This window comes from Limnoglobus sp. (assembly GCF_059499385.1).
Genome location: NZ_JCABYM010000066.1, coordinates 1 through 54225, shown reverse-complemented (window position 1 = coordinate 54225; position 54225 = coordinate 1). Strand labels below are relative to the sequence as shown.

General features: G+C 68.3%; 58 protein-coding genes and 1 pseudogene (1 of these 59 only partly in view). 24 read left to right on the top strand and 35 right to left on the bottom strand.

Going from position 1 to position 54225, the window contains the following annotated elements; translation table 11 throughout:
• The 3 genes from AC5JJ2_RS12350 to rpsG form a co-directional block, all read left to right on the top strand.
• A protein-coding gene (locus tag AC5JJ2_RS12350) for an Lpg1974 family pore-forming outer membrane protein (protein ID WP_495858292.1) crosses the window boundary here: on the top strand, positions 1-1128 show its 3' portion. The gene continues 6 nt to the left of window position 1, outside the view; 1128 of the gene's 1134 nt are visible here — the last part of the coding sequence; its start codon lies off the left edge, out of view; its stop codon occupies positions 1126-1128.
• Positions 1129-1278: 150 nt separating this feature from the next.
• Positions 1279-1653 carry a 30S ribosomal protein S12 gene (gene rpsL / locus AC5JJ2_RS12345; RefSeq protein ID WP_495858291.1) on the top strand — a complete coding sequence of 125 codons (375 nt, stop codon included), beginning with the start codon at positions 1279-1281 and terminating at the stop codon, positions 1651-1653.
• 33 nt (positions 1654-1686) lie between these two features.
• Entirely contained in the window at positions 1687-2163 is a 477-nt protein-coding gene (gene rpsG, locus AC5JJ2_RS12340; protein WP_495858290.1) for a 30S ribosomal protein S7, read from the top strand.
• Positions 2164-2224: 61 nt separating this feature from the next.
• Here rpsG and AC5JJ2_RS12335 read toward each other — a convergent pair whose 3' ends face one another.
• From AC5JJ2_RS12335 to AC5JJ2_RS12280, 12 genes are all read right to left on the bottom strand, one after another.
• Positions 2225-2557, bottom strand: a complete 333-nt coding sequence (locus AC5JJ2_RS12335; RefSeq protein WP_495858289.1) for an FmdB family zinc ribbon protein — start codon at positions 2555-2557, stop codon at positions 2225-2227.
• Between the two features lie 6 nt (positions 2558-2563).
• Complete coding sequence (locus AC5JJ2_RS12330; RefSeq protein WP_495858288.1) at positions 2564-3082, bottom strand: nucleotide exchange factor GrpE; 519 nt, start codon at positions 3080-3082, stop codon at positions 2564-2566.
• 144 nt (positions 3083-3226) lie between these two features.
• Positions 3227-4354 (bottom strand): molecular chaperone DnaJ, encoded by a 1128-nt coding sequence (dnaJ, locus tag AC5JJ2_RS12325; RefSeq protein WP_495858287.1) that lies wholly within the window; start codon positions 4352-4354, stop codon positions 3227-3229.
• Between the two features lie 299 nt (positions 4355-4653).
• On the bottom strand, positions 4654-4875 hold the full coding sequence (locus AC5JJ2_RS12320; protein ID WP_495858286.1) for a tautomerase family protein: 222 nt from the start codon (positions 4873-4875) through the stop codon (positions 4654-4656).
• An 84-nt stretch (positions 4876-4959) separates the two neighbouring features.
• A complete protein-coding gene (groL, locus tag AC5JJ2_RS12315; RefSeq protein ID WP_495858285.1) occupies positions 4960-6594 on the bottom strand; it encodes a chaperonin GroEL in 1635 nt (544 codons plus the stop codon).
• Between the two features lie 155 nt (positions 6595-6749).
• The gene (gene groES / locus AC5JJ2_RS12310) at positions 6750-7061 is read right to left on the bottom strand and encodes a co-chaperone GroES (RefSeq protein ID WP_495858284.1); all 312 of its coding nucleotides are present in this window, start codon (positions 7059-7061) and stop codon (positions 6750-6752) included.
• Between the two features lie 47 nt (positions 7062-7108).
• A complete protein-coding gene (locus AC5JJ2_RS12305) occupies positions 7109-7864 on the bottom strand; it encodes a hypothetical protein (RefSeq protein WP_495858283.1) in 756 nt (251 codons plus the stop codon).
• A 145-nt stretch (positions 7865-8009) separates the two neighbouring features.
• Positions 8010-9701, bottom strand: a complete 1692-nt coding sequence (gene groL, locus AC5JJ2_RS12300; RefSeq protein ID WP_495858282.1) for a chaperonin GroEL — start codon at positions 9699-9701, stop codon at positions 8010-8012.
• Positions 9702-9990: 289 nt separating this feature from the next.
• Entirely contained in the window at positions 9991-12102 is a 2112-nt protein-coding gene (locus tag AC5JJ2_RS12295) for a serine/threonine-protein kinase (RefSeq protein WP_495858281.1), read from the bottom strand.
• A 312-nt stretch (positions 12103-12414) separates the two neighbouring features.
• Complete coding sequence (locus tag AC5JJ2_RS12290) at positions 12415-14625, bottom strand: DUF6797 domain-containing protein (RefSeq protein WP_495858280.1); 2211 nt, start codon at positions 14623-14625, stop codon at positions 12415-12417.
• Between the two features lie 74 nt (positions 14626-14699).
• The gene (locus AC5JJ2_RS12285) at positions 14700-18149 is read right to left on the bottom strand and encodes an efflux RND transporter permease subunit (protein WP_495858279.1); all 3450 of its coding nucleotides are present in this window, start codon (positions 18147-18149) and stop codon (positions 14700-14702) included.
• A 33-nt stretch (positions 18150-18182) separates the two neighbouring features.
• The gene (locus AC5JJ2_RS12280) at positions 18183-19742 is read right to left on the bottom strand and encodes a hypothetical protein (RefSeq protein WP_495858278.1); all 1560 of its coding nucleotides are present in this window, start codon (positions 19740-19742) and stop codon (positions 18183-18185) included.
• 118 nt (positions 19743-19860) lie between these two features.
• On the opposite strand from AC5JJ2_RS12280, the gene AC5JJ2_RS12275 reads away from it, so the two are divergent.
• Positions 19861-20058 carry a DNA gyrase inhibitor YacG gene (locus AC5JJ2_RS12275; RefSeq protein WP_495858277.1) on the top strand — a complete coding sequence of 66 codons (198 nt, stop codon included), beginning with the start codon at positions 19861-19863 and terminating at the stop codon, positions 20056-20058.
• A 35-nt stretch (positions 20059-20093) separates the two neighbouring features.
• On the opposite strand, the gene AC5JJ2_RS12270 is transcribed toward AC5JJ2_RS12275, so the two are convergent.
• From AC5JJ2_RS12270 to AC5JJ2_RS12250, 5 genes are all read right to left on the bottom strand, one after another.
• Positions 20094-20456, bottom strand: a complete 363-nt coding sequence (locus AC5JJ2_RS12270; RefSeq protein ID WP_495858276.1) for a YegP family protein — start codon at positions 20454-20456, stop codon at positions 20094-20096.
• A gap of 86 nt (positions 20457-20542) precedes the next feature.
• Positions 20543-20719 (bottom strand): hypothetical protein, encoded by a 177-nt coding sequence (locus AC5JJ2_RS12265; protein WP_495858275.1) that lies wholly within the window; start codon positions 20717-20719, stop codon positions 20543-20545.
• A gap of 19 nt (positions 20720-20738) precedes the next feature.
• Positions 20739-22199, bottom strand: coding sequence for an Asp-tRNA(Asn)/Glu-tRNA(Gln) amidotransferase subunit GatA (gene gatA / locus AC5JJ2_RS12260; RefSeq protein WP_495858274.1), 1461 nt, complete (start codon positions 22197-22199; stop codon positions 20739-20741).
• A 115-nt stretch (positions 22200-22314) separates the two neighbouring features.
• The gene (gatC, locus tag AC5JJ2_RS12255; protein WP_495858273.1) at positions 22315-22623 is read right to left on the bottom strand and encodes an Asp-tRNA(Asn)/Glu-tRNA(Gln) amidotransferase subunit GatC; all 309 of its coding nucleotides are present in this window, start codon (positions 22621-22623) and stop codon (positions 22315-22317) included.
• Positions 22624-22708: 85 nt separating this feature from the next.
• Entirely contained in the window at positions 22709-22972 is a 264-nt protein-coding gene (locus AC5JJ2_RS12250) for a large ribosomal subunit protein bL28 (protein ID WP_495858272.1), read from the bottom strand.
• A gap of 278 nt (positions 22973-23250) precedes the next feature.
• On the opposite strand from AC5JJ2_RS12250, the gene rho reads away from it, so the two are divergent.
• Positions 23251-24408: a transcription termination factor Rho gene (rho, locus tag AC5JJ2_RS12245; protein WP_495858271.1), complete on the top strand. Its 1158-nt coding sequence runs from the start codon at positions 23251-23253 to the stop codon at positions 24406-24408.
• Positions 24409-24469: 61 nt separating this feature from the next.
• On the opposite strand, the gene AC5JJ2_RS12240 is transcribed toward rho, so the two are convergent.
• The 4 genes from AC5JJ2_RS12240 to AC5JJ2_RS12225 all read right to left on the bottom strand — a co-directional run bounded on the left by AC5JJ2_RS12240 (position 24470) and on the right by AC5JJ2_RS12225 (position 27027).
• Positions 24470-25129, bottom strand: coding sequence for a TFIIB-type zinc ribbon-containing protein (locus AC5JJ2_RS12240; protein WP_495858270.1), 660 nt, complete (start codon positions 25127-25129; stop codon positions 24470-24472).
• Between the two features lie 93 nt (positions 25130-25222).
• The gene (locus AC5JJ2_RS12235; RefSeq protein ID WP_495858269.1) at positions 25223-25840 is read right to left on the bottom strand and encodes a hypothetical protein; all 618 of its coding nucleotides are present in this window, start codon (positions 25838-25840) and stop codon (positions 25223-25225) included.
• Positions 25841-25936: 96 nt separating this feature from the next.
• On the bottom strand, positions 25937-26629 hold the full coding sequence (locus AC5JJ2_RS12230; protein ID WP_495858268.1) for a YggS family pyridoxal phosphate-dependent enzyme: 693 nt from the start codon (positions 26627-26629) through the stop codon (positions 25937-25939).
• A 53-nt stretch (positions 26630-26682) separates the two neighbouring features.
• Positions 26683-27027 carry a histidine triad nucleotide-binding protein gene (locus tag AC5JJ2_RS12225; protein ID WP_495858298.1) on the bottom strand — a complete coding sequence of 115 codons (345 nt, stop codon included), beginning with the start codon at positions 27025-27027 and terminating at the stop codon, positions 26683-26685.
• 51 nt (positions 27028-27078) lie between these two features.
• Here AC5JJ2_RS12225 and AC5JJ2_RS12220 point away from each other — a divergent pair, with 51 nt between their 5' ends.
• Positions 27079-27924, top strand: a complete 846-nt coding sequence (locus AC5JJ2_RS12220; RefSeq protein WP_495858267.1) for a ribonuclease H family protein — start codon at positions 27079-27081, stop codon at positions 27922-27924.
• Positions 27925-28014: 90 nt separating this feature from the next.
• Here AC5JJ2_RS12220 and AC5JJ2_RS12215 read toward each other — a convergent pair whose 3' ends face one another.
• Both AC5JJ2_RS12215 and AC5JJ2_RS12210 read right to left on the bottom strand, forming a co-directional pair.
• On the bottom strand, positions 28015-30309 hold the full coding sequence (locus tag AC5JJ2_RS12215; RefSeq protein ID WP_495858266.1) for a ribonuclease R family protein: 2295 nt from the start codon (positions 30307-30309) through the stop codon (positions 28015-28017).
• A gap of 10 nt (positions 30310-30319) precedes the next feature.
• Positions 30320-30700 carry a rhodanese-like domain-containing protein gene (locus AC5JJ2_RS12210; protein ID WP_495858265.1) on the bottom strand — a complete coding sequence of 127 codons (381 nt, stop codon included), beginning with the start codon at positions 30698-30700 and terminating at the stop codon, positions 30320-30322.
• A gap of 129 nt (positions 30701-30829) precedes the next feature.
• Here AC5JJ2_RS12210 and AC5JJ2_RS12205 point away from each other — a divergent pair, with 129 nt between their 5' ends.
• Positions 30830-31150, top strand: a complete 321-nt coding sequence (locus AC5JJ2_RS12205) for a hypothetical protein (protein WP_495858264.1) — start codon at positions 30830-30832, stop codon at positions 31148-31150.
• A gap of 13 nt (positions 31151-31163) precedes the next feature.
• Here the strand turns inward: AC5JJ2_RS12205 and AC5JJ2_RS12200 are convergent, their stop codons facing one another.
• On the bottom strand, positions 31164-31592 hold the full coding sequence (locus tag AC5JJ2_RS12200; RefSeq protein ID WP_495858263.1) for a cupin domain-containing protein: 429 nt from the start codon (positions 31590-31592) through the stop codon (positions 31164-31166).
• A gap of 146 nt (positions 31593-31738) precedes the next feature.
• Here AC5JJ2_RS12200 and AC5JJ2_RS12195 point away from each other — a divergent pair, with 146 nt between their 5' ends.
• Positions 31739-32674: an amidohydrolase family protein gene (locus tag AC5JJ2_RS12195; protein ID WP_495858262.1), complete on the top strand. Its 936-nt coding sequence runs from the start codon at positions 31739-31741 to the stop codon at positions 32672-32674.
• Here AC5JJ2_RS12195 and AC5JJ2_RS12190 read toward each other — a convergent pair.
• The 3 genes from AC5JJ2_RS12190 to AC5JJ2_RS12180 form a co-directional block, all read right to left on the bottom strand.
• Positions 32665-33198 (bottom strand): hypothetical protein, encoded by a 534-nt coding sequence (locus AC5JJ2_RS12190; RefSeq protein WP_495858261.1) that lies wholly within the window; start codon positions 33196-33198, stop codon positions 32665-32667. The two genes, AC5JJ2_RS12195 and AC5JJ2_RS12190, sit on opposite strands and share 10 nt — an antisense overlap.
• Positions 33199-33253: 55 nt before the next feature.
• The gene (locus AC5JJ2_RS12185; RefSeq protein WP_495858260.1) at positions 33254-33604 is read right to left on the bottom strand and encodes a hypothetical protein; all 351 of its coding nucleotides are present in this window, start codon (positions 33602-33604) and stop codon (positions 33254-33256) included.
• 131 nt (positions 33605-33735) lie between these two features.
• On the bottom strand, positions 33736-34635 hold the full coding sequence (locus tag AC5JJ2_RS12180; RefSeq protein ID WP_495858259.1) for an AraC family transcriptional regulator: 900 nt from the start codon (positions 34633-34635) through the stop codon (positions 33736-33738).
• Between the two features lie 160 nt (positions 34636-34795).
• On the opposite strand from AC5JJ2_RS12180, the pseudogene AC5JJ2_RS12175 reads away from it, so the two are divergent.
• Positions 34796-35850, top strand: a pseudogene (locus AC5JJ2_RS12175) (NAD(P)-dependent alcohol dehydrogenase).
• 70 nt (positions 35851-35920) lie between these two features.
• Positions 35921-36898 carry a hypothetical protein gene (locus AC5JJ2_RS12170; RefSeq protein WP_495858258.1) on the top strand — a complete coding sequence of 326 codons (978 nt, stop codon included), beginning with the start codon at positions 35921-35923 and terminating at the stop codon, positions 36896-36898.
• A 152-nt stretch (positions 36899-37050) separates the two neighbouring features.
• On the opposite strand, the gene AC5JJ2_RS12165 is transcribed toward AC5JJ2_RS12170, so the two are convergent.
• On the bottom strand, positions 37051-37269 hold the full coding sequence (locus AC5JJ2_RS12165; protein WP_495858257.1) for a hypothetical protein: 219 nt from the start codon (positions 37267-37269) through the stop codon (positions 37051-37053).
• 58 nt (positions 37270-37327) lie between these two features.
• Complete coding sequence (locus tag AC5JJ2_RS12160) at positions 37328-37780, bottom strand: hypothetical protein (RefSeq protein WP_495858256.1); 453 nt, start codon at positions 37778-37780, stop codon at positions 37328-37330.
• A 173-nt stretch (positions 37781-37953) separates the two neighbouring features.
• On the opposite strand from AC5JJ2_RS12160, the gene ispF reads away from it, so the two are divergent.
• The 14 genes from ispF (at position 37954) to AC5JJ2_RS12090 (ending at position 50549) form a co-directional block, all read left to right on the top strand.
• On the top strand, positions 37954-38427 hold the full coding sequence (ispF, locus tag AC5JJ2_RS12155; RefSeq protein WP_495858255.1) for a 2-C-methyl-D-erythritol 2,4-cyclodiphosphate synthase: 474 nt from the start codon (positions 37954-37956) through the stop codon (positions 38425-38427).
• A gap of 1 nt (position 38428) precedes the next feature.
• Positions 38429-38956 carry an HD domain-containing protein gene (locus tag AC5JJ2_RS12150; RefSeq protein WP_495858254.1) on the top strand — a complete coding sequence of 176 codons (528 nt, stop codon included), beginning with the start codon at positions 38429-38431 and terminating at the stop codon, positions 38954-38956.
• 20 nt (positions 38957-38976) lie between these two features.
• Positions 38977-40524 carry a cysteine--tRNA ligase gene (gene cysS, locus AC5JJ2_RS12145; RefSeq protein WP_495858253.1) on the top strand — a complete coding sequence of 516 codons (1548 nt, stop codon included), beginning with the start codon at positions 38977-38979 and terminating at the stop codon, positions 40522-40524.
• A 60-nt stretch (positions 40525-40584) separates the two neighbouring features.
• Positions 40585-41205 (top strand): pYEATS domain-containing protein, encoded by a 621-nt coding sequence (locus AC5JJ2_RS12140; RefSeq protein WP_495858252.1) that lies wholly within the window; start codon positions 40585-40587, stop codon positions 41203-41205.
• A 38-nt stretch (positions 41206-41243) separates the two neighbouring features.
• Complete coding sequence (locus AC5JJ2_RS12135) at positions 41244-41861, top strand: hypothetical protein (RefSeq protein ID WP_495858251.1); 618 nt, start codon at positions 41244-41246, stop codon at positions 41859-41861.
• 38 nt (positions 41862-41899) lie between these two features.
• Positions 41900-42457, top strand: a complete 558-nt coding sequence (ruvC, locus tag AC5JJ2_RS12130) for a crossover junction endodeoxyribonuclease RuvC (protein ID WP_495858250.1) — start codon at positions 41900-41902, stop codon at positions 42455-42457.
• Positions 42454-43089, top strand: coding sequence for a Holliday junction branch migration protein RuvA (gene ruvA, locus AC5JJ2_RS12125; protein WP_495858249.1), 636 nt, complete (start codon positions 42454-42456; stop codon positions 43087-43089). The genes ruvC and ruvA overlap by 4 nt, the downstream gene beginning before the upstream one ends.
• A gap of 23 nt (positions 43090-43112) precedes the next feature.
• A complete protein-coding gene (locus AC5JJ2_RS12120; protein ID WP_495858248.1) occupies positions 43113-43538 on the top strand; it encodes a TIGR03067 domain-containing protein in 426 nt (141 codons plus the stop codon).
• A gap of 9 nt (positions 43539-43547) precedes the next feature.
• A complete protein-coding gene (locus AC5JJ2_RS12115; protein WP_495858247.1) occupies positions 43548-43772 on the top strand; it encodes a hypothetical protein in 225 nt (74 codons plus the stop codon).
• Positions 43769-44170: a type II toxin-antitoxin system death-on-curing family toxin gene (locus tag AC5JJ2_RS12110; protein WP_495858246.1), complete on the top strand. Its 402-nt coding sequence runs from the start codon at positions 43769-43771 to the stop codon at positions 44168-44170. Before AC5JJ2_RS12115 ends, AC5JJ2_RS12110 begins: the two co-directional genes overlap by 4 nt.
• Positions 44170-45210: a Holliday junction branch migration DNA helicase RuvB gene (gene ruvB / locus AC5JJ2_RS12105; protein WP_495858245.1), complete on the top strand. Its 1041-nt coding sequence runs from the start codon at positions 44170-44172 to the stop codon at positions 45208-45210. Before AC5JJ2_RS12110 ends, ruvB begins: the two co-directional genes overlap by 1 nt.
• Before the next feature lie 258 nt (positions 45211-45468).
• The gene (locus AC5JJ2_RS12100; RefSeq protein WP_495858244.1) at positions 45469-46677 is read left to right on the top strand and encodes an efflux RND transporter periplasmic adaptor subunit; all 1209 of its coding nucleotides are present in this window, start codon (positions 45469-45471) and stop codon (positions 46675-46677) included.
• Positions 46678-46823: 146 nt separating this feature from the next.
• Positions 46824-50135 carry an efflux RND transporter permease subunit gene (locus AC5JJ2_RS12095; protein ID WP_495858243.1) on the top strand — a complete coding sequence of 1104 codons (3312 nt, stop codon included), beginning with the start codon at positions 46824-46826 and terminating at the stop codon, positions 50133-50135.
• A gap of 108 nt (positions 50136-50243) precedes the next feature.
• Complete coding sequence (locus tag AC5JJ2_RS12090; protein ID WP_495858242.1) at positions 50244-50549, top strand: hypothetical protein; 306 nt, start codon at positions 50244-50246, stop codon at positions 50547-50549.
• A gap of 117 nt (positions 50550-50666) precedes the next feature.
• Here AC5JJ2_RS12090 and AC5JJ2_RS12085 read toward each other — a convergent pair whose 3' ends face one another.
• From AC5JJ2_RS12085 to AC5JJ2_RS12060, 6 genes are all read right to left on the bottom strand, one after another.
• Positions 50667-50990 (bottom strand): hypothetical protein, encoded by a 324-nt coding sequence (locus AC5JJ2_RS12085; RefSeq protein WP_495858241.1) that lies wholly within the window; start codon positions 50988-50990, stop codon positions 50667-50669.
• Positions 50991-50993: 3 nt separating this feature from the next.
• On the bottom strand, positions 50994-52442 hold the full coding sequence (locus tag AC5JJ2_RS12080) for a S26 family signal peptidase (RefSeq protein ID WP_495858240.1): 1449 nt from the start codon (positions 52440-52442) through the stop codon (positions 50994-50996).
• 29 nt (positions 52443-52471) lie between these two features.
• On the bottom strand, positions 52472-52879 hold the full coding sequence (locus AC5JJ2_RS12075; protein ID WP_495858239.1) for a type II toxin-antitoxin system VapC family toxin: 408 nt from the start codon (positions 52877-52879) through the stop codon (positions 52472-52474).
• Positions 52876-53163 (bottom strand): hypothetical protein, encoded by a 288-nt coding sequence (locus AC5JJ2_RS12070; protein ID WP_495858238.1) that lies wholly within the window; start codon positions 53161-53163, stop codon positions 52876-52878. Before AC5JJ2_RS12070 ends, AC5JJ2_RS12075 begins: the two co-directional genes overlap by 4 nt.
• Positions 53164-53177: 14 nt before the next feature.
• On the bottom strand, positions 53178-53519 hold the full coding sequence (locus AC5JJ2_RS12065; RefSeq protein WP_495858237.1) for a hypothetical protein: 342 nt from the start codon (positions 53517-53519) through the stop codon (positions 53178-53180).
• Between the two features lie 72 nt (positions 53520-53591).
• On the bottom strand, positions 53592-54225 hold a 634-nt coding region (locus AC5JJ2_RS12060; RefSeq protein ID WP_495858236.1), incomplete at its 5' end, for an elongation factor 4 family protein.

Below are 54225 nucleotides of genomic sequence, written 5' to 3'. Positions count from 1 at the left end.
TCGGTCATTCGGCGGTTCTTGGCCGCGTGCGCAGTCACGGGCGTCTGCGCCTCGGCCGGCTTCGGGCAAGCGCCGGTCGTGAAGCTCGGCGCGGACACGATCACCCCGCCGCCGCTGGTCGGCGCGGCCGCCTCGGAAGAGGCCGGGGTCAAGGACCTGACGCCGGGCATCATGCCGGGGCTGTTCGACCCGCTGCACAACGAGGGGCACGCGGCCGGGCACGGCGGCGGCGGCCACGGCGAGGCCCACGGGCACGACGGCCCCGGCTTCTACGGCACGGCCGAGTACCTGCTGCTCCGGCCCCGCCGCGGCGCGTTCGACTTCGCCCTCGTCGATCCGAACAAGGACCTGATCCCCGGCGGCAACCTCGAAAGCCTGAACTACGAGCAGCGGAGCGGCGTCCGCGCCGGCGTCGGCTACCGGTTCAGCGACTCCGCGTGGGCGGCCGGGTTCACGTACACGTTCCTCCGCAGCGGGGCCGACCGCACGCTGAATTCGACGCCGACGGGCGTGATCTACCCGACGCTCACCCGCCCCGGCCTGATCGACAACGCGGGCTTCGCCCAGGCGACGGCGAGCCTCGAGTACAACGTCTTCGACCTGGAAGTCGGTCGGCAGATCCACGCGGACGAGCGGCTGAACATGCGGCTGTACGCCGGCCTGCGGTTCGCCACCATCCGGCAGGACTTCGACGTGCTGTACGACCTGCGGGACGCGAACCTGGCGCGGGTGCGGACGAAGTCGAACTTCGACGGGTTCGGCCCGCTGCTCGGCGGCGAGGGGAGCCTGAAGACGTTCGGCGGGTTCCACATCTTCGGCCGGGCGCAGGCGAGCCTGCTGACGGGGAACATCACGAACCCGTACGCGGAGACGCAGAACGACGGCGGCACGCTGTTCGCGACGGTGGACTACCGGACGCGGCGGGTGATCCCGGTGATGGGCGCGGGCGTGGGCGTCGGCTGGGAGAACCGCGGCGTGGCCCTCCGCGTCGGGTACGAGATGACGAACTGGTTCAACCTGATCGACCAAATCCGGTTCACGAACGACCTCGCCGAGGGGAAGCTGGTCACCCGCCCCGGCGACCTGTCGCTGGAAGGGTTGTTCGTGCAACTGGCGATCCAGTATTGATCGACCGGGAACCGCAACACACGACGGGCGGGGGAGGAAACTCCCCCGCCCGTTCGCGTTCCGTGAAAATTCCGCGCGCCCGGCTTGTCGGGGCGTAGGGAGTTCGTTGAATAGCTCTTCCGACTGGAAAAGGTCGCGACCGAGGAACGTATGCCGACGATCAACCAACTGACGAAGAAGCCGCGGCAGCCGCAGCGGTCGAAGCCGCGGCACCCGGCCATGCAGGGCTGCCCGCAGAAGCGGGGCGTCTGCACCGTCGTGAAGACGATGACCCCGAAGAAGCCGAACTCGGCCCTGCGGAAGGTGGCCCGCGTCCGCCTCAGCACCGGGGTGGAAGTGACGGCGTACATCGGCGGCGAGGGCCACAACCTGCAGGAGCACTCGATCGTGCTCGTCCGCGGCGGCCGCGTCCGCGACCTGCCCGGCGTGCGGTACCACATCGTCCGCGGCGTGCTCGACTGCCAGGGCGTCCAGGACCGGAAGCAAGCCCGGTCGAAGTACGGCGCGAAGGCCGAAGGCAAGTAACCGAACACCCGAACGACTTAAGGATTCCCGACGATGGCCAGCAAGAGCCGCACGGCGAGCTACGACAAGTTGATGCCGGACACCCGGTACGGCTCGCTGTTGCTCAGCAAGTTCATCAACTGCCTGATGTACGACGGCAAGAAGGCGACCGCCACGCGGGTCGTGTACGACGCCCTCGATCAGATCAAGAAGCGGATGCCGGACGTGCCGCCGGTCGAGGTGTTCACCCAGGCGCTGAACAACATCAAGCCGACGCTGGAAGTCCGCAGCCGCCGGGTCGGCGGGGCGAACTACCAGGTGCCGATGCAGGTGAAGGCGAAGCGGCAAGAATCGCTGGCGATCCGGTGGCTCCTCGCCGCGATCCGGGCGAAGGCCGGCCGGCCGACGCACCAGCGGCTGGCGGACGAACTTATGGCCGCGTACCGCCGCGAGGGCGAGGCGATGGCCAAGCGCGAACAAACGATCAAGATGGCCGAGGCGAACAAGGCGTTCAGCCACTTCGCGTGGTAACGCTCTCGGCAAGAAACACCAACGGGCGGCGGTTCGCGAGGACCGCCGCCCGTTTCCGTTGTCACTTCTTTTTCTTCGCCGGCTTCGATTCCGGTTTCGGTTCGGCCTTCGGTTCCGGCTTCGCCTCGGCCTTGGTCTCCGTCGTCGTCTCGGCCTTCGCCTCCGGCTTCGCGGCCTCCGTGTCCTTCTTCGCCGCTTCCTTGTAGCTGTCCTTGCGGTAGTCCGTCTCGTAGAACCCGGACCCCTTGAAGATCAGCGCCGCCCCGCCGCTGATGAGCCGCCGGAGCTTCTTCTTCTTGCACGCCGGGCACTTCGTCAGTTCCGGATCGTGGAACGACTGCCACTCCTCGAACGTGTGGCCGCATGCGTCGCACTGGTAGTCATACGTGGGCATCGCCGATTATCCCTCCGCCGCGACGATGACGCTCGCCGGTCGCAGCACGCGGTCGTGAATGAGGAAGCCGTTCTGTAGCACCTGCACCACCGCCCCCGGCGGCACGTCCGCCGACGGCTGCTGCATCACCGCTTGGTGCTGGTTCGGGTCGAACGGCGCGCCGGGTTCGATCTCGATCCGGGTGACGCCGTGCCGCTTGAGCACGTCCAGGAACAGGCTGATGGTCGCCTGCACGCCCTTCGCCAGCGGCCCCTCGTCGCCGGCCTTCCGCGCCTCGGCGACGGCGCGATCCAAGTTATCAATCGCGGCCAGTGTGTCCCGCGCCAGCGGCTCGTGGGCGAACTTCCGCTGCCGCTCGGCGTCCTGGATCAGCCGCTTCCGCGAGTTGTCGAAGTCGGCGATCAGCGACTTGTAGTCCGCGATCTGCCGCTGCGCCTTGTCCAAGTCGGCCTGCACCGCCGCGACATCGACGAGCGGAACGTCGTCGAGCGGGATGCCGTTTACGTCGGTATCTTGTTCATTCATGGTGAGGTTCTCAAGTTCAAGACGGCCCGCAGATGACGCAGACTTCGACGCAGATGAAAACCGGATAAGAAGAAATCATCGTCTTGGTTTTGATCCTCTTCATCTGCGTCGAAGTCTGCGTCATCTGCGGGCCATTCTTCTTTTTCACTCGGGCGTCAGCCAGTCCTTCAACTTGCTGAAGAAGCTCTTCTTCGGCGGCGTCGCGGCGTGGACCTTCTCCTGCACCGCGAGCTGCTTGAACAGTGCCTCCATCTCCGGCGTCAGTTGTTGCGGCGTGTCCACGACGACTTGGATCAAGAGGTCGCCCCGCTTCTTCGGGCTGCGGACGTGCGGCATCCCGTGGCCGACGATGCGGATGACCTCGTGCGTTTGCAGGCCCCGCGGCAGGTGGTGCTGCACCTTCTCGCCGGTGAGGGTGGTGATCTCGATCGGCCCGCCGAGCGCCGCCTGGCTGAACGTGATCGGCCACTGGCAGATCAGGTTGTGCCCGTCCCGCTGGAAGAACCGGTGCTCCTTCACGCGGACGACGAGTTCGAGGTCGCCCCGCCGCGCGCCGGGGTCGCCGGCGTCGCCCTGGCCCTGGATGCGGATGCGGTTGCCGGAATCGACGCCGGGCGGGATGTCGATGTCGATGTTCTTGCGGTTCGCGACCCGGCCGCTGCCGCGACAGCTGCCGCACGGGTCCGGGTTGATGAGGCCGCGGCCGCCGCAAGCGTTGCACGGCGTTTGCACCTGGAAGATGCCCTGCCGCTGGACGGTGACGCCCTGCCCGCCGCACCGCTTGCACGGCTGCGGCTGCGTCCCCGGCTTCGCCCCGCTGCCGTTGCACGTGGCGCAGAAGTCCTCGTTCTGGAGCGCGATCGTCCGCTTCACGCCGGTGACGGCTTCTTTCAGGTCGATGTCGATGACGGCCTGGATGTCGCGGCCCGGCTGCGGCCCGGCGGTGCGTTGTCGGCGGCCGCCCCCGCCGCCGAAAAAGTTGCTGAAGATGTCGCCGAAGACCTCGGACAGGTCGATGTTGCCGCCGGCGAACCCGCCGGCCTGGGCGTTCAGCCCCTCGTGCCCGTGGCGGTCGTAGATGCCGCGCTTCTCGGGGTTGGACAGGACCTCGAAGGCTTCTTGCGCCTCCTTGAACTTCTCGGTCGCCTCGGCGTCGCCGCCGTTGCGGTCCGGGTGGTACTGCATGGCCAGCTTGCGGAACGACTTCTTCACGTCGTCGCCGGAGGCGTCCTTCGTGACGCCGAGGACTTCGTAGTAATCGCGCTTGGCCATGTGTGAACTCTTCTCGCCGTTCGACCGCATCCAACCCGGTTCGACAACCCTGCCCCGCGGCCGGTTTTCAGGCTGAAAGCCTGGAACATGTCAGCCCAGGGCAACGCCCTGGGTACGAGTTCCACCCGTTGCATAAGCCCTGAAAGGGCGGAAGAGTGTTCCGCCCTTTCAGGGCTTGGTCCGGAGGACTGGTCTACCCAGGGCGTTGCCCTGGGCTGACATGTTGCGCCCCTTCGGGGCAAAAACCCCTGTGGTGTGGGGCCGTCCATCGGCACGCTCCGACGGACAATCCCACCATTCTAACCGCCCGGCCGTCCCTCGGACTGTTGCCGCCGGTATTCCGGCGTCAGCACCCCGGCGAAGCCCCAGTTCTCCGGGTCGATCTCGTCGATAACGATGTGCGTGTGCTCCGGCCGCTTGCCGAGGACGCGCCGCAACGTCTCCGTAATCTCCGCGACGATCCGCGCCTTCTGCTCGGCCGTCACCCCGTCGCGAGTGATCTTCACGTTTACGTAGGGCATCGCCGCCCCCCATCCGTGCCAGCGAAAAAGGGCCAGAGGCCACGGCTGACCTCTGACCCCTGATTCCTGACCCCTGACCCCTGCTTAAGCGATCGCCCCGGCGATCTTCGAGTCCTTGTCGTCCTCGTCGATCTTCGTGACCATCACTTCCGTCGTCAGCATCAGCCCGGCGATGCTCGCCGCGTTCGTCAGGGCCGCCTTCGTCACCACCAGCGGGTCGATGATCCCGGCCTTGAACATGTCCACGTACTCGCCGTCGTTGGCGTTGTACCCGATGTTCGCCGACTTCTCGCCGCGGGTCAGCACCTCGTCGGCGACGACGGCCGCGTCCACGCCGCAGTTCTCCGCGATCGTGCGGATCGGCTTCGCCAGCGCGCGGGCCACGATCTCCGCCCCGGCCTTCTCGTCGCCCTTCAGCTTGTCGGCCAGCTTCTCGACCTCCGGCACGCACCGCAGGAGGGCCACGCCGCCGCCGGCGACGATGCCTTCCGCCACGGCCGCGCGGGTCGCGTGCAGGGCGTCTTCCACCAGGTCCTTCTGCTGCTTCATCTCGGCTTCCGTCGCCGCCCCGACGCGGATGATCGCCACCCCGCCGACCATCTTCGCCAGCCGCTCGCTGAACTTCTCCTTGTCGTAGCTGCTGGTCGTCTGGTCCATCTGCGTGCGGATCATCTGCACCCGGTCCAGGATCGCCTTCTCGCGGGCGTCGTCCGGGTTCACGATGATCGTCGTGTTCTCCTTGTCCACCACGACGCGGTCGGCGGAGCCGAGTTGCTCCAGCTCGATGTTCTCGAGCTTGATGCCGAGGTCCTCGCTGATGAACTCGCCGCCGGTGAGGACGGCGATGTCGCCGAGCATGGCCTTGCGGCGGTCGCCGAACCCGGGGGCCTTCACGGCGCACACGTCGATCAGCCCGCGGAGCTTGTTGACGACGAGCATGGCGAGCGCCTCGCTCTCCACGTCTTCCGCGATGATGAGCAGCGGCTTGCGGGCCTGCGCCGCCTTCTCCAAGAGCGGCAGGAACTCGCGGACGTTCGACAGCTTCTTCTCGTAGATGAGGATGATCGGGCTTTCGGCCTCCCACTTCAGGTCGGCGTTGCCGGCCGCGAAGTACGGGCTGATGTACCCCTTGTCGAACTGCATACCCTCAAGATATTCGACCTGCGTTTCGCTCGTCTTGCCTTCCTCGATGGTGATGACGCCGTCCTGCCCGACCTTGCTCATGGCCTCGGCCATCAGCTTGCCGACGGTCGGGTTGTTGTTCGCCGAGATCGTGGCGACCTGCTCCATCTCTTCCGGCTTCGACAGCTTCTTGACGAGCGACCCTTCCAGCACCTCGACGGCCTTCGCGACGGCCTTGTCGATGCCCCGCTTGACGGCCATCGGGTTCGCCCCGACGCCGACGGTCCGCAGCCCTTCCTGGTAGATGGAGAGGGCGAGGACGGTGGCGGTCGTCGTGCCGTCGCCGGCCACGTCGTTCGCCTTCTGGGCGACGGCGTTGACGAGCTTCGCGCCCATGTTCTCGAACGGGTCGGGGAGTTCGATCTCCTTCGACACGGACACCCCGTCCTTGGTGACCGTGGGGCCGCCGAACGACTTGTCGATGATGACGTTTCGGCCGGTCGGCCCGAGGGTGACGCCGACGGCCTTCGCCAGCTTGTCGGCCCCCGCGAGCAGCTTCTTACGGGCGTCGTCGGTGTACAGGAGCTGTTTCGCCATGTGAGTCTCCGGATTTTTCACCGCAGAGAACGCGGAGGGCGCAGAGAGAAAGAAAGAGAAAACCAGATCATGTTCTCAAATCAGAATCTTCCCTCTGTTTTTCTCTCTGCGTTCTTTGCGGCCTCTGCGGTGAAATCTGTATTTGGGTTTTGGTGTTACTTGGTGACTTTCGCGAGCAGGTCGCTCTCGCGGAGGATTTTGATCTCCTTGCCGCCGACTTCCACGTCGCTGCCGCTGTACTTGCCGTACAGGACGGTGTCGCCGACCTTCACGGCCATCGCCAGCCGCTGGCCGTTCTCGCTGAGCTTGCCGGGGCCGGCGGCGACCACCTTGCCCTGCTGCGGCTTCTGCTTGGCCGTGTCCGGCAGCAGGATGCCGCCGGCCGTCTTCTCTTCCGCCTCCTGCGGCTCGACCACGATCCGGTCGTCCAGCGGCCGCAGCGTCGCGGCCTTGTCGCCCTTCGCCATGTCACAAGCTCCCGTGTTGAAAACGATGGTCTCGAATCACTTCGGCGTCACGTGTTCGTGCAGGCCGTCCGGTATTCCAGGTGCCAGATTTCCTTGCCCGTGTTGTACGAGTCGAAGCAGAAGTTCATGGCGTACTTGTTGAGCCACACCCCGGCCGCGCTCTTCAGGGCGTCAGTGTTCAGTGCCGTGTTCGCCCCCAGTTGCACCTCCCGCCCGCCGGACAGGATGGTGAAGTCCAGGTCGAACACGAACCCGGTCGCGTGCGGGTTCGACCCCCGCGGGGCGTAGGCGTTGTCCACAATGTCGAACAGCTGCCGCATCAACTCCGGCGTCCAGCCGGGGGCCTGGGCGACGCGGTTGCGGAACGCCGTCCGCCGCGGGTCGCCCTGCCGGCCGAGCACGCCCTGCGCGTCGGCCTCCAGGTTCGTCGGGAACGTCATCCCCGCGAAGGCCGCCGTGTTCGCGACCGTCCGCTTGATGATCCGCAGGTAGGTCGCCCCCTGCGACGCGTCGTCCGGGCGGTAGCCGCTCTGAACCACCGCCGTCTTGATGCTCCAGTCGTCGATGCTGTCGCCGTAGTCCAACAGCGCCGTCATGAGCAGTTCCGTCGGGTTGACGGCGTCGGGGTGTAGCTTGGCCGAGCCGTTGTTGCCGCGGCCGGCATAGACCACCAGCTTGCTCTCGTCCGCGTACGCCGTGGGCCGGTTGTCCTGGTTGCTGTGCGTCGCCGGCTTCGGGAACACGTAATACTGATGGTCCTTGATCTTCTTCTTCGTCGCCTTGTCCAGTTCCAGTTCGAGCATGGGAGGGGCCTCGGGGGTGGGCGGGCGACGCTCAGGGTATACGGCCGGCCGATGCGACCGGTTTAACCGTCCGTCCCGATTTCCATCGCCGCCCGCAGACCCGAGAGGCCCGAACCGGGGGCGGCCCGTGCCGCCCCGCGGCCGCTTACATCATGCCGCCCATGCCACCCATGCCGCCCATCCCCATGCCGCCCATGCCACCCATCCCGCCGTGGTCGTGGTGGTCGTGGTGGCCGCCGCCGGCCGCCTTCGGCTCCGGGATGTCGGCGATCACGCCCTCGCTGGTCAAGAGCAGGCACGCGACGCTCGCCCCGTTCTGCAGGGCCGACCGCGTCACCTTCACCGGGTCGATGACGCCGGCCTTGCGGAGGTCTTCGTAGTTGTCCGTGTCGGCGTTGTACCCGTAGTTCTTGTCCTTGCCCTTGAGGATGTTGTTGACGATCACCGTGCCGTCCTTGCCGGCGTTCTCCGCGATCAACCGGCACGGCATCTCCAGGGCGCGGAACAGGACCTTCAACCCGGCCGCGTCGTCGCCGTCGAGCTTCACCTTGTCCAGCACCTTGCGGGCTTGCAGCAGGGCCACGCCGCCGCCGGGGACGATCCCCTCTTCGATGGCCGCCTTCGTCGCCGCGTGCGCGTCCTCGTAGAGGGCCTTCCGCTCCTTCATTTCCGTTTCCGTCGCGGCCCCGACCTTCACCTGGGCCACGCCGCCGGCCAGCTTCGCTAGCCGCTCTTGCAGCTTCTCGGTGTCGTACTCGCTGTCCGTCTTCTCCATCTCGGCCCGGATGACGTTGCACCGGCCCTCGACGGCCGCCTTCTTGCCCGCGCCTTCCGTGATGGTCGTGTTCTCGGCGTCGATCTTGACCTTCTTCGCCCGGCCGAGGTCCGTCAGTTGGACGTTCTCGAGCTGGATGCCGAGGTCCTTGAAGATCGCCTTGCCGCCGGTCAGGATGGCGATGTCTTCGAGCATCGCCTTGCGGCGGTCGCCGTAGCCGGGGGCCTTCACGGCGCAGACTTGCAGCACGCCCTTGAGCTTGTTCAGCACGAGCGTCGCGAGGGCTTCGCCCTCGATGTCCTCGGCGATGATGACGAGCGGCGACTTCTGCTGGCTGATCTTTTCGAGCAGCGGGATCAGGTCCTTAACGGCCGTGACCTTCTCCTCGAAGATGAGGATGTACGGGTTCTCGAACTCGCAGGTGACGCTGTCCTGGTTGTTGACGAAGTGCGGCGACAGGAACCCGCGGTCGAACTGCATCCCCTGGACGACGTCCAGTTCGGTGTCGTTCGTCTTGCCTTCCTCGATGGTGATGACGCCGTTCGCGCCGACGAGCTTCATCGCCTCGGCCAGCTTCTTGCCGATCTCCTTGTTGTTGTTCGCGGAGATGGTGGCGACTTCGGTGATCTCCTTCGTGTCCTTCGGGTCGATCTTCTCGGCGAGCTTGCCGAGTTCCTCGACGACCCGCTCGACGCCGGCCTGGACGCCGCGGACGACGGCCATCGGGTCGTTGCCGCCGGCGATGGCCTTCAGCCCCTCGCGGAAGATGAACTCGGCCAGGACGGTCGCGGTCGTGGTGCCGTCGCCGGCCACGTCGCTGGTCTTGCTGGCGGCTTCCTTGACGAGTTGCGCCCCCATGTTCTCGAACGGGTCTTGCAGCTCGATGTCCTCGGCGACGGTGACGCCGTCCTTGGTGACGTTCGGCGCGCCCCAGCCCTTGTCGAGGACGGCGTTGCGGCCCCGCGGCCCGAGCGTGGACCGGACGGCGCGGGCGAGTTTGCTGGCCCCGGCGAGGAGCTTCTGGCGGGCGTCGTCGGCGAAGGCGAGCTGCTTGGCGGCCATCCGGTGATCTCCGTGGGAAGGGTCGAGAGTATCGTGTGCGGTGCGATGAGCAAACGCGATGCCGCCCTGGTGATGTCGGCGCAAGACGTTGATTTCAATCGGATTGAGGCGAATCGTGTGAAGCAGCCGTTCCGCCGAAATGACAGGGTGGCAGAACGGGTGGCAGTCGCCCCCGACTTCCGAAGTCCGGCTTCGACTTCGGAAGTCGAACAGGGCCAGAAGGCATCCGGACGAGTAGGAACGCCCCTGCGCGGGATCGACTTCCGAAGTCGAAGCCGGACTTCGGAAGTCAGGGCCGCACCCACGTCCCGTTCGCGATCTCGCCGTGGTGGTTGTTGCCGGAGTGGTCGGTCAGCTTCGCCCCCTGGCCCTCGTCGAACTTGTACCACGCGACCGTGTCCGCGTCGGCCGCGAACGCAGCGGGCGGGGCGAACCCGTCGGTCTTGTACCGGGCCGCCTTCGACACCCGCAACTCGTGCATCGTGCCGTGGAAGAACCCGCCGGGCACGGCCTTCGTCCCGGAGCCGATCACGGCCGCCGGCCGCGTCGGCGGGAACGAATCGCGGTCGAAGTCCAGGTGGCCGACATCCCGGCCGTCGAGGAACAGTTGATACCGGCCCTTCCCGGCGGCGCGGGCGAACGCGACGGCGGCGACGTGAACCCGCGTCAACGGCGGGACCGCGTGGCCGCTTTCCTCGATCCAGTCGCCCTTGCCGACGTGGAAGCCGACAGCGATGTCCCCGTCCTCGTCGATTCCCAGGCCGCCGCCGGGTTCGCCCAGGAGGCAGAGGTGCCGCTGCTGGCCGCGGACCGGGAAGGTCGTCAGCCACGCCTCGATGGTGACCGGCAGCTTGCCGTCGAACCGCAGCGTCGGGACGCGGACGAACGTGGACCGGCCGTCGAACGCCAGGCCGGGACCGGTCTTCGTCACGACCGGCTCCTCCTCGGTCTTCTTCGGCCGCGGGACCGGCACGAACGGCTTCTCGACCCGCACCCGCACGATCGCCCGGCCGTTCTTCGCCACGCCGAACGCCGCCGGGCTGAGTTTCACGTTCTCCCGCGGCTCGGCCAGCTCGATTGTGTAGTCGTCGCCAGCCGGCAGCGGAATCTCGCGGGTCCGCGTCCGCTCCGCGACCGGCGTGCCGTTCCGCTTCACCGTCACCGCCACGTCGGCGGGCACGTCCGCGGCGAGTTCGACGACGAGCGTGCCCTTCGGCGTCGCGAAGACGCCGAGCGCCGCGGCGACCGCGACGGCCGCGAGCGCCGCGAGGCCGACGGCCGGGAGCACCCACGTCGGCGACGCCTTCCGCGGTTCCGGCCGCTGGACGATTTCCTCCTCCGTCGCGTCGATGTCGGCGAACGGGTCGGCCCCCGGCGGGACGTGCGTGGCCGTCGGCAGCGCCTCGACCGCCGCGGGCGACGCCCGCTTCAGCCGCAGCGCCCGTAGGTCGTCCGCGACGTGCGCCGCCGACTGCGGGCGGTCCGCCGGCTTCTTCGCCAGTAGGCGGTGGATGATTTTCGCCAGCGGCTCCGGAACGGCCGGGTTCACGGTGCGGACCGGCGGCGGGTCGTCGGCGACGACGGCGGCGAGCGTGCCCAGCGACCCGGTGCCGACGAACGGCGGGCGGCCGGTGGCGAGCCGGTAGAGGACGACGCCGAGGCTGAACAGGTCGCTGCGGTGGTCGGCCTTCTCGCCGCGGGCCTGCTCCGGGGCCATGAACGCCGGCGTGCCGACGAGGACGCCGGTGGTCGTCGCGTCGCCGTCCGCGTCCGCGGGGTCGGCCGGCTTCGCGAGGCCGAAGTCGAGGAGCTTCACCCGGCCGTTCGGGGCTTCGAGCCAGACGTTCGCCGGCTTCACGTCCCGGTGGACGAGGCCGGCCGCGTGCGCCGCCGCCAGCCCCAAGGCAATCTCGCGGCCGACGCGGGCGGCGTCCGCCGGGTCGAGCGGCCCCTTGTTCTTGAGGTAGGCGTCGAGGGTCGTGCCGCGGAGCAGCTGCATTGCCATGTACGGGACGCCGTCCCGCTCGTCGGCCTCGTGGATGGTGACGATGTGGTCGTGCGTCAACCGGGCGACGGCGCGGGCTTCCCGGAGGAACCGGTCCCGCGCCTCGGGGACGGCGGCGTACTTCGGCAGCAGCACCTTGAGCGCGACCTTCCGCTTCAGCCGGTCGTCGAACCCGAGGTAGACGACGCCCATGCCGCCGCGGCCGACCTCCTTGACGACGCGGTACGGGCCCAGCGACCCGACCTCGCCGTCTTGCCGCGGCGGGCCGAACGCGGGGGTGGTTTGCAGATCCGCCGGGAGCGGCAGCGGGCCGGCCGTCTCGTAGGGGACGCTGCTGTCTTGCAGCTCCGTCGGGTCGGCCTTCGCCGGGACCTTCGGTTGAGGCTGGTTGGCCATCGCGCGGACCCCAGGGACGTGTCCGGGCATTGTAGGCCGCGGCAGGCCCGTCGAGCGAGGTTGCGCCCGCAACGGCGAGCGTCACGGCGTGAGCGTGACGTGTCTCGGACCGGGCGGCGGCTGAGTGTCAACTCTTGTAGAACCCTGAGCGGAAGCGACGGGGTGTAAAGACTGTCTCCACACCCCGTCGCTTCCGCTCAGGGTTCCACCGTTGCGATTGGGACGATGTGGGTTCTGGGTTTCGAGACACGTCACGCTCACGCCGTGACGCTCGCCGTTGAGAGCGTCCGGCCGCGCCCGACCGGATCGGCCTTACTTCCCCGTCTTGTGGATCGTCAGGAACACGGACCCCGTCACCGCCTTCGTCGTGTCCTTCGACGCGAGGTTGTACCCGAGCTGCATCGACTGCGCCGGCCGTGCGCCGCCCTTCAACTTGACGTGAACCGTGTGTCCGTCCGCCAGTAGCTCCGCCGAGGCGATCGGCACATCATCTTGCCCTTCGACCTTCGGGTCGGACACCTTCCACCGCTTGGAGCCGTACTCGCCGCTCCACCGGTAGCCCCACCAGGCGGCCCGGTAGTTCGCCGGGTCGGAGGCCGCCTTCGCGTCCAGTTCGCGGGAGAACGTCAGCTTCACGCCGTCCGGCACGACCTCCATCTTCACCGGCACGTCGAGCGGCTTGTCCGTCAGCCGCACGCGCTGGAGGCTGCCGTCCGCCTTCGCCGCCGTCTGCCAGCCGTTCAGGCCGACGACGTAGAGCTGCCCGTCCTTCGGGTGGAACCGGCCCGTCCGCGACCCGGACAGGAACCGCACGGGAAGCTCCGCGACCCCGCCCTGAACTGTCGGTTGGGGGGAACCCCCCGCGGGTTCCCCCCCGTCCCCCCTCCTGGTATCCCCGACTTCCTGCCTAAGCAACACGTACAGCTTGCACCGGCCGTAGCTGAAGTGCAGCGGCAGCCCCGCGAGGACGCCCCACCGCTTGTCGTCCGGCGTCCAGATTTGACACCCCGCGGAGTTGTCCACCTCCCGCGGCAGCCAGCAGAGCGGCTCGTCGTACTTCTCCGGCTTCGTCGCGCGGTGGTGCGCCCGCATGTCGCCGTAGAACCCGCCCTGCTTGTACTGGTCGATCCGCGTCGCCGGCATCCAGTTCCCCTCTTGGTCCGCGCCGGTGACGATCCCGGTCGGCGACACGCCGAGGCCGATCGGGTGGCGGAACCCGGTGCAGAAGATTTCGCTCTTCGCCCCGTCCTTGCTGACGCGCATGAGGCAGCCGCCGGTCGGCGTGTCGGTGTCGCCGGTCTTGTGGAAGTAGAAGTTCCCCTGCGGGTCGGTTTCCAGGCTCGTGTCGTAGCTGTGCTCGCCGCCGGAACAGTGCCAGTCGTTGTTGACGCACTCGTAGAAGTCGGCCTCGCCGTCGTTGTTCTCGTCGTGCAGCCGCGTGAGCTGGCCGCGCTCGAGGACGTGGATTTTGCCGTCGATGACCTTCACGCCGAGCGGCTGGTAGAGGCCGGTGGCGAACCGCTGCCAGTGGCACTCGTCCTTCGCCTCGTCGATGCGGACGAGCCACACGTCGCCGTGGGCGGTGGACACGACGACGCGGCCGTCCGGCAGGAAATCGACCGCGGTGCAGAAGAAGAGGGCCTTGAACGGGTTGTCGTGGGGGATGGTCAGCGTGTCGAGGGCGAACGGGCCGTCTGTGCTGCCGCGGACGAGCTTCGTGACGAGCGGCTTGCCCCACCGGAGGCCGCCGGGCTTGAGGAAGTCCTCGGGGAACTCGTGATCGTCCGGGTTGTTTGAAGACGTCACGTTGTTGACGGCGATCGTCGTCGTTCGGTCGTTGCGAGTCATGGTCAGCTCGCGCCCGCCCGACGGGTTCAACTTGAGGTCGTGCTTGTGCGGTTCAATCTGGATGGAACGAACGATGGCGTCTCCGCGGAGCCTCGCCGTCTCGTACACGACCGCGTCGCCGACGGTGTACTTCAACACGACGCGGTCGTTGTGCAGGTAGTAGCCCTTGTACTTCGCCCACTCCTTCGGCAGCGGGGCGGTGTGGCGGAGGACGCCGGCGTCCCACGTGCCGGTCCCGCTCGCCCAGCCGGGGCCGGCCGGCAGCGCGAACGCCATCGTGCCGTTCGGCGTCGGCGTGTTCAAGAGGCCGAACCGCCGCGGGCTGATGTTCACGAACCCGCCGGTCCACCCGGCGACGACCTTCATCGTGTTGCGGTCGAACGCGACGCCGGCCTTGCCGCCGGCGAGCTTGATGACGGTCGCCTTGTAGGCCATGTACTGGTCCTTGCCGACCGGGTAGCGGAAGCTGCAGTTCAGGACCGGGCCGGTGTCCGTGAGCTGGAACCGCTTGTCGTCCCACTCCGGGTCCTTCATCCGCTCGTAAGGCTCGGCCTTGCCGACGGCGGGCCGTGGCGTCCACTCGGTGAGGTCCACCGGCGCGACGATCGGCGGCTTCGGCGGGTCGGCGGCGACGACGGGGAACGACGTGACGAGCAAGGCGAGGAGCGTTCGCATGGCGGGGGCTTCCTAACGGCGAACGGCACGGCGTAAGCGTGCCGGTGTGGGCCTGTGTGTAGAGACCGGCACGCTTACGCCGTGCCGTTCGCCTGAACCGGCTTCTCGGCGTGGGCGGTTCCGTTCGCCGACGGTACGGGCAACTCCGGCTTCGTCTCCGGTTCCGGTTCGCTCATGGCGAACAGCCCGCGGAACCGCTCGACCAGCACGTAGAAGACCGGGACCATCACCAGCGTCACGAGCGTGCTGAGTACGATGCCGCCGATGATGCCGCGGGCCATCGGCGCTCGCGTCTCGGCCCCCGGCCCGAATCCGATCGCCGCCGGGACCGCGCCGGCCACGCACGCCAGGCTCGTCATCAGGATCGGCCTCAGCCGGTCGCGGCCGGCCTGGACCACGGCCGCGGGCGGGTCCAGCCCGGCAGCCCGCTGGCGGTTCGCGGCATCGACCAGGATGATCGAGTTCTTCTTCACCAGCCCCATCAGTAGGATCATGCCGATGAGCGACATCATGTTCAGCGTGTCGCCGGTGAGGTAGAGCGTGACGAGCGCCCCGGTCGCGGCGAACGGCAGGGCCAGCAGCACCGTGAACGGGTGGACGAACGACGCGAACTGCACCGCGAGGATGCCGTACACGACGAGGATGCCGAGCGCCAGCGCGAAGACGAGGCCGTTGATCGTCTCCCGCATCGCGGAGGCGTTGCCCAGCTCGACGGCCTCGTAGTCCTCGCCGGGCAGGACGCGCTTCGCGATCTCCTGGCACGCCGCGACCGCCTCGCCCTGCGACACGCCGGGGGCGGGCGTCGCGGTGATCTCGATGGCCCGCTGGTGCTTGAAGCGATTGAGAACGGGCAGCGTCGCCTGCGGTTGCAGATCGACCACGTCACGGAGGGGAACGAGCTTGTCCACGCCGACGCGGACCGGCACGGTGTCGAGGTCGGCCGGCACGTCCCGCTGGCCGGCGGCGAGCTTGATCCGCACGTCATAGCGGCGTCCATTGTCTGTATACTTCGCGATCTTCTGCCCGCCGACCATGAGCGACAGCGACTCCGCGACGCGGCCGACCGGGGCGTTGAGCCGGCCGAGCTTCACGCGGTTCGGGATGACCCGCTGCTCCGTCTTGCCGGGCCGGTAGTTGCAGTCCACGTCCGCGACCATGCCGCTGGCCCGCATCTCCTCCATCATCGTGTTCGCGAGGTGCGGCAACTCCGCCCAGTCGCCGCGGATCGCGAAGTCGATCGGGTCACCCCGCTGGGCGGTGAACCCCTCCTGCGACAGATCCCGCATCACGACGCGGATGTCGCCGAGGCCCTGCAAGTTGGCGCGAATCTCGCCCATGATGTCCTGCTGCGACTTCACGCGCTCGTTCTTCGGGATCAGGTTCACGAAGATGTCTGCCTCGAAAATGAGCTGCCCGTTCTCGCTGCCGGCGGTCGTGAGGACGCCGGCCACGTCGTCGCGGGTGAGGAGCGTTTCCTCGCACTCGCGGAGCAGTTCCTTCACCTGCTCGATGTTGGAATCGACGGGGCAAACCACGTGCACGACGAACCGGCTCTGGTCCTCGCTGGGGATGAGTTCGCGGCCGAGGACGTTGTTCGCGAGCATCCACACGGCGACGCCACCGATCCCGGCCCCGACGATCAGCACCAGCGCCGGCACGCGGAGCGAGAACTTCAGGACGCGCAGGTAAACGGCGGTCAGCCCCCGCATGAGCAGATCGACGGGGTAGACGAGGAACGGCGTCAGTAGGAACTTGTCGATCAGCGCGTAGACTTGGTGCCCCCGCGTGGCGAGCAGGAACCCGACGAGGAACGCGACCGGCAGGGCGTACTCGGTACCGAGTACCGAGTACACGGTACTCAGTACGGGGTACTCGGTACGCAGGTGGGGGAGCTGCGAGAGCACGAACTTGGCGGCAGCGGTCAGCGCGAGGAACGCGAGGCCGGCGACGCCGCCGAGCGTCCACTTGCGGCGGCGCGGGATCGGGACGCGGAACCCGTGTTTCACGTCCAGGAACAGCGCGCACAGCATTGGCGTGAGCGTCAGCGCGGACACGAGGGACAGCAGCACCGCGACGCCGACGGTCACGCCGAACTGGAAGAAGAACCGGCCGACCGTGCCGGACAGGAACGCGACCGGAAGGAAGATCGCCACGATGGACAGCGTCGCCGCCACCGCCGCGAAGCTGATTTCGCGCGCGCCCAAGAGCGCGGCGCGGAGGCGGGACAGCCCCTGCTCGCGGCGGCGGTAGATGTTCTCCAGCACTAGAATCGCGTCATCGACGACGACGCCGACGGACAGCGACAGGGCGAGCAGCGTCATCAGGTTGATCGTGAACGGCGGGCGGCCGAATAACTTCATCCCATAGTTCACGACGAAGAACGTGCCGACGAGGGATGTCGGAATGGAAAGACAGACGTTGAGCGTCGTGCCGAGGGAGCCGAGGAACAGGAAGCAGACGAGGGCCGTCAGCAGCACGCCGAGGACGAGGGTGAGCTTCATCTCCTCCACGTTCTCGCGGACGAACACGGAGTAGTCGATGGGGACGTGCATCTCCACGCCGGGCGGCAGCATCCGGGTCAGCTTCGGCATCTCCGCCTTCACGTGCTCGCAGACGGCGACGAGGTTCCCGCCGATGGCCTTCCGCACGCCGACCGCGACCGCCGGCCGGCCGTTGTAGCGCGCGACGCTCCGCTCGTCCTCGGTGCCGTCCTCGATGCTCGACGTCAGGTCCGCGAGGTAGATCGCCTGCCCGTTCCGCCGGGCGATGAGAATGCGCTTGAACTCGTCGATGGAGTAGGCCTCGCCCATCGCGCGAACGTTCGCCTCGATCATCCGGCTGGTGATCGTGCCGGCGGGCAGCTCCTGGTGCTGCTGCTGGATCGCGGTGCGAATCTCGGCGGCCGTCAGGTTGTACGACCACATCTTTTTCGTGTCGAGCCAGATGCGGACGTTGCGGGCGCGAAGCCCGGCGAACTGCACGCCGCCCACGTCCTGGATCGCCGCGATCGCTTGCTTGAACTCCTTCTCCGCGAAGTCGCAAATCTTGCCGTGCGGCACGCTCGAACTCGACAGCGTGATCCACAGCACCGGCAGGTTGTTCGGGTTCAGCTTCAGGATGACCGGCTGCTCGATCTCCCGCGGGAGCTTCCGCCTCGCGGCCGATACGACGTTCTGCACGTCCTGCATGGCGATGTCGATGTCGCGGTCGAGCCGGAAGAAGATGTTGACCTGGCTGACGCCCTGGTAGCTCTGCGAGGCGACGTAATCGACCCCCTCGACGCCGGACACGGCGTCCTCGACCACGTCGGTCACGTCGCCGTCCATCACGTCCGGGGACGCCCCTTCGAGCGCGATCACGACGGAGACGACGGGGAAGTCCACCTCCGGGAATTGGCTGACGCCCATGCCGGAGTAGCCGAGGTAGCCGAAGACGAGCATGGCGGCGGCGAGCATGACCGCGAACACGGGGTTGCGGATGCTCAGGTCCGCGAGGCCGCGGCCGGGTCGTGCCGAGTCGTGCATGAGGAGAGAAGCCGCCGGTGAGGAACCGTCATTCTACTCGCGCCCCGGCTTCCGCCGCCAGACCTCGATCCCGCGAATGGTCGCGACCGGTTGGTAGTGCGTGCGGATGGCGGCCGGGATGCAGCCCCACTGCGGGACGCGGTCCCACTCGACCGGCCGCCACACGACGACGGCGTCCGGGCTGGCCCGCAGCTCGTCGGCGAACGCGACGTGGTCGTGCCGGCCGACGACGATCACCCACGCCATCGACTCCGCGTGCAGCGGCGACCGCCGGCCGGTCGGGCCGTTGAGCGCCGTCGGGCCGAGCAGCAAGTTCGCCACCGGCGTGTCCGGCGACGTGTTCTCCCGGAGGTACGCCAGCACGTCGCGGGTTTCCGCCCACGGGTAGACGAACAGGCCGTGGATGCTCTCCACGGTGTACCCCGGCGGGTGGTACTGGTCCGACGGCCGGCCGACGAGTTCCCGCCACGCCTTCGTCGCGCGCGGGAGGCTGCAGAACTTCGGCTTCGGCACGATCACACAACCGATCAGCGCGACGGCGACGGCCAGCCGGGCGAGCGGCGGCCACGAAGACTTCAGCACCGCCGCCAGCGGGGCCATCGCCGCGACGACGAGCGTGACGCGGAACGGCTGCCGACAATACTCGTGCGGGTGCGGGCTGATCGTCAGCCAGAAGCTGACCCCGGCGAGCGCGAGCCACGCCCACCGCCACCGCCGGTCCCGGACGAGGGCGAGCGTCGCCGCCAGCACGCCGAGGAACCCGCCGGTCAGCCCTTGCTTCCACCAGTCGGCCCACCGGTCGTTCGGCACGTCGCGGTAGATGCCGTGCTTGCGGATGCTCCGCATCTCCCGGACGAAGTCGTCGAACAGGCCGTTCGCAAACAGCGGGAGGAACAGCAGGAGGAGCGACGCCGCGTAAGCCGCGGCCCACTTCAACATCGTTCGCCACCCGCCCAGCGCCGCGGCCATCGCCGGCAGGAAGAAGATCGTTTGCGGGCGGAAGGAACTGCCGAGCGCGAACAGCGCCGCCGAGCCGACCAGCCACGGGAGGCGGACGTTCTCCCGCCCGGCAACGGCGAGGACCGCGAGCAGCACGAACGCCGTCGCCTGCCAATCCCGCTGCGCGGCCTGCGTGAAATCGTGCATGGCGTGGTAGCTCACGAGTGCCGCCGCCGCCGCCACGCCGGGGAGATACCAGCCCAATCGCAAACGGGACCACGCGACGCAGCTGCCGGCGACGACGACCAACAGCGCGGCGTCGGCGGCGTAGACGGACCACACGTTCCCCCAGCCGAAGACGTGGCCGTAGGCCCACGCCTGGTAGATCGGGCCGGGGAAGTTCGTCGTCGGCCGGTCGCGGTACGGCCGCTCGCCGGCGTCCCACGATTGGGCGAGGGCGGCGAACACGTCGTGGTCCACCCACATCGGCCACGTCAGGTAGCCGGGCAACCAAATGAGGAAGACGGCGACGGCGAACAGCCCGACGAGCCGGGTGACGGCCCCGGCGAGCAGCCACTCGGCGAGGGCGTTCGGCCGGGACCGCCCGACGCCCGGCACGGGGAACTGTCGGGAGAGCAACGCGATCGTCCGCATGGCCGACGGTGATACCCCGGCCCGGTTCCGGGCGTCAACCGGGATTCGGCCTCGCGCCGACCGGCGGGGCCGGTGGTAGAATGGCAAACGTGGTATGACGAAAGTGGAGCGCGGACCGATGGCGACGGCGAAGAAAGTGACCTGCCCGATCTGCTCGTCGGCGATGCCCGGCGACTGGTCCGAGTACCCGGACTACCCGTTCTGCACGAAGCGGTGCCGGCTGATCGACCTCGGCCGGTGGCTCGGCGAGGACTACCGCGTCCCGGAGAAGCAGTCCGACGACCGGTCGTCCCCGGCGCGGCCGGACGAGGAATGAAAAAGCCCCGCCGACCTCGGCGGGGCTTGTCGGTGTTACTTCTCGCCGGCCGGTTCCGTCGGCTTCACGCTATTGAGGATGCCCTTCAGCTCCTCGACCGCCTTCTCGGCGTCCGCCTTCGTTTCCCAGTTCAGTTGCGGCAGCGGCATCGCGATCGTCTTGCCGTCCGCGTTCATGACCTTGTACCGCCACTTCCCCTTGTCGTTCTTGTACACCTCGATCGTGCCCTTCCCGGCCGCGGCGGCGGGCTTGTCGTCGGCCTTCTTCTTCGTGTCGTCGGCCTTCTTCTTCGTGTCGGCCTTCTTGGCGTCCTTCTTTTCCTGGGCGAACGTCCCGGTCCCGACCGCCGTGACGGCGAGCGCGGACATCAGGGCCAGGGAGCGAACGAACTTGGTCATCGGTGGGAACCTCACGGGTGGGGGATGTGAACTCCCGCATTATCGCGGGGCCGCGGGCGGTTCGCAACGAAATCCCGGCCGGCCGGCTACCGGGAATCGTCGGGCCGGTGCGTCCCGTTTCGGCTGGGCGGGCTGGCGAAGGTGGACCGGCGGTTCCGCGCGTCCGCCCGCCGCAGGGCGCGGACGGCGACGAACAGCATCAGCGGCACGGCGACGAGCGAGAGCGCGAGCAAGAGGAATGGGAGCAGTTCCGAGAGGGTCATGCCACATACTACAACGGGATCACACCGCCGGCCGCTTCGTGTGCCAGTCGGTGACGGCCTCGTACATGCGGGCGATCCGCAGCATCCGCTCCTCGTCGAACGGCGGGGAGAGCAGCTGCAGGCCGATCGGCAGGTTGCCCGTCGTGAACCCGCACGGGATGCTGAGGCCGGCGATGCCGGCCAGGTTGCACGAGATCGTGTAGATGTCGCTCAGGTACATCGCCAGCGGGTCGTCGCTCTTCTCGCCCTTCCTGAACGCCGCCGTCGGGGCCGTCGGCCCCATGATGACGTCGCACCGCTCGAACGCCGCGTCGAAGTCGTTCTTGATGAGCCGGCGGACCTTGAGAGCCTTGTGATAATACTGGTCGGCGTACCCGCTGCTGAGGGCGTACGTGCCGAGCATGATCCGCCGCTGGACCTCCTTGCCGAACCCCTCGCCGCGGGACTTGGCGTAGGTGGCGATCAGGTCGGCCTTCTGCTTCGTGCGGTGGCCGTAGTGCATGCCGTCGAACCGGGCGAGGTTCGACGACGCCTCGGCCGTCGCCACGATGTAGTAGACCGCCACCGCGTAGTTCGAGTGCGGCAGCGACACGTCCACCAGCTTCGCCCCGAGCCTCTCGTACTCCTTCAGCGCGGCGCGGATCGCACCTTCCACTTCGGAATCGAGGCCCTGGCCGAAGAACTCCTTCGGCACGCCGATGCGGAGGCCGTCTACTTTCTGGTTCAGCGTCTTCGTGTACGCCGGGACGGGCTGGTCCACGCTCGTCGCGTCGTGCGGGTCGTGGCCGGCGATGATCTCCATCAGCAGGGCGTTGTCGTACACGTCGTGGGTGAACGGGCCGATCTGGTCGAGGGACGACGCGAACGCGATCATCCCGTACCGGCTGACGCGGCCGTAGGTCGGCTTGATGCCGACGATGCCGCAGAGGCTCGCGGGTTGGCGGATCGACCCGCCGGTGTCCGTGCCGAGGCTGACCGGGGCGAGGCACGCGGCCACGGCCGCCGCCGACCCGCCGGACGACCCGCCGGGGATGCGGTCGAGGTCCCACGGGTTGCGGGTCGTCTGGTAGGCGCTGTTCTCGGTGGACGACCCCATCGCGAACTCGTCCATGTTCGTCTTGCCGATCAGCACCGCGTCGGCGGCCTTCAGCCGCGTGATGACCGTCGCGTCGTAGGGCGGGACGAAGTTCTCCAGAATCTTGCTGCTGCACGTCGTGGTGACGCCCTTGGTGCAGAGCACGTCCTTGATGGCGACCGGCACGCCGGCGAGCGGGCCGAGCTTCGCGCCGGCCTTCCGCTTCGCGTCCACGGCCGCGGCCTGGGCCTTCGCGCCGTCGGCCTCGACCCGCATGAACGCCCGGACCTTCGGCTCGCGGGCGGCGACGTTCGCCAGGAACGCGGCGGTGATGTCGGCGGCGGTGGCCTGGCCCGCCGCCTGCAACGCGAGGAGTTCGGCGGCCGTCTTTTCGGTCAGCGACACGGTAGTTCTCGCCCGTCGTGTTCGAGAGGTAAAGAGAGGTTAAGGTACGTCGCGAAGAGGGGCGGTCAATTCGGGTACCGTGTACTCAGTACCGAGTACTCAGTACCGAGTACCGTCAGTGGCTGACCGGCTCGTCAGTGTCGAACACGGCGGGGACGCCGAAGAAGTCCGCCAGCCGGACCGGGGCGTTCGCCATCGCCTCGTCGGGCGTCAGCGATTGGCCGATCACGTCCTCGCGGAAGACGTTCGCCACCGGCAGCGGGTGGGCCAGCGGCTCGACGCCGTCGGTGTTCAGTTGGCCGAGCTGATCGACGTAGTTCAGGATCGCGGAGAGCTGCTGCTGCATCGTCGCGAGGTCGGCGTCGGACATCTCCAGCCGGGCCAGCTTCGCGACCTTGCGGACTTCGTCGAGCGTCAGGGCCATGGAACACCCCCCGTTGGAAATGCCGGGAGCGGAGCGCGGGTCGTCCCGCACTCCGCTCCGATGACTCCGGGCCGCGGCCGGCCGGTCAGACCGCCTGCATGCTGAACGGCTGCCGCTTCATCGGCTTGGCGACCTTGCCGCTGCGGATGCACGCGACGCACACCCGCGCCCGGACGGCCTCGCCCTTCTCGCCGGCGATCTGGATGCTCTGCAGGTTCGGCCGGTACGTCCGGCGGCTGATGCCGGTGATCTTCTTGCCGACCCCGCCGAGGTACTTGGCCTTCCCACGGTACGTCTTCTGGTTGCCCAGCTTCGGCGTCTTCTGGCACACTTCGCAGTGCTGGCCCATGACTCGATTCCTTAGTTCCGGTCGCAATTTCGGAACTATCACTCTAGGGCGCGGCCGGGCGGCGGCAAGGGAACCAGAGGTCGGAGGTCAGAAGTCAGAGGTCAGGAACACCGCACGTGGTTCCACCCCCGATTTCTGACCTCTGACTTCTGACCTCCGATTCCGACTTTTTCCTACCCCCCTCCGCCGCCGTGCCTTACAATCCCTTGCATCCGCGATGGCTCGCCAGCCTTTCCGATCTCGTTGACCTGTGCTTTAGTTCCGGAACCTGATTCGTTATGCAACCGGCCCCCACGTTCCACGGCGTCCTCGAACGCCACCCGCGCGGCTATGGCTTCCTCCGCAGCCCGGCCCGCAACTACCGCAACACGCCGGACGACCCGTACGTCCCCGGCGCGTTCATCGACAAGTTCAACCTCGCGGAAGGGCTGCACATCACCGGGTCGCTGGAACCGCCCCGCCGCGGGCAGGGGCCGCGGCTCGCCGCCATCGAGCAAATCGAGGGGGCCGACCCGAAGGCGTTCCGCCGCCGCGTGTGGGACGAACTCACGGCCGTCGATCCGGGCGTCGCCATCCGGCTGGAGACGACGCCGGACGTGATGACGACCCGCGTCATGGACATGTTCACGCCCATCGGGAAGGGGCAGCGGGGGCTGCTCGTCGCCCCGCCGCGGTCCGGGAAGACGGTGCTGCTGTCGCACATCGCGTCCGCCGTGGCGAAGAACCACCCGGAGATGCACCTCATCATCCTGCTGGTGGACGAACGCCCCGAAGAAGTCACCGAGATGCGGCGGCAGGTGAAGTCGTTCGTCCCGGCCGACGGGGCCGGGGCGGAACGGTTCCAGCTCGTCGCGTCGTCGTCCGACATGGACACCTCCAGCCACGTCCGGCTGGCGGAGTTGTGCGTCGAGCGGGCGAAGCGGCTGACGGAGCAGGGGAAAGACGTGCTCGTCCTCCTCGACAGCCTGACCCGGCTGGCGCGGGCGTACAACAAGCACTCCGGCAACAGCGGCCGGACGATGAGCGGCGGCGTGGACAGCCGGGCGCTCGAAATCCCGAAGCGGCTGTTCGGGTCCGCCCGCGCGTTCGAGGAGGGCGGCACGCTGACGATCCTCGGCACGGCCCTCATCGAGACCGGCAGCCGGATGGACGACGTGATCTTCCAGGAGTTCAAAGGGACGGGCAACATGGAGCTAGTGCTCGACCGCCGCATCGCCGAGAAGCGCATCTACCCGGCGATCGACCTGGGGGCGTCCGGCACGCGGAAGGAAGAGCGGCTGATCGCGCCGGAGAAGCTGGAGCGGATCAACCTGCTGCGGCGGAGCCTGATGCAGATGAAGCCGCCGGAGGCGATGGAGTCGCTCATCAAGCAGCTGGGGAAGACGAAGAGCAACAACGAGTTTTTGGAGACGGTCGGGAAGTTCTTGAAGGGGTAAACACGAAAGCCCAGGCACGGCCGTGCCTGGGCTTTCGTGTTTCAATCAACCCCCACCCACATCAATAATCGTCGTCGTCGTCCCGCGGGCGGCGCATCGGCTTCTTCTTTTTCTTCACCCGCTTCTTCGCCCCGCCGCCGCTCGCCGCGGCCATGATCCCCTTGATGATCGCGACCACGACGGAGATCGCCACGATCACGCCGATGATGATCCACTTGGCCTGCGACGCCCGGCCCGTCGCCGTGTACTTCTTGGACCCGTCCGCCCCCTCCACGTAGTCGAACCGCGTGCCGCAGTGCGGGCAGGACGTGGGGGCGTTCCCCTCGGTGTACGTGATCGTCTTCTTACACTTCGAGCACGTCCCCTCCGTCTGCATCACCATGTTCGGGACGTTCGGCACCCCGGCGTTCGGCATGCCGCCCATGTTCCCCATGCCGCGGTTCGGCATCCCGCCGGCCCGCCCCTCCTGCTCCCCGCCGGGCGGTTGGTTCGGGTTCCCGCCCATCGGCCCGGTCTGCGGCCGCTGGCCGTACCCCGGCGGCGGCTGGTTGTACCCCGGCGGCGGTTGGCTCTGGCCGTAGCCGGGCGGCGGCTGACTCTGGCCGTACCCCGGCGGCCGGCCGCCGGACCCCGGCGGCTGGGCCAACACCAACGGCCCGGCGACGCACATCGCGAACACGGCCAACGGCAGCCACGCCCGCCGACGAGAGGGAGAGTTCATGCCAACGCCCGAAAGAGTAGGGTACGATTATCCAGTGCCCGATTATCCCGCCCGCGGCGCGAAAACACAAGGGAGAATGTCCGCCGCCGGGTATTAGCTCGGCCGGGCGACGGGGACCATCCGCACGGACGGCTCGCCGCACTCCGGGCACGGGAACGGGCCGCCGCCGCGGGTCCCGACCTGCACGCAGTGCCACCCGCCGCAGTGCGGGCACATCCCCGGCGTGTCCACCGCCTCGGCCCGCTCCTTGTACCGCCACCGGACGTACCGGTTCGCCCCGAACTCGATGGTCGTGACGAGCAGCACGCACAGGGCCACGCCGATGCCGGCCCCGACGAACGGGTTCGCGACCAACAGGCCGGACGCGACGCCGAGGACCATCCCCATGCCGGCGATGCCGGCGCACCCGCCGCACCCGATGGCGACGCCGCCGGCCGTCAACCGCCGGTGTTCCGAGACGCGGCCGCAGTCCCGGCAGACGCGGTTCTGCACCTCGACCAGCTGCCCGCCCCAGGCCGTGGACTGGAACGACAGGCCGAACTCTTCCAGCACGAACTCGGCGAACGGGTGGGTGACGACCGGGACCGGCTCGCCGGTCCGCCGCCGGGCGTCCTCGTCGGCGTCGGTCACGAACACGACGAACCCGCCGGGCGAAACCTCCGGGGATTCGTACCCGCAGTGCGAACAGTTGCCGCGAAAGACGAGTGGCATGAGGGGGGCCAACCGGGCGGGCCGCGTCCTGGCCCGTGTAGTCAGATGGTAGCGGAAACGGCGGCCGGGTGCGACGGCAACGGGCGGGGAAAATTTTCACCCCGGCGGCAGCCCCGCGAACAGCGTGCTGCCGACGCGGACGAGCGTGGCCCCCTCCTCGACGGCGACCGCGAAGTCGTTGCTCATCCCCATCGACAGGTGCGGCAGGGGAAGGCCCGTCCGCGTGCGGAGTTGGTCGCGCAGCTCGCGCAGCTCCGCGAACGTCGGCCGGCAGCGCTCGGGGTCGTCGTGGAACGCGGCCATCGTCATGAGGCCGTCCATGCGGACGCCGGGGAGTGACAATGCTTTGTCAGTGATAGCGGGCACGTCCTCGACGCGGAGGCCGCCCTTGTTCTCTTCGCGGGAGCAGTTCACTTCGAGCAGGATCGGTACGGGCACGTCCCGCTTCCGGCCGAACTCGTCGAGGGCGGCGAGCAGCCGGTCCGAATCGACGGAATGAACGAGGCTCACGAGCGGGATCGTCTTGTCGATCTTGTTCCGCTGGAGGTGGCCGATCAAGTGCCACGTCGCGGCGGGCAGCGCGGCCTGCTTCTTCCACAGCTCCTGCGGCCGACTCTCGCCGAAGTCGCGGACGCCGAGGTCGAACAGCACCGCCGCGACCTCCGGCGTGACGGTCTTGCTCACGGCGACGAGCGTCACGTCCTCGCGCCGCCGGCCGCCTCGGGCCGCCGCGGCGGCGATGCGGGCGGTCACGTCCGTCAGGCGCTGGCACAAGATTTCTTTCAACATGGCGGCTAAACGGTTTTGGTTTTCGCTCCGCGCCCCGCGTTCCGAGATCCGCGCTATCCGGGGGGCCACCCCATCGCCCGGCCGCCCATCAGGTGCAGGTGCAAGTGCGGGACCGTTTGCCCGGCCTGCTCGTCGCAGTTGATGACGAGCCGATACCCGGCGGCGAGGCCGAGCTGCTTCGCGAGCCTCACCGCGACGAGGTGGATGTGCCCCATCACGGCCGCGTCGTCGGCCGTCAGGTCGGCGTGCGTGCGGATCACCTTCTTCGGGATGACGAGCACATGAACCGGGGCCTGCGGGTTCACGTCGTGGAACGCGAGGCACCGGTCGTCCTCGTGGACGACCTTCGCGGGGATTTCCTTGTTGATGATCTTCAGGAAGATGTTGTTCGCCATCATCGCCATCGGTATCACCTCCTCGGGTCCCGGAATTATACAGGAACCGGTTTCATGCCCTGGGTGGTCGGAATCGACGAGGCCGGGTACGGCCCGAACCTCGGCCCGCTGGTGCAGGCGGCCGTCGCGCTGCGGCTGCCTGCCGGCGACCTCGCCGGGTGGGAGACGCTGTCGCCGTGGGTCCGCCGGGCGCACGAGCGGGACGACGGGCGGCTGCTCATCGACGACTCGAAGAAGGTGTACGCCGGGCCGCACGGGTTCGCGAGATTGTCGCGCGGGGTTTGCGTCGGGTTCGGGCTGGCGGAACTGACCTCGGAAGCGGAGTGGGAATCGTGGCTCGCCGCCGCGTCGCCATCGACGTTGGAAGCGTACCGCCCCGCGGCCCGAGCCCGGCTCGTGGGACCGCAGCAGTTCAACGCCATCCTTCAGGAGGCCGACTCGAAGGCGGTCGTCCTGTCCCGCGGGCTCATCGGGCTGTTGCGGGAGAAGCTCGCCGGCGTGCCGGGCGACGAGCCGCTGCACGTCGTCTGCGACAAGCAGGGCGGGCGGAACTTCTACGGCCCGTTCCTGCAGGACGCCTTCCCGGACGGGTGGGTCGTCGCCGAGCGGGAGTCGGCGGCCGAGAGCCGCTACCGCGTCGCCGGGCTGGGCCGCGAGGTGACGGTCGTGTTCCGGCCGAAGGCGGACGGCGACTCGGTGTGCGTGGCGCTCGCGTCGATGGTGTGCAAGTACCTGCGGGAGGTCTGCATGATGCAGTTCAACGCGTTCTGGCAGACGCACGTGCCGGGGCTGAAGCCGACGGCCGGGTATCCGGTGGACGCGAAGCGGTTCTACGCGGAGATTCAGCCGGCGATGGAGCGGCTGGGGATTCACCCGGACGCGGTGTGGCGGAAGAAGTAAGTTTGCATTTTTCATTGGTCATTTTGAATTGGTTCAAGGTTTGAAATGGCCGAACCAATTCAAAATGACCAATGAAAAATGCAAAATGAATCAGCGGCGGCCCCGGCCCTTCCGCGGCGGGCGGTCGGCCGACCGAGGCGAGCTTGGTCGCTCGCTCGCCGGATCGCCGGCGAGGCGGAAGTCGAGCATCCGTCGCTGCACGTCCACGCGGGCGACCTCCACCCGCACCCGGTCGCCGAGCCGGTACCGCTTCTTCCGCCGCGCCCCCTCCAGCGCGTGCGACCCCTCGTCGAAGTGGTAGTAGTCGTCCGTCAGGCTCGAAATGTGGACCAGCCCCTCGGCCGGGAAGCGTTCGGCCTGCGCGAAGAACCCGTAGTCCGCGACGCCGGTGATGACGGCGTCCAGCTGCTCGCCCAGCCGCGTGCTGAGGTACTGCAACAGCTTCAACTTCACGAGTTCGCGCTCGGCCGTCTCCGCCCGGCGTTCCAGCCGCGAGCAGTGGTCGCCGAGGATACGCATCTCCGCCTCGTCGGCCGTCACCTTCTTGTGCCGAATCCAGCGGTCGAGCAGCCGGTGAACCACCAGGTCCGGGTAGCGGCGGATCGGCGACGTGAAGTGACAGTAGTGCTGGCTGGCGAGCGCGTAGTGCTCGTCCTGCGTCGGCGAGTACGTCGCCTGCTTCAGGCTGCGGAGCAGGGCGTAGTGGATGGCGGCCCGCTCCGGCTTGTCGGCGGTGAGCCGCAGCAACCGCTGTAGCTCGAACCGGTCCTGCGAGCGTTTCATCGGGTAGCCGAGGATGCGGGCGAAGTCGGCGAACGCGTCGAGCTTCTCCTCCTTCGGGGCCGGGTGGACCCGCCGCAGGAACGGCACGGCGAGCGTCGTCAGGTGCTCGGCCACGGCCTCGTTCGCCGCCAGCATGAACTCCTCGATGACCTGGTGGCTCTCGTCGTTGACCGCGAAGTGCGCCCCGTTCACGAACCCGTTGTCGTCGTACTCGAGGACGGCCTCCGGCATCGACAGCTCCAGCGACCCCCGCTTGATCCGCTTCTTCCGCAGGAGTGCCGCCAGGTCGCGCATCCGCCGCAACATCGCCAGCACGTCCGGGGCAACGTCCGCGGCCGGCTGCTCCTGGGACCGCGGGCGTCCCGCCCGCCCACCTTCCTCTATTGGGGATTCGTCTTGAGCGCCAGCGACCGAAGCGGGCGAGACGCCCGCGGTCCCAGGGGGGCGCTTGCCGTCGAACACGTTGAGGATGCCCTGCACTTCCTCGTAGTGGAACCGCTTCCGCGGCTTGATCGCGCCGTTGAAAATCTGGACGTGCCCCTTCTGCAAGCTCGGGGTGAACTCCATCCGCACCGACTTCACGTACCGGACTTTCCCTTCTTGCAGGCTCGCGAGGCCGTTCGAGATCACCTCCGGGAACATCGGGATGACCTTCCGCGGCAGGTAGATGCTCGTCGCCCGCTTCTTCGCCTCGGCGTCCAGCGGCCCGCCCGGCGGCGCGAAGTGGGCCACGTCCGCGATGTGGACCGTCAGTATCCAGTGCTTCGTCTTCGGGTCGATTTCGACCGAGACGGCGTCGTCGAAGTCGCGGGCGTCGATCGGGTCGATCGTCACGACCAGGTCGCCGGTGAAGTCGGTCCGGCCGAGCAGCTCGTCCTCGCGGAACTTGTCCGCCTGCGACCGCGCCTCTTCGAGCGCCTCCTTCGGGAACTCCTCCGGCAGCCCGAACGCCTTCACGATGGTCAGCAGGTCCACGCCCGGCTGCGTCAGCGGCCCCAGCACCTCCGTGACGACCCCCTCGCCCCGCTCGTCGGCCGTGGGGAACTTCAGCATCTCGACGACGACCTTGTCCTGCGGCTTCACGCCCTTCGCGCCGGGGTCGCCGACGAAGACGCTGTGGCTGAACACGGTCCCGTCCACCCGGACGAACGCCTGCCCGTCCCGCTCGAAGTACGTGCCGACGAACGTGCGGGTGGCCCGCGCCAGCACGCGGATGACCTCGCCGGCCGCGTCCCGCGTGCCGCTCGCCCGGCGGGTGAGTTTCACCATCACCTCGTCGCCGGTGCTGGCGTCCCGCTCCTTCCCCTCGCGGATGAAGACGTCGGCGACGAGCGTCCCGTCGGCGGCGTGCGGCCGGACGTACCCGTGCCCGCTCTTGGTCCGCCGGTACACGCCGACGACCGCCCCGAACTGGTCGGCCGGGCGGAGCTGGTTGTTCTTCCCCTGCTCGATGCGGCCGTCCTTGAGGAGGCCCTTGAGCGTCTTGCGGAACTCGGGGTACGCGGCCTCGCCGACGTTGAGCTTCTTCGCGAGTTGCTTCGGCTTGAGCGGGACGTACCCCTTCCGGGACAGTTCCGCGAGAATGATTGTGGTGTGGTCCATCGTTCGGTTTCTACTTGTCCTTCTCGAACCCGGCCTTCACGAGGTCGGCGAACCCCTGCTTCAGCGGCCGGGCGTCGTAGCCCAACTCCTTGAGCTTCTCGGCCGCCTTCAGGCACCGCTTCCCGGACGCGCAGTGCAGGTAGACCGGCTTGTCCTTCGCGATCTCCTTCGGCAGGTCCGCCGCCTTCGCGTCCTTCAGCTTCGACAGCGGGAACGGGAGCGCGGCCTTCAGGTGGCCGTCGGTCCACTCGTCGTCCTCCCGCACGTCCACCAGGACGGCCTTCTTCTCGGCGACGGCCTTCTTCACGTCGGCCGGCGTGTCCGGCGTGTGGTCGGCCGCGGCCGCGGTCCCGGCGAACGCCACCAGCACGGCCGACAGTAGAACTCGCATCGCGTCACCTCCGGTCGGGGTTTCGGGCCATTCTATACGGGCGCGGCCGGCGCAAGCGCCGCGGCGGTCCGCCGTTCGTAGTCCGGAAGGGCTAAAGTTTGCCCGCCCCACAACCGAGGAGGAGCCACGATGTTTCGCAAGCTAACACTCGCCGCGGTAATCGCGACCGCGACGCTCGCCGGGCTGACCGCCCCGTCCGCGTCGGCCCAAGTCCCGTCCCCGCTGGCCTACCGGGACCGGGACCGCGACCGGGATCGCGACCGCGACCGGGATCGGGATCGTGACCGCGACCGGTGGGTCCGGTACGGGGTGTACGTCCGGCATTACGGCCACTGGCACCTGTACCGCACGTATCGCGACCGGGACGACGCCCGGTGGGCCGAGCGGTACCTCGAACGCCGCGGGTACAGCGCGAAAGTCGAGCGGATCGGCGGCGGGTGGGGGTGGTAACGCCGTCGGCCCCCTACTTCTTGGGTTCCGGGATGACCAACGCCTTCGCGTCCCGCGGGTGGACGACCCACGCCAAGAGGCGCGTCTTCCCCGCGGCCGCCGGGTTCTTCGACACCCGGTGCAGGCAGCCGGCCGGCTCGTAGAACGTCTCGCCGGCCTTCAGCGTCTTGGCCGGGTTGTCGTCGATCGCCCACTCGTACTCGCCCTCGATCACGTACCCGAGCACCGGGCCGGGGTGCCGGTGGGCGGCGCTCGCCTCGCCGGGTCGGAGCGTCACCTCCACGGCCGTCGCCTTCGCCGCCTTGCCGTCCACCTTCTCCGCGATGTCCTGCGCCGACAGCGGCCGGACCCCGGCGGGCGGCTTCTCGTCGTGCCGGGCCGCGGACATCCCGCCGACCGCCAGCCCGATCCCGACCGCCAACACCAGCACGTTGCGCATCATGACAGTCCCTCCGGGAAAAAGTGACGCCCGCGGTTCGCCGCCGAGGGCGGCCGGGCAAGCTCGTGACCGGGCCGAGGAAGATTATGCGGAATCGGCCGCGGCTGGTATGATCCGGGGCGTCCCGTCACGACATCCGGAGACCGCCGATGACGTTCGACCCCCGCCTCACCCGCCGGGCGGCGCTCGCCGCCGCCGCCGGGATCGCCTTGGTTCCGACCGCCACTGCCGAGGAAGATTTGCCGTGGATCGACGCCCATTCGCACGTCTGGCCGCCGGACGCGGACCGGTTCCCGCTCGCCCCCGGCGTCACGAAGAAAGACCTCGACCCGCCGAGCTTCACCGACGACGAGTTGATGAAGTTGGCGCGACCGGAGGGCGTCGGCCGCGTCGTGCTCATCCAGCACTCCGTCTTCCACCTCTGGGACAACTCGTACCTCATCGACGCGGTGAAGCGGCACCCGAAGCGGTTCCGCGTGCAGGGGATGGTGGACGACCACGCCGCCGACCCCGGTGCGGCGATGGCGAAGCTGCTGTCGCTCGGCGTGACCGGGTTCCGGATCACGCCGTTCGTGCGGAAGAAGGACGAGCAACCGACGTGGCTGGACACGCCGGGCATGGCCGCGATGTGGGCGACGGGGGCGAAGACCCGGCAGGCGATGTGCCTGCTCATCAACCCGGCCGACCTGCCGGCGACGGACGCGATGTGCGCGAGACACCCGGACACGCCGGTGGTGATCGACCACTTCGCCCGGATCGGGGCGGACGGCGAAATCCGCGACGCGGACGTGACGGCCTTGTGCAAGCTGGCCCGGCACAAGCACGCGCACGTCAAGGTGTCGGCGTTCTACGCGCTCGGGAAGAAGAAGCCGCCGCACGACGAGTTGATCCCGATGATCCGCCGGCTGCTGGATGCGTTCGGCCCGAATCGGCTGATGTGGGCGAGCGACTCACCGTACCAGGTGCAAGGGGTGAACACGTACAAGGCGTCGATCGGCCTCGTCCGCGACCGGCTGGGCCTGGCGAAGGCGGAACGCGAGTGGCTGCTGGCGAAGACGGCGGCGGCGGTGTTCTTCTACGCCTGACGGTCACCGGTCGCGATGAGGGTGTCCGCCGGGTCGCGCTTCACGTCGAACGCCTGCACCCAGGTCTCCCCGCCGCCCGGCAGGGCGATCCGCACCGCGGCCGTCAGCGGCCGGCGGCCCACCTCCTCCCGGCCGACCACGAACAGGATCGCGGCCGACCGCTTCCACCCGAGCCGCAACAGCCGCGCGGCCGCGGCCTCCGTTCGCGCTTGCCAATCGTCGGCGAGCGTCATGAACTCGGCGAAGAGCCACAAGTGATGCCCCGGTTCGCCGACGCCGCCGACCCGCAGCCCGCCGCGCCCCCCGTCGGCCCCGGCCACGCCCTCGCTGCCGTAGGTCGGGCGGAACTCGACCTCGGCGAACCGGTCGCCGGCCCGCCGACAAGCCAAGTACGCTTCCGCTTCCAGCCACCCGTCGAACGGAACCTCGGCCTCGACCAGGCGGCCCAGGTCGTCGGCCCTTCCGGCCAGGTGATGGCAAACGGTTCGGAAAACGTCGGCCGCGAGTTCGCGCGCGTCGGCCACGGGTACCCCCCATTTGTCCTAGAACGGGGGTCATTGTAGCCGCGGCGGGCGGGTGTCACGACAACAGCGCCGGGACGAACGCGGCGGTCGTGGCCGCCCGGCGCGGCCCCCGCGGGTGGACCGGCCGGCCGACGGCCGGGGCCGGCTCGCGGACGACGGCGTCGATCCGGCACTCCGCGGCGAGCCGCTCGACCCGCTTGGCCAGGTTCGCGTCCGCCGGCTCGTAGGCCGCCATCCGTCGCCCGTCCCGGAGCGCGGCGACCAGTGCGGCCGCGTCGTCGCGGTAGCGGGCGGTGACGACCAGCCGGTCCCCCCGGCGGGCCACCGCCCACGTCACGACCGCGCCGGCGTCCGCCGGCCCGCCGAACAGCAGTTCCAACGTCAACTTCGATTGAACCGGTGACATGACTCGATCCTCCGTCTGTATCGCCCCGACCCGAACGGGTCCGACGGTTCACACGGAGGATACTACCTGGGTGGAAGAGATGACGATAAACCGATGCTCCGGCGTCCTTGCACGATCCTGCACGGGTCGAATCAAACCGCGACCGCGTCCGCCGCGCGGGTGAGGCGGGCGACATCCCGCTGCGGCGGCTGGCCGAACAGCCGGCGGTACTCGCGGCTGAACTGCGACGGGCTTTCGTACCCCACGCGGTACCCCGCCTCGGCCGCGTCCACGCCCTCGGAGAGGAGCAACCGCCGGGCCTCCTGGAGCCGCAGTTGCTTCTGGTACTGGAGCGGGCTGAGGGCCGTGACCGTCTTGAAGTGGTGGTGCAGCGCCGACGCGCTCATGCGGGCCTCGCGGGCCAACGTCTCGATGCGGAACGGCTCGGCGAAGTTCGCCTTCAGCCACCGGATGACGCGGCCGATCCGCTGCGCCTGGCCGTCGGCGGCCGCGATCTGCCGCAGCCGCGTCCCGGCCGGGCCGACGAGCAGCCGGTACGTGATCTCCCGCAGGATCAAGGGCGCGAGGCACCGCACGTCCCGCGGCGTGTCGAGCAGCCGCAACAGCCGCAGGACGGCGTCCCGCAGGCACGACTCGACCGAACAGACGGTCAGCCCCCGTTCCGGCGTGAACCCGCGGAGGGCCGGGCCTTCGTCCGCCAGCAGCTCGCCGACCTGGGCCGTGTCCAGGTCGATCTTCAACCCCAGGTACGGCCGCTCGCGGGTCGCCTCGATCACCTGCCCGGCGACCGGCAGATCGACGGAGACGAGCAGGAAGTGGTTCGGGTCGTACCGGTACACGTCGTCGCCGAGCAGGACCTGCTTGCTCCCCTGGGCGATGACGCAGAACGCCGGCTCGTACACGACCGACATCGGGGCGGACGGCTCGGACGTGCGGAACAGCGTCAGCCGGTCCACGGCCGTCGGGTGGCTGCCGTCGCGGCGGGCGTGCCGCTCGATGAGGCGGCAGAGTTCGTCATCGGGTTCGGGCACGGTTCGCCCTCCGGCGCACGGGATGCTGCTAACTATAGCCGCGCCGGAGTTGCCGGCCGACACCGGCCCGGAGTTTTAGGCAAGGATCGTCGAGGATCGGGCCATCGGCCGCTCCCGGCCGCCGGTAGTATCCCCCGACGCCCCACCCCAGGAGATTCGCATGGCCACGAAAGCTTACGCCGCACAGTCCGCGAAGACCCCTCTCGCCCCGCACGCGATCACCCGCCGGGAGCCGCTGCCGACCGACGTGCAGATCGACATCCTGTACTGCGGCGTCTGCCACTCGGACCTGCACCAGGCCCGCGACGAGTGGCACGACGCCGCCCCGACCGTCTACCCCTGCGTCCCCGGCCACGAGATCGTCGGCCGGGTGTCGAAGGTCGGCAAGGACGTGACGAAGTTCAAGGCCGGCGACCTCGCGGCCGTCGGGTGCATGGTCGATTCGTGCCGCACCTGCCCGAGCTGCGAGAAGGGGTTGGAGCAGTACTGCGCCCACTTCCCGACGCTGACGTACAACGGTGCGGACAAGCACTCCGGCGGCGTCACCTACGGCGGGTACTCGGACCGCATCGTCGTGGACCAGGCGTTCGTCCTCCGCGTGTCCGACAAGCTGAACCTCGCCGCGACCGCGCCGCTGTTGTGCGCCGGCATCACGACGTACTCGCCGCTGCGGCACTGGAAGGCCGGGTCGGGGCGGAAGGTCGGCGTCGTCGGCCTCGGCGGGCTGGGGCACATGGGGGTGAAGTTCGCCACGCGTTCGGGGCGCACGTCGTGCTGTTCACCACGTCGCCGGGCAAGATCGAGGACGGCAAGCGGCTCGGGGCGCACGAAGTCGTCGTGTCCAAGAACGCGGACGAGATGAAGAAGCACGCCGGCAGCTTCGACTTCATCCTGGACTGCGTGTCGGCCGACCACGACCTGAACGCCTACCTGTCGCTCTTGAAGCTAGACGGCACGCTCTGCCTGGTCGGCGCGCCGGAGAAGCCGCTGCCGGTCGCGGCGTTCAACATGCTCATGCCACGCAAGCAGTTCGCCGGGTCGGCCATCGGCGGCATCGCCGAGACGCAGGAGATGCTCGACTTCTGCGCCGAGAAGGGCATCGCCAGCGACGTGGAGGTGATCCCGATCCAGAAGGTCAACGAGGCCTACGACCGGCTGCTGAAGGGGGACGTGAAGTACCGGTTCGTGATCGACATGGCGTCGCTCAAGTCCTGAGTGTCACGGTTGCCTTCGCGGCCCGCCGGGGCGAAGATGCTGACACACCTTCGCCCCGGGGACGCGACCCATGAACACCTACGACGACCGCCCGGCGTTCACCCCGGACGAGCTGCGGGCCGAGTTCGCCGCCCTCTTCCCGCGCGGGTGGGCCGGGCCGGACGTGCTCGCCGACCTCGCCCCGGACGGCTGGGCGAACGCGCCGCTCGCGGCCGCCTTCCACCCGACCGTCGATCAGCTCTACGAGGAGCAGGTGCGGGTCCACCGGAACATGGCGGCGTTCCCGCGGAAGCCGGACGCCCCGCCGCCGCCGCCGGAGCCGACGCGGGCGGAGGTCGCGGCCGAGTACGAGGCCGCCCCGGTGGAGCCGGAGCGCGAGTGCCAGGAACTGGTCGGCCGCTGCCTGTGGGACGTGTTCTCGGACAACCACGAGGTCGTCGCCGCCGACGGCCGGTGGCTGCACCTCGGCTCCGCCCGCGGCAGCGGCGGGTTCCTGGCGGAGGTCGTCAACGCCCAGGGCGGCCCGGCCCCGCCGCCGAAGCCGGACCTGAGCGCAATGATGGATTCCCTGTTCCCGCCGAGCGACAACCCGGCGGTCGCGGCGATCATGGCCGACATGCGCAAGGAGATGGTCGGCGACGGCGGGTACACGTACCTCGACTTCTACATGGGGACCGGCTCCGTCGCCGGCCGCGCGGACCTGCGGCCGGTCTACGAGCTAATCTTCCGCCGGCTCCGCAGCCGCGGGCACGACTGGGTGTACCACTTCCCCCGGCTGTACGCCGTGGACTTCCGGCCGCTGAAGAAGCAACTCGACGAGCAGGGGCGGGGCGAGCCGGAGTGGTCCGGGTACGACCCGGCCGCGGCGATGGAGGAGGAACAAGCGGAGCGGAAGCGGGACGAGGAGGTGGCGGCGCTCCGGGAATCACTGGACGAGGGCCACCGCGAGGCGGTCGCGGCGGCCCTGGACGCGGAGCCGCCGGCGGTCGTGCGGGCGTACGCGGCGGTGTACGGCGAGTTCCCGGACGGCTGGCCGCCGGAGGCGTGAGGCCGTCGCGGCCGAGAAGCCGTTTCAACCCCTGGGACCGCGGGCGTCCCGCCCGCCACGGCCCCAGCCAGCTAAGCCTGGTCCCCGAAGTCGGGAAGGTGGGCGGGCGGGACGCCCGCGGTCCCAGGATTGCCCCGTCTCGATCCGACTATTTACCGGTTGCTCGGCCGCCGCTTCACGTCGATGTCCACGTCCCGCTTGTCGCCCTTGTTGTCCACGTCGATGTCGATCCGCGGGGTGCGGACCTTCACGTCCGTCTTCTCCGGCTCGGTCCGGGCCGGGGGCGACGAGGCGGGCGGCACGACGGTCGTGTTCGATTCGCACCCGACGGCGCAGGCTAATACGGCGATCAACGGCAGCAAGCGGCTCATGGTGAGTCCTCCACGGTGAGTGTTTCCTTACCGTGGAGTGTCCGCAATCGCCGTGCCGTCAGTCCCGCCACCACATCGCGGCCCGCCGCTCGCGGTTGCGGCGGCTCAGGCCCGGCGTGTAGTTCCCCGGCGGGGCCAGCGACGCCGGCTTGCTCAGGCCGATCGCTTCCCGCCACTTCTGGTAGACCTGCTCGAACACCGACTTCGGCTGCGAGTCCGCCAGCCCCGGCGTCAGCGGGGCGGACAGCGGCGCGGCGAGGTTCTTCAAATCGACGACCTGACCTTGCGGCCGCTCCATCGAGATCGGCTTGCCGTCGAGGCCGAGCAGGCCGATCGGCTGGCCGGCGGTCGTGCCGGCCTGCGGGATCTTCGTCCCGACGGACGTGAGCACCGGCCGCCCGACCGGCACGCCGGTGCCGGGGAACGGGGACAGCGGCGACTGGGCGGCCGCGGTAACGGCCGACGCGACGACGGCGGCCGCCGCCGCGAAGCTGCGGGGGATGCGAGGCATGTGTAGACCCTCCCGGACTCTGAGGCGTGCCCTTATGCCGAGCCGCGGGCGGGATGTCAAGCGGCCGGAGGGGATGGAAGGCGGATTCCGGCGGGGAGGTCGGCGTTGTGCGAAAAGTCGGGAACCCGGTACAATTCCGACGATCCGTGCCCGTGCGTCGTTGGAAGCAAACTATGATCCGCGTGGGTTCGGGACACGACTCGCACCGGCTGGTCGAGGGGCGGCCGCTGATCCTCGGCGGCGTGCGGATCGACCACCCGAAGGGGCTGGCCGGCCACTCGGACGCGGACGCCGTGCTGCACGCCGTCACGGACGCCCTGCTCGGCGCGGCCGGCCTCGGCGACATCGGCGACGCCTACCCGGACACGGACCCGCGATGGAAGGACGCGGATTCCACGATCTTTCTCCGCGCGGCCCTGGACCGGCTGAACCTTCTGGGCTGGAAGCCGGTCAACTTCGACGTGACGATCTTCGCCCAGGAGCCGAAGCTCGGCCCGGTGAAGGCCGCAATCCGGGACAGCGTGGCGCGGCTCGTGGGCCTGCCGGCGGACGCGGTGAACGTGAAGGCAAAGACCGGCGAGAAGGTCGGGCACATCGGCCGCGGCGAGGCGATCGGCGTCCACGCGGTCGTGCTGATCGAGAAGTGACATGGACACGGCCGCGATCATCCGCGAGATTCTGACCGGCTACGCCCTGCACCCCCGCGGGTTCCACGGCGTCGTCCACTGGGCGCGGGTCATGGAAAACGGCCAGAAGCTGGCCGAGACGACCGGCGCGGACCCGACGGTCGTGACGCTGTTCGCGCTGTTCCACGACGCGCGGCGGGTCAACGACGGCAGCGACTGGGGCCACGGCCTCCGCGGGGCGAAGCTCGCGAGGCAACTCCGCGGCAAGGTGTTCGAGTTGCCCGACGCCGAGTTCGAGTTGCTGTACCGGGCCTGCGAGCGGCACACGGAAGGCCGGACCGACCCGGACGTAACGGTCCGCACCTGCTGGGACTCCGACCGGCTCGACCTCGGCCGCGTCGGCATCACGCCGGACCCGAAGTACCTGTGCACGGCCGCGGCCCAATCCCGCGAGATGATCGCGTGGGCCGACCGCCGCTCGCGAACCGATTACGAACCGCCGTTCGTCATCGAACAGTGGGGCATCCCGCTGGACGTGGAAAAAGAGTGAATCACCACCGAGAGATCAGGATGAGCCTCCAAGTTTACTCCACCCTGTCCCGCAAGAAGGAACCGTTCCACAAGAGGCCCGGCGACCGGGTGACGATGTACGTCTGCGGGCCGACCGTCTACAAGCCCAGCCACATCGGGCACATGGTCGGACCGGTCATCTTCGACACGGTCAAGCGCTACCTCACGTACCTCGGCTACCAGGTCACGTGGGTCGTCAACATCACCGACGTGGACGACAAGCTGATCGTTCGCGCCGGCGAGTTGAAGACGACCGTGCCGGAACTCGCGGCGAAGATGACGGCCGACTACTTCGACTGCCTGAAGAAGCTGAACGTCACCGGCATCGACCAGTTCCCGAAGGCGACGGAACACATCGACGGCATGATCGCCATGATGGGCCGGCTCATCGACAAGGGGTACGCCTACCCGGCCGAGGGGGACGTGTACTTCGACGTGGCGAAGGACGCCGACTACGGCAAGCTCTGCGGGTTCGACCCCGAGCAGCTCGAGGGGGCCGGCCGCGAGGCCGGCGGCAAGAAGCGAAACCCCGGCGACTTCGCGCTCTGGAAGGGGGCGAAGCCCGGCGAGCCGAAGGAGGTGACGTGGGACTCGCCGTGGGGGCCGGGCCGGCCGGGGTGGCACATCGAGTGCAGCGTGATGAGCCAGAAGCTGCTCGGCGACACGCTCGACATCCACGGCGGCGGACTCGACCTGCGGTTCCCCCACCACGAGAACGAACTCGCCCAGAGCGAGAGCGACACGAGCAAGCCGTTCGCCACGGTGTGGATGCACAACGGGCTGTTGAAGGTCGGCAAAACCAAAAGTTCCGGTTCGTTAGGAAATGTGTTGAACGTGGTCGAGGCGTTCAATCGGGGTGTCACCGGCGAAGTGTTGCGGTATTTCATCCTCAATACGCACTACCGGTCCCCGATTGATCTCGGGGATTGGAACCCGCAAGACCCGGCTGCCCCACCGGTCCCGCCAGGCCTGGAAAATGCGAAGAAAGGATTCGACACGTTCGTCCGGTTCGCCGAGCGGTTCCAGCGGATCACCGGCAAGGCGTTCCATGCCGCCCACCCGCTCGACCTGCGGCAAACGCTGCCGACCGACCTGACCGACTACCTGACCCGCTTCCGCGAGCACATGGACGACGACTTCAACACCGGCGGCGCGGTCGGCGTGCTGTTCGAGCTGGCCACGGCGCTGAACCGCATGGCCGACGCCGGACGGTTGGAGGACCCCGCCCCGAAGCGGGACGAGAAGGCGCTGCCGGTGTTCGTCGAAGGCGCGGCGCTGCTGAAGGAGATGGGCGGCATCCTCGGCCTGTTCGAGCAGACACCGGAGGCGGCGACGCTCGGGGGGGACGACAACCTCGTGGCCGGGCTGATGGGCCTGCTCATCGAGTTGCGGAACAACCTGCGGGCGACCGCGAAGGGGATCGCCGACAAGGCCGACCCGACGAAGAAGGCGCTGTTCGATCAGACGGACCTGATCCGTAAGCGGCTGGCGGAGCTGAACGTCACGCTCGAAGACCGCCCCGGCGGCACGACGTGGCGGGTGGGGTGAAAACCGTTCGCACCTGTAACGGCGGCCCGGTATAATCCGGTGACGATTGGAGGGTTAACCGTGCCGAGCGAATTCGTACTCACACCCGACGAGGCCGCGGTCATTCGGGCCGCGCCGGACTACGAGTCGCCGTACTACGAGCTGGCGACGGTCACCCGGCTCACGCCCAGCCGCGTGCGGGACATCGTCAAGAATCTCGCCAAGAAGAACCTGGCCGAGAGTTCGAGTAGCACGGCCGTGTTGACCCCCGACGGCCAGACGGTCCGTCGCATCCTGGCGGGCACGGCCCGCGGGTCGACGTTCGGCCGGGTTCACATCGTCGATCAGTACGACCCGCACAAGGGCAGGTGGGGCGGGCAGCCGACGGACAACGGCCGCGAGCTGCGGGCCACGGTCCGGCCGGCCGAGGACGACCTCGACCGCATCTGGTTCGATGTCGATCTCGAAGTCCGCTCCACCGACCCCGTCAACCGGCCGCTCGTCGGGGTCGTCACGTTCTTCCTCCACCCGAGCTTCAGCCCGGACGTGCGGACCGCCACCCCCGTGGACAACGCGGCCGTCCTGACGCTGCGGTCGCTGGGGGCGTTCACCGTCGGGGCCGTGGCCGACGACGGCGCGACCCGGCTCGAACTCGACCTGGCCGAACTGCCGTCCGCCCCGGAGGCGTTCCGCGCCCTCTGACGCCCCGCCCGCCTTCCTGTCCCCACACGGGAACGCCCATGTCCGAATCCTTCGGGGGTTGCTGCCTGGCCGGCGTGCTGGCGTCCCTCGTCACGCTGCTGGAACTCGACCGCATCTTCTACGTGCCGTCGAAGGTGGCCGAGAAGTTCAAGCTGTACGCCCTGATCGTCGGGTTCGTCCTCCTGAACGGCGTGCTCGCCGCCGGGTTGTTCGCCTTGATCGGCGACGCCGAGTCGTTCAAGAAACAGATCGATTCCTGGGCCGTTCGGGCGACGCTGGTGGGGCTGAGCTACCTCGCCCTCGTCCGCCTGAAGATCGCGACCGTGCAGATTCAGGACACGCAGTACGCAGTCGGGATCGAGGCCCTGTACGAGGGGCTGAAGAACTCCTTCTACAAGCGGATCAACCGCATCGTCCGGCTGGCCCGGCACGTCGAGACGACCGAGCTGGCGGCGAGCAAGACGCTGAAGGAACTCGCGCAAACGGCCCGCAACTACATCCGCACGAACGACCTTCTGCCGGCCGACAAGCGGACTTCGCTGCTGGCGTGGGTCGCCCGCGTCGAGAACGACGCGGCGGGCTTGGAGGAGGACCGCAAGCTCGCGCTCGCCAACTTCATCCTCTCGGACCGGGCGGACGGCGTGGACAACACGTGACGTTGCGGCCGCCGCCGCCGATCCGGTAGTATCCGGCCATGCGCATCCTCGGCATCGACCCCGGCCTGCAAGTCACCGGGTACGCCGTCCTCGACGCCACCCCCGCCGGGCCGCAGCTCGGCGAGGCCGGCGTCATTCGCACCACCGAGAGCCGCGACACTGCTGACATGGCGAAGCGGCTCGCGACCATTTACGATTCCATCTCCGAAGTGTTCGACCAGTGGCAGCCGGGCATCGTCGTGGTGGAGCAACTGTACGCCCACTACGAACACCCGCGGACGGCGATCCTGATGGGCCACGCCCGCGGCGTGTTCTTCCTGGTCGGCGGCAAGCGGGGCGTCCCGGTCGTGAGCTACGCGGCCACGAAGATCAAAAAGACGGTCACCGGCAGCGGTCGGGCGGGCAAGGAGCAGATGCAGTACGCGATCATGCGGGAGTTCGGCCTGGCGAAGCCGCCGGAGCCGCACGACGTGGCGGACGCCGTGGCCGTGGCCCTGTGCCACTACTTCCTCGGCAACAACCCCCGCCGCGGCCTGACCTCGGCCCTGCACACCGGCGTGAACCTCAAGGTGCTCTTACAAGACGAAGACGAATGATCACGAAACTGACAGGAAGTTTGGTCCGCGTGCTCGACGACGAAGTCCGAGTCGCCGTCGGGCCGTTCGAGTACCAGTTACTCGTGCCGGAGAGCGTCCGCCGACAGTTGCAGATGAAGGTCGGCCAGGAGTTGACGTTCCACGTCAGCGAGTACCTGGAGGGCAACCAGGCCGGCAGCCGGTTCGTGCCGCGGAAGATCGGGTTCATGAGCGAGATGGAGCTGGAGTTCTTCGACCTGTTCTGCACGGTGGACAAGATCGGCGTGAAGAAGGCGCTGAAGGCGCTGTCGCGGTCGCCGAAGGAGATCGCGAACGCGATCAGCCGCGAGGACGCGAAGTGGCTGACCACGCTCCCCGGCATCGGCGCGACGACGGCCGAGCAGATCGTCAGCACGCTGAAGCGGAAGGTGACGAAGTTCGCCCTCGCCAGCGAGTCCGGCGACTCCGGCCCCGCGGGCGAGGCCCCGCCGGTTCCGGACGGCGTGGCCCAGGTGATCGAGGACGTGTATCAGGCGTTGATGAGCATCGGCCACAGCCCGATCGAGGCGCGGGCGAAGCTCGACGGCCTGCTGAAGTCCGGCAAGAAGTTCGCCACGGCCGAGGAAGGCTTGGCGCTGATTTACAGTCGATAGTTCCTTTTACACGGAGGTTTCCGATGGCTCGTATGCTCGCGGTCCTGTTGTTGGTCGCCGTCGTCCCGGCCGCCCGCGCCGACGACAAGGCCGACTTGAAGGCCCTGGCCGGCAAGTGGGAGGTCGCGAAGGTCGAGATCGAGGGGAAGGACACGACCGGCTCGTTCAAGGACGTGGTCCTGATGATCGAGGGCGATCAATACTCGGTCACGTTCGGCACGATGACGGACAAGGGGACGATCAAGCTCGATTCGGCGAAGAAGCCGAAGCAGATGGACATCACCGGGGCGGAAGGCCCGAACCGCGGCAAGACGTTCCTGTCCCTCTACGAACTGAAGGACGACACGCTGACGGTGTGCTACGGCCTCGACTTCAAGACCCGCCCGACGGACCTGAAGACGGCCGAGAAGTCGAACACGATGCTGATAAGCTACAAGCGGAAGAAGTGAGGGTTGACCATGACCGTGACGATTGATCTGTCGAACAGTCGGCTTGACCTCCTGCGCTCGCAAGCCGCGCGGCAGGGAGTGAGTGTCGAAGAACACGTCCAGGCGATCATCGCCCTTTACGTGGACACCACCTCAGACCGACCGGCGGGAATCGCGGGCGATCCTGAATTCCGGGCGGCGATGCGCGCGTCGTTCCAAGAAAACACGGAACTTTACCGACGGTTGGCGAAATGATTCGCTACCTCTCCGTCGATCAAGTTCTCGAACTCCAAGCCGAGACGATTCGCGAGCACGGCGGGTTGGCCGGGGTTCGAGACTTGGGCCTCGTCGAATCGGCCGTCGCTCAACCGTCGATGACGTTCGGCGGCGTTGAGCTTTACCCTACGCTGATCGACAAGGCGGCCGCCCTCGGCTTCTCGCTCATCGCGAATCACGCGTTCATCGACGGGAATAAGCGGGTCGGCCTCGCGGCGATGGACGTATTCCTTCGCGTCAACGGGCAAGCCGTCCGCGCCCCGTTGGAGGAATTCGAGGAGACGATCCTGTCCGTTGCGTCGGGGACGATGGACCGTTCCGCCTTTACAGCATGGCTGCTCGAGCACACCCGGCAGTTGGAAGACAAGGCTGACTAATGGCGCGTGAGAAAGTCGTTACCACCCCGGCCCTCGCGGAGGGCGATCGGCAGCGGGACGCCGCCCTGCGGCCGAAGCTGCTCCGCGAGGTCATCGGCCAGAAGAAGGTCGCCGACCGGCTGCAGATCGCGGTTAACGCCGCGAAGAAGCTCAAGGAGCCGCTCGGCCACATCCTGTTCGACGGGCCGCCCGGCCTCGGCAAGACCACGTTCGCGACCGTCCTGCCGAACGAACTCGGCTCGAACATCCAGATGACCAGCGGCCCGGCCCTCGCGAAGCCGGCCGACATGCTGCCGTTCCTCACGAACCTGGAGTACGGCAGCATCCTGTTCATCGACGAAATCCACCGCATGCCCCGCGTCGTCGAGGAGTTCATCTACCCGGCGATGGAAGACTTCCGCATCGACATCGTCCTCGGCGACGGCGTCAACGCCCGGACGATCAACATGAAGCTGAAGCCGTTCACGCTGATCGGCGCGACGACCCGCAGCGGGATGCTGTCCGGGCCGATGCGGGACCGGTTCAAGATGCAGGAGCACCTCGACTACTACTCGGTCGAGGAACTGGCGCAGATCGTCGGCGTGAACGCGAAGAAGCTGGCGCTGCCGATGGCCCCGGACGCGGCGGTCGAGTTGGCCCGCCGCAGCCGGGGGACGCCGCGGGTGGCGAACAGCCGCCTCTACTGGGTGCGGAGCTACCACGCCGGCCACCCGGACGTGGCCGAGGGGCCGGTGACGCTCGACGTGGCCCGGAAGGCGCTCGACATGCAGGAAGTGGACCGGGACGGCCTGGACAAGCAGGACCGCCGTTACCTGGAGACGCTGGTGGACGTGTTCGGCGGCGGCCCGACCGGGGTGGAGGCGATCGCGGCGACGATGAACATCGCGACCGACACGCTGACGGACGAGGTCGAGCCGTACCTGCTGCGGGAGCAGTTCATCATCCGCTCCCCCCGCGGCCGGATCGCGACGCCGCGGGCGTTCGAGCTGTTGGGGAAGGTCCCGCCGAAGCCGCCGGGGTCGCCGTCGCTGTTCGATTAACTCCGACTTCCGAAGTCCGGCATCGACTTCGGAAGTCGATCCGCGCAGACGCTTTTTGCGGGGTTCCGCACACGCCCCTCCTCCGCATCGACTTCCGAAGTCGAAACCGGACTTCGGAAGTCTGGTTCTTCACACCCCTTCACCATTTTTCGTTAGACTCCCCCGCTCGTCTTGTAATCATCTACAACTAACACCGCCCGCGGGGGTTCTCCCCTCCCGCCGTTCACGTCCCGCCGAAGTCTCGGTCAGGAGAACGCCGTGCCCGCACGCCTCGCGCCCGTGGTCCTGCTCGCGCTCGCCGCCGGGTGCGCCAAGCCGCCGCCGGTCGCCCCGCCGGAGCCGCCGGTCGTCACCGTCGAGCACCCCCGCAAGCAGACGTTCGACAGCACCAAGGAGTTCACCGGCTACCTCCGGGCCGTCGAGACGCAGGAGGTCCGCGCCCAGGTCACCGGCTACCTGAAGGTGGTCAAGTTCGAGGAGGGCGGCCTCGTCAAGGAAGGCGACGTGCTGTACGAGATCGACCCGGAGCTGTACGACGCGACGCTCCAGAACGCGAAGGCGAACCTGACCAAGTCCGAGTTCGACGTGACGACCGCGAAGGCGAACCTCGAACAGGCGAAGGGGGACTTCGACCGGGCGGAGAAGTCGAAGGCGGCGCTCAGCACCGAGGAGTTCGACAAGCGGAAGAACGCGTTCACGAGCGCGTCCGCGGCCGTGGACTCGGCGAAGGCGGCCGTCGAGGTCGCGCGGGCGAACATCCGCCGGGCCGAGTTCGACCGGAAGAACTGCACCATCCGGTCCGAGGTGAAGGGGACGGCCCGCGTCAGCCGGACGCTCTGGACGAAGGGGAACTTCGTGTCGGCCGGCACGACCGTCCTGTGCCGGGTCACGTCGCTCGACCCGATCTACGCGTACTTCGACATCGACGAGAACACGTCGCTGGAGTACCGCCGGAAGATTTACGACACGAAGGAGTTGCCGAACCCGCGGGAGGTGAAGAAGCTCCGCTGCTGGGTCGGGCTGCGGGACGAGCCGCTCTCCGCCGCCGGCCGGTGGCCGCACGAGGGCGTGATCGACTACATCGCCCCCGAAATCGTCCGCGGGACCGGGGCGCGGGAAATCCGCGGCGTGCTGGCCAACCCGGACGGCCGCCTGTCGCCGGGCGACTCGGTTCGGGTGCAGGTGGAGGCCGGGCCGCCGCGGGAGGCGGTTACCGTCCCGGAGATCGCGGTCGGCAGCCAGCAGCAGCAGAAGTTCGTGTACGTGATCGTGAAGGACAAGGACGGCAAGCAGGTCGCCGAGTTCCGCCCCGTCGTCCTCGGCGACCTGCGCGAGGTCGGCGGCGTGCGGCATCAGGTCATCGAGAAGGGCGTCACGCCGGACGACTGGGTCGTGGTCAACGGCCTGTTGCGGGTCCGCCCCGGCGCGGAGGTGACGCCGAAGGAGCAGACGCCGCTCGGCAAATAGTAGTAGGCACACTCCGTGTGCCGTCCGCGGGGGCGAGTCTTCGAGACCCCGCGAGAGCCTCGCGACTGCAAACGCACTCGCGGAATCTCGAAGACTCGATTCCGCGACGGCACACGGAGTGTGCCTACTACTCTGAGCATCCCCCCATGAACATCGCGCACTTCTTCATCCACCGGCCGGTCGCGGCGATGGTGCTCTCCATCCTCACCGTCCTCGTCGGCGTCCTCGCGCTCACGGCCCTGCCGATCTCCCAGTACCCGGAGGTCGTGCCGCCGCAGGTCGTCATCACGGCCGTCTACCCCGGCCAGAACGCGCAGAAGGTCGCCGACGAGGTCGCGTCGCCCATCGAGGAGCAGATCAACGGCGTCGAGAACATGCTGTACATGGAGTCGCAATGCACCAACGACGGGGCGATGCGGCTGACCGTCACGTTCAAGACCGGCACGAACCCGGACCAGGCCCAGGTGCTCGTCCAGAACCGCGTCGCCATCGCCACCCCGAAGCTGCCGGACGTGGTCAAGAACATCGGCGTCGTCACCAAGAAGCAGTCGTCCGCCATCCTCCTCGTCGTGTCGATGTTCGCCAAGCCGGACGCGGACGGGAAGACGAAGTTCTCGCAACTTGATGTGAGCAACTACGCCCGGCTGAACGTGAAGGACGACCTCGCCCGGATCGACGGCGTCGGCGACGTGTTCATGTTCGGCGAGCGCGAATACTCGATGCGGGTCTGGCTCGACCCGCAGAAGCTCGTCGATTACCAACTGAACCCGGCCGACGTGGTGGCCGCGGTCCGCGCCCAGAACGTCGCCGTCGCGTCCGGGACGATCGGCGCGCCGCCGGCCCCGACGGGGCAGAACTTCCAACTGACGGTGACGACGCAGGGCCGCCTGCTGGACCCGGCCGCGTTCGAGAACATCGTCGTCAAGTCGAACGGCAGCGAGCAACTCGTCCGCGTCCGGGACGTGGTCCGCGACCCGAAGACCGTCAACGGCCGGGAGGTCCGCGGCGTCGAGTTGGGGGCACGCAGCTACGACTCGAACGCCACGCTCGACGGCCGGGAGTCGATCGGCATGCCGATCTTCCAACTGCCTGGCGGCAACGCGTTCGACACGGCCCAGGCGATCCGGGCCAAGATGAAGGAACTCCGTGAGTCGAAGAACTGGCCGGACGGCATGGAGTACGCCATCATCTTCGACCCGACCACGTTCGTCCAGGCGTCCGTCGAGGAGGTGGTGAAGACGCTGTTCGAGGCCGTCGTGCTGGTCGCCGTCGTCGTCCTCGTGTTCCTGCAGAACTGGCGGGCGGCGGTCATCCCGATGCTCGCCATCCCGGTCGCGCTCGTCGGCACACTTGCGGCCATGTACGCCCTCGGGTACTCGATCAACAACCTCACGCTGTTCGGCCTGGTACTCGCGATCGGCATCGTCGTGGACGACGCCATCGTCGTCGTCGAGGCCGTCGAGGTACACATCGCGAAGGGGCTGACGCCGACGGCCGCGACCGAGCTGGCGATGAAGGAAGTGTCCGGCGCGATCGTCGGCGTGTCGCTCGTGCTGGTGGCCGTGTTCCTGCCGTCGGCCGTCATCCCCGGCATCACCGGGCTGTTCTTCAAGCAGTTCGCCGTCGTCGTCGCCGTCAGCACGCTCCTGTCCGCGTTCAACTCGCTGACGCTCAGCCCGGCCCTCTGCCCGCTCTTGCTGAAGCCGCACCACGGCGGGGGGAAGAAGGACCCGCTCGAATGGGTCATACATATCCTGCTCGGGTGGTGGTTCTTCCGCGCGTTCAACTGGTTCTTCGACCGTGCGACGAACGCCTACGGGTGGTTCGTCGCACGGCTCATCCGCGTGTCGCTGATCGTGGTCGTGCTGTACGCCGGGCTGCTCGCGACGACCGGGTGGATGTTCTCGAAGCTGCCCGGCGGGTTCATCCCGCAGCAGGACCAGGGCTACCTCGTCATCAACGTGAGCCTGCCGGACGGCGCGAGCGTCGAGCGGACGGCGGCCGTCATGAAGGAGATCGACGCCATCTGCCTCGGCCCGCTGCTGCCCAACGGCGAGCGGGACAAGTCGCAGGGGATCGCCGGGATCGACCACGTCACCGGCCTCGCCGGGTACTCGATCTTCGCGACGGCGAACATCTCGAACGCGGGCGGGGCGTACATCACGCTTTCGCCGTTCGAGGAGCGGAAGGGCCGGCACGCGGACGACATCCTCAAGGACCTGAACGCGCGGCTCGCCGGGATTCAGGAGGGCCGCGCCCAGGCGTTCGGCGCGCCGCCGATCCTCGGCCTCGGCAACGCCGGCGGGTTCAAGCTGCAAGTGAAGGACATGAACAACCTCGGCCCCGGCGTGCTGGAAGGCATGACGTGGAACCTCGCGTTCGCGGCCATGCGGGAGCCGGGCATCCCGGCGGCGTTCAGCAACTACTCGTCCGGCGGGCCGCAACTGAAGGTGACGATCGACAGCGACCGCTGCTTCAAGATGGGCATCGCGGACAAGGACGTGAAGGACGCGCTGCAGGTCTACCTCGGCTCCTTCTACGTGAACGACGTGACGCTGGAGAACCGGAACTTCCAGGTGAACGTGATGGCCGACGCCGCGTACCGCGCCCGCGAGGAGGACATCGGCCGGCTGAAGGTCCGCGGGCCGAACGGCGAGATGGTGTCCGTCGCCGGCCTCGTGACGGTCGAGCGGTCGAACGGGCCGATCAAGGTGAACCGGTACAACATGAAGCCGGCCGCGGACGTGAACGGGTTCACCGTCCCGTTCCTCATCAGCTCCGGCGACGCGATCGCGAAGATGGACCAGCTGGCGAAGCGGGAGCTGCCGGCCGGGATGGACTACGAGTGGACGGACATGGCGTACCAGCAGGTGCGGGCGGCGAACACGCCGGTCCGCGTCCCCGGCGTGTTCGAGTTCCGCGGCGACACGACGATCCTCGTGTTCGGCCTGAGCACGGTCCTCGCGTTCCTGATCCTGGCGTTCCTGTACGAGAGCTTCCTGCTGCCGCTGGCCGTGGTGCTGATCGTGCCGATGTGCCTGCTCTCCGCGGCCGTCGGACTGATGGTGACGATGCTCGACCTGAACATCTTCACGCAGATCGGCCTGGTGGTGCTGGTGGGGCTGGCGTGCAAGAACGCGATCCTGATCGTGGAGTTCGCGAAGCAGAAGCACGAGGAGGGGATGCCCCGCTGGGAGGCGGCGACGGAGGCGGCCCGCCAGCGGTTGCGGCCGATCCTGATGACGAGCTTCGCGTTCATCCTGGGCGTGCTGCCGCTGGTGATCGCGACCGGGGCCGGGGCCGAGATGCGGCGGGCGCTGGGGACGGCCGTGTTCTCCGGGATGATCGGGGTGACGGTGTTCGGCGTCTTCTTCACGCCGGTGTTCTACGTGCTGTTCCAGCGCCTGCGGGACCGCGGCCCGGCGAAGCCGCCGGCGGCGAAGGACGCGGGGCACTGACCTACGGGAAACGATATGCCGTGGCTCGACGATCATCTCCGGTGCATGCGCTGCGGGACGCGCTTCCCGGAGGGAACCGGGCCGTCGTGTCCGGAGTGCGGGCTGGTCGTGACCGAAGAAAGTACGCTGTCCGAGATGCGGGAGTGGAGCGTGACGCGGCGGCGCGGCCGGTGGCGGTTCGTGTGGGTGGAGTGTGTCCTCACGTTCGGCGTGCCGTTGGCCGTGATGAGTGCGGTAACCACGGCCCTCGTGCGGAAATCCACGTATCCGCTGGACTACGTCTTCGCGGTCACGACATGGCCGCTGATGGCGCTTTTGACCGGCCTCGCCCGGTGGCGGGGGTCGGAGCGGGAGTACGCCGCGTGGCTCGCCAACCGCGGCCGACGTGCGATAGGGCAGCGGGCAGGCGGGTAGTTGGTCTCGTAGGGTGAGCATCGCCCACCGGCTTCCGCGACGGTTTCCGAGGTCGGTGGGCGATACCCACCCTACGATGCATATCGGGCCTCGAAGACTCGCCCCGGCCTCCGAGATTCAAACCACTCGCGTGACGGGACCGACATCCTGTTCGTTGGCGTTCGCCGGTGTCGTCACGACCGTTCCGCTCACGGGCGGATCGACGTAGCACGAGTCAGGATGGCAATTGCCCGTCAGTGCGTCGAGCGTGCCGAGAAGCGCTTCGTCCGCGTCCGGCGTGAACCCCGGCGTCTTGCGGACCGACGGCACGAGCGGAAGTAGCTCGTCGTAGATCGCCTGGGTCCGTCGGCCGTTCGCGAGTTCGGCGCGGATCAGCACGTCGATCCCGTCATACGGGTCTGGTGTCAGCAGAGCTGCTCGCAATTCTTCCAATGAAATCATGTTTCACCTCACCCACCGCAATCTGTCCCAGTCCACCGTCTGGAACGCCTTCGCGCCGCCGTTGACGCTCACCCGGCCGGCCTTCAACGGCTGGTGGATCAGGAACGGCTTGCCGATGAAGTCCCGCTCCGGCACGCCGGGGATCCGCCACTCCCGGCTGTCGTGCGAGTTCGTGCTGTTGTCGCCGACCACGAAGTACTCGTCGGCCGCCAGTTGGTACGGGGCCTTCGTGCCGTTCGGCCCGTCGTCGCGGTAGTGAACGTCCCGCCACAGCTTCACGTTCCGGACCGCCACCGCCACGCCCTTCACGCCGAGCTGCAACGGCCGGCTCACGCCGCCGCGCTTCGGGTACACGTCCGGCGGCGCGGGCAGGTCGAGCGGCGGCAGCGGCTCCACCCCGTCGAGGGCCAGCAGCCCGCGGCGGTCCGCGAACGCGAACTCCAGCTTGTACGTCTTGCCGACTTCGAGCTGGAACCCGGCCTGCGCCGGCGGGTCGTCGGCGTTCGCCGCGAGGCGGACGCCCTCGGCCTTGCCGGTCGCGACCGGGAACTCGGCCCGCACGGAGTCGAGGCCGTCGGCCAGCCGCAGGGCGAAACTGCCGCGGCCGGAGAGCACTTCCAGGTCGCAGGTGAAGGCGAAGTCGTGGACGAACACGCTGCGGCCGCGCCGCGGCGGGCCGTTGTACGCCAGCCAGTCGGTCACCGGCGTCTCGACCTTGTCGTCGAGGTCCCAGTGCTGGTACGTGACGCCGACGCCGGGGCCGGTCGTCGCGTCCAGGTGTAGGCCGTCCGCCTTGAGGATCGTTTCATCGACCGGCTTCGCCGCGGCCTTCGGGCCGTCGCCGACCGGTTCGACGAGCCACCGCTGCTGCCAGGTGATCGGCGGGGCGAACGCGAGGTCGAAGAACGGGACGCGCGTCTCGCGGACCTGCGGGAGCGTCTTGCGTTGCAGGACGCCGTTGGCGAACACGTCGCCGCCGACGAGCTGCACCGCCTCGCCCGGCAGGCCGATCATCCGCTTCACGTAGGGCTTGCTCAGATCGACCGGGCAGCGGAACACGGCCACTTCCCACCGCCGCGGCGAGCGGACGTTGAACACGTTCTTGTCCACGAGCAGCCGGTCGCCGGGGATTTCCCAGGTTTGCGAGAGGTCGATGCCCCGCTTGCCGCAGTTCGGGCAGGCGGCGTCCGGGTGGCGGTCGCCGTTACTCGGCTCGCCGACGACGACGGGGTGGCCGCACCGCGGGCAGGCGGCCTCGCGGTGGTTGCCGTGGAGGGCCGGGGCCATGCTGCCGGTCGGCACGCCGAACGGCTCGACGGCCATGGTGCGGACGAACAGGAAGCCGCAGAGGAAGATGATGCCGGCGGTGACGGCCCGCCGCACGGCCGTGCCGGGCGAGTCGGCCCGCGGCGGCGGGGGCGGCGGGGGTTCGACGGCGGGGGGTTGGTCCACGAGGATCGGTCCTTGCCCGACGGGGCCGGTCACGAGGTCCAGTTTTCGACGCGAAGGCCGGGCACGCGGCTGAGATCGGAGTCGGTAGTCACGACCGTGCAATTCGGAAGCACTTTTGCAATGGCGGCGACTGTCAGGTCGATCGGCGCGACCTCTCCCCCGACCCGTCGGAGCTCCGCAAACAATCGGCCGTACTCACGGGCGGCCGGCAGGTCGAAAGGCCAGATGCGATAGAGGTGCAAGTTGCGGTTCACGATCGGCAGGTTCTTTTCACGGGTCGTGCTGGCCTCCGTACCCGCGAGCAGTTCGGCGACGACGGAAATCGCCGTGCCCAGGTGGTCCCCTCGGGCGCGGGCTTCCGCGGCCCGAGCATCGACGCCCTTTCGTCGGAATATGCAGTCCGACAAGGAATTACTATCGAGAAGGTAGCGTCTCATTCGAGGCTCTTTCGGATCGCTTCGATGCGCGCGGCGGCTCCGGCCGCGGCAACGTCCCGGTGGGCCTTCCGCGCGGCGTCCCACGCGGCCTCTTCCTCGGCCGTCATTTCCATCGGCGGGATGGAATGGAACTCCGCGAGCCACCGCGCGATCTCCTCGGGCGAGTCCGGTTGTTCGTCGTCATGCTCGACAGACAATACCTCAACTTCCGTCCCGTCCGGCCAATCAATCGGCTCACGCGGGACGAACACACCCCCTTGAACGACGGCTGAAATTCGTGTCATATCCAATCCTCCTGTCAGTGAGCGACGCCGTTCGACAGGACGGGTGACGCGGGGGAGAGGTGATCGAAGAATCGAAGCGCGATCAACTCCGGGATCGTTCGTTCGATGGTTTCTCGCGTGACTTCGGGAACGACGACCAACCCCGCCTCGGCAACCATCGGCACCCCATAGCTGCCGCTGGCCTCGACATCCTGAGCGAGCCGCAGGGGGTCGTAGAAGGTGACGGGATACCTTCGACCGTCAGCCAGCTCCACCGCGCCGCCCGTGAGATAGCCCTTGGAACTCATTTCCCACTCCGCCCGCTCGTCGAAGTCGGGCGGGAAGTGGAAGGTCGCGTTGGTCAGCGTCAGCACCATAGCTTCCTCCACCGGCATTTTACACCCGCGTCACGGAGAACGGCCGCGGTAGAGCGTGGGCGCTTGCAAACGTCAATCGTCCTCCAGCACGGCCAGGAACGCCTCCTGCGGCACTTCCACCTGGCCGATCGCCTTCATCCGCTTCTTCCCCTCCGCCTGCTTGTTCCACAGCTTCCGCTTCCGCGAAATGTCCCCGCCGTAGCACTTCGCCGTCACGTTCTTCTTCATCGCCGCGATGTTCTCCCGCGCGATGATCCGCGACCCGATGGCCGCCTGCAGCGACACCTCGAACAGGTGGCGGTCGATCTCCTTGCGGAGCCGCTCCAGCACCTTCCGCCCGCGGCGGTCGGCGTTCGCCCGGTGGACGATGATCGACAGCGCGTCCACCCGGTTGCCGTGGACGAGGATGTCCATCCGCACCAGGTCCGCGGCGCGATACCCCACCACCTCGTAGTCCATCGTGCCGTACCCGTGGGTGACGGACTTCAGCTTGTCGTACAGGTCGTAGATGACCTCCGCGAGCGGCATCTCGAACACCAGGATCACCCGCTGCGGGCTGAGGTACTCCGTCCGCACGAACGCACCCCGCCGCTCGGTACACATCGACATCAGGTCGCCGATGTTCCCGGCCGGGATCAGGAAGCTGATCTTCACGATCGGCTCGCGGAACTCCTCGATCCCGCCGCCGTCCGGCACGTCCTGCGGG

Coding starts and splice junctions, on each gene's coding strand:
- AC5JJ2_RS12225 (WP_495858298.1), bottom strand. CDS start 27,027: ATGATGGCGAACAACATCTTCCTGAAGATCATCAACAAGGAAATCCCC.
- ruvA (WP_495858249.1), top strand. CDS start 42,454: ATGATCACGAAACTGACAGGAAGTTTGGTCCGCGTGCTCGACGACGAA.
- AC5JJ2_RS12095 (WP_495858243.1), top strand. CDS start 46,824: ATGAACATCGCGCACTTCTTCATCCACCGGCCGGTCGCGGCGATGGTG.
- groL (WP_495858285.1), bottom strand. CDS start 6,594: ATGGCGAAACAGCTCCTGTACACCGACGACGCCCGTAAGAAGCTGCTC.
- AC5JJ2_RS12165 (WP_495858257.1), bottom strand. CDS start 37,269: ATGAGCCGCTTGCTGCCGTTGATCGCCGTATTAGCCTGCGCCGTCGGG.
- AC5JJ2_RS12210 (WP_495858265.1), bottom strand. CDS start 30,700: ATGCGAGTTCTACTGTCGGCCGTGCTGGTGGCGTTCGCCGGGACCGCG.
- AC5JJ2_RS12305 (WP_495858283.1), bottom strand. CDS start 7,864: ATGCTCGAACTGGAACTGGACAAGGCGACGAAGAAGAAGATCAAGGAC.
- groL (WP_495858282.1), bottom strand. CDS start 9,701: ATGGCCGCCAAGCAGCTCGCCTTCGCCGACGACGCCCGCCAGAAGCTC.
- AC5JJ2_RS12200 (WP_495858263.1), bottom strand. CDS start 31,592: ATGATGCGCAACGTGCTGGTGTTGGCGGTCGGGATCGGGCTGGCGGTC.
- AC5JJ2_RS12115 (WP_495858247.1), top strand. CDS start 43,548: ATGACCGTGACGATTGATCTGTCGAACAGTCGGCTTGACCTCCTGCGC.
- AC5JJ2_RS12085 (WP_495858241.1), bottom strand. CDS start 50,990: ATGATTTCATTGGAAGAATTGCGAGCAGCTCTGCTGACACCAGACCCG.
- gatC (WP_495858273.1), bottom strand. CDS start 22,623: ATGGCCCTGACGCTCGACGAAGTCCGCAAGGTCGCGAAGCTGGCCCGG.
- groES (WP_495858284.1), bottom strand. CDS start 7,061: ATGGCGAAGGGCGACAAGGCCGCGACGCTGCGGCCGCTGGACGACCGG.
- AC5JJ2_RS12195 (WP_495858262.1), top strand. CDS start 31,739: ATGACGTTCGACCCCCGCCTCACCCGCCGGGCGGCGCTCGCCGCCGCC.
- AC5JJ2_RS12075 (WP_495858239.1), bottom strand. CDS start 52,879: ATGAGACGCTACCTTCTCGATAGTAATTCCTTGTCGGACTGCATATTC.
- AC5JJ2_RS12150 (WP_495858254.1), top strand. CDS start 38,429: ATGGACACGGCCGCGATCATCCGCGAGATTCTGACCGGCTACGCCCTG.
- AC5JJ2_RS12230 (WP_495858268.1), bottom strand. CDS start 26,629: ATGTTGAAAGAAATCTTGTGCCAGCGCCTGACGGACGTGACCGCCCGC.
- rpsG (WP_495858290.1), top strand. CDS start 1,687: ATGGCCAGCAAGAGCCGCACGGCGAGCTACGACAAGTTGATGCCGGAC.
- AC5JJ2_RS12220 (WP_495858267.1), top strand. CDS start 27,079: ATGCCCTGGGTGGTCGGAATCGACGAGGCCGGGTACGGCCCGAACCTC.
- AC5JJ2_RS12235 (WP_495858269.1), bottom strand. CDS start 25,840: ATGCCACTCGTCTTTCGCGGCAACTGTTCGCACTGCGGGTACGAATCC.
- AC5JJ2_RS12160 (WP_495858256.1), bottom strand. CDS start 37,780: ATGCCTCGCATCCCCCGCAGCTTCGCGGCGGCGGCCGCCGTCGTCGCG.
- ruvB (WP_495858245.1), top strand. CDS start 44,170: ATGGCGCGTGAGAAAGTCGTTACCACCCCGGCCCTCGCGGAGGGCGAT.
- AC5JJ2_RS12065 (WP_495858237.1), bottom strand. CDS start 53,519: ATGGTGCTGACGCTGACCAACGCGACCTTCCACTTCCCGCCCGACTTC.
- AC5JJ2_RS12215 (WP_495858266.1), bottom strand. CDS start 30,309: ATGGACCACACCACAATCATTCTCGCGGAACTGTCCCGGAAGGGGTAC.
- AC5JJ2_RS12275 (WP_495858277.1), top strand. CDS start 19,861: ATGGCGACGGCGAAGAAAGTGACCTGCCCGATCTGCTCGTCGGCGATG.
- AC5JJ2_RS12270 (WP_495858276.1), bottom strand. CDS start 20,456: ATGACCAAGTTCGTTCGCTCCCTGGCCCTGATGTCCGCGCTCGCCGTC.
- AC5JJ2_RS12265 (WP_495858275.1), bottom strand. CDS start 20,719: ATGACCCTCTCGGAACTGCTCCCATTCCTCTTGCTCGCGCTCTCGCTC.
- AC5JJ2_RS12240 (WP_495858270.1), bottom strand. CDS start 25,129: ATGAACTCTCCCTCTCGTCGGCGGGCGTGGCTGCCGTTGGCCGTGTTC.
- ispF (WP_495858255.1), top strand. CDS start 37,954: ATGATCCGCGTGGGTTCGGGACACGACTCGCACCGGCTGGTCGAGGGG.
- AC5JJ2_RS12205 (WP_495858264.1), top strand. CDS start 30,830: ATGTTTCGCAAGCTAACACTCGCCGCGGTAATCGCGACCGCGACGCTC.
- AC5JJ2_RS12285 (WP_495858279.1), bottom strand. CDS start 18,149: ATGCACGACTCGGCACGACCCGGCCGCGGCCTCGCGGACCTGAGCATC.
- rho (WP_495858271.1), top strand. CDS start 23,251: ATGCAACCGGCCCCCACGTTCCACGGCGTCCTCGAACGCCACCCGCGC.
- AC5JJ2_RS12185 (WP_495858260.1), bottom strand. CDS start 33,604: ATGTCACCGGTTCAATCGAAGTTGACGTTGGAACTGCTGTTCGGCGGG.
- AC5JJ2_RS12070 (WP_495858238.1), bottom strand. CDS start 53,163: ATGACACGAATTTCAGCCGTCGTTCAAGGGGGTGTGTTCGTCCCGCGT.
- AC5JJ2_RS12295 (WP_495858281.1), bottom strand. CDS start 12,102: ATGGCCAACCAGCCTCAACCGAAGGTCCCGGCGAAGGCCGACCCGACG.
- ruvC (WP_495858250.1), top strand. CDS start 41,900: ATGCGCATCCTCGGCATCGACCCCGGCCTGCAAGTCACCGGGTACGCC.
- cysS (WP_495858253.1), top strand. CDS start 38,977: ATGAGCCTCCAAGTTTACTCCACCCTGTCCCGCAAGAAGGAACCGTTC.
- AC5JJ2_RS12320 (WP_495858286.1), bottom strand. CDS start 4,875: ATGCCCTACGTAAACGTGAAGATCACTCGCGACGGGGTGACGGCCGAG.
- AC5JJ2_RS12120 (WP_495858248.1), top strand. CDS start 43,113: ATGGCTCGTATGCTCGCGGTCCTGTTGTTGGTCGCCGTCGTCCCGGCC.
- dnaJ (WP_495858287.1), bottom strand. CDS start 4,354: ATGGCCAAGCGCGATTACTACGAAGTCCTCGGCGTCACGAAGGACGCC.
- AC5JJ2_RS12330 (WP_495858288.1), bottom strand. CDS start 3,082: ATGAATGAACAAGATACCGACGTAAACGGCATCCCGCTCGACGACGTT.
- rpsL (WP_495858291.1), top strand. CDS start 1,279: ATGCCGACGATCAACCAACTGACGAAGAAGCCGCGGCAGCCGCAGCGG.
- AC5JJ2_RS12290 (WP_495858280.1), bottom strand. CDS start 14,625: ATGCGAACGCTCCTCGCCTTGCTCGTCACGTCGTTCCCCGTCGTCGCC.
- AC5JJ2_RS12170 (WP_495858258.1), top strand. CDS start 35,921: ATGAACACCTACGACGACCGCCCGGCGTTCACCCCGGACGAGCTGCGG.
- AC5JJ2_RS12135 (WP_495858251.1), top strand. CDS start 41,244: ATGTCCGAATCCTTCGGGGGTTGCTGCCTGGCCGGCGTGCTGGCGTCC.
- AC5JJ2_RS12110 (WP_495858246.1), top strand. CDS start 43,769: ATGATTCGCTACCTCTCCGTCGATCAAGTTCTCGAACTCCAAGCCGAG.
- AC5JJ2_RS12335 (WP_495858289.1), bottom strand. CDS start 2,557: ATGCCCACGTATGACTACCAGTGCGACGCATGCGGCCACACGTTCGAG.
- AC5JJ2_RS12280 (WP_495858278.1), bottom strand. CDS start 19,742: ATGCGGACGATCGCGTTGCTCTCCCGACAGTTCCCCGTGCCGGGCGTC.
- AC5JJ2_RS12250 (WP_495858272.1), bottom strand. CDS start 22,972: ATGGGCCAGCACTGCGAAGTGTGCCAGAAGACGCCGAAGCTGGGCAAC.